Consider the following 55,477-nt stretch of genomic DNA (forward strand, 5'->3'; position numbering starts at 1 on the left):
CACTAACGAATAAATTCGTCTTGCCGAGAGGATTGTCATGAAAAACAGCAAACGCGTGGCCTTCGTGACAGGAGGGGTTTCGGGCCTGGGCTTCGGAATCGCCCGCGCCTTGTCGAACGCGGGTTTCCGGCTTGCGCTAAGCTACCGCAATGAGGACTACCGCGCCGAAGCGGAGCGACGGTTCGCGGAAAATGGCAGGGAAACGCCGATTTTCCTGAAACTGGACGTAACCGACCGCGCCCGCTTCGCCGAAGTCGCCAGGGAAATCGAGGCGACCTTCGGCCGGCTCGACGTGCTGGTGAACAATGCCGGCGTCTCCGTGTTCGGCCCGACGGACGAAGCCAGCCATGCCGATTACGACTGGATCATGGGCGTGAACTTCGGAGGTGTAGTAAACGGACTTGTCGCGTTGCTTCCTCTGCTGAAACGGACCGGGCCGGGAAGCCATGTCGTCAATGTCGCATCCATGGCCGCCTATCTCTCCGGTCCGCAGGCCGGCATCTACACCGCCAGCAAGTTCGCGGTGCGCGGCCTTACCGAATCCTTGCGCTACAACCTTGCCCCGCAGGGCATCGGTGTATCGCTGCTCTGTCCCGGCCTTACCCGCACCAACGCCTGGGACAGCGCCTTCCGCCGCCCCGAGACATTCGGCGAAAGCGGCTTCGGCGAGCTTGACCGCGCGGCGCTGACGCAGTTCGGCACGGCCTTCGACCTCGGCATGGACCCGCTCGAAGTGGGCGAGAAGACCCTGCGCGGGATCGAGGAGAATGCCCCCCTGATCTTCTCCCACCCCGAATATGCCGAGGATTTTCGCGAGATTTACGAGGCCTCGCTGGCGGCCCTGCCCGACGAACCGGCCCCCGCGGCCCGTCTGGAAATCGAGCGCCTGCGCCGCGAGGGAAACCGCGCGGCGGCGGGCGGACGAACCGTGTCGATCGCCGATCTGACCTGATCCATCCGCCCAGCGCCCCCGTCCGACCATTGCGGGGCGGGCATATGGGGCCGGGAGATACCGGCCCCCCTTCTTCACGCCTCGACCGGCTGGTACTGGCCGATGACCGACTTGACCTCGAGGAACTCCTCGATCCCGAACTTGCCGAATTCGCGGCCATTGCCGGACTGCTTGTAACCGCCGAACGGCATGTCGAAAGCAAGGCCCCCGGAATTCACGAAGACCGCGCCCGCGCGCAGCTTGCCCACCAGCTTGCCCGCCCGCGCCGGATCGCCCGCGATATAGGCGCCAAGGCCGTAAGGCGTGTCATTGGCGATGCGCACCGCGTCGGCTTCATCGTCATAAGGCATGATGACCAGCACCGGGCCGAAGATTTCCTCCTGCGCGATGGTCATGTCGGGCGTCACGTCGGCGAAGACGGTGGGCTTGACGTAATAGCCCTTGTCCAGCCCTTCGGGCCGCCCGAGCCCGCCGGTCACCAGCGTCGCGCCTTCTTCGATGCCCTTCTGGATCAGGCCCTGGATCTTCTCGTACTGCGCCTTGTTCACCACCGGGCCGATGTGCGGCCCTTCGCTGAGCGGATCGCCAACCGGCTTGGCGGCGAACATCTCGCCCACCTTCTCGGCCGCATCGTCATGCTGCGAACGGTGGACCAGCATGCGCGTAGGCGCCACGCAGCTCTGGCCGGAGTTGAGCAGCACCCCGCCCACGCCGCCGGGAAGCGCCACGTCCAGCGGCGTGCCTTCGAGGATGATGTTAGGCGACTTGCCGCCCAGTTCCTGCGACACCCGCTTCACGGTATCGGCGGCGTTCTTGGCCACCATGATCCCGGCGCGGGTGGAGCCGGTGAAGGAGATCATGTCGATCCCCGGATGCCGCGCCAGCGCGGTGCCCACTTCCGCGCCGTCGCCCTGCACGAGGTTGAACACCCCCGCCGGAACGCCTGCCGCCTCCATCACTTCGGCGAAGATCGCGGCGGAACTGGGTGCTTCCTCGCTAGGCTTGAGGATCATCGTGCAACCGGCGGCCAGGCACGGCCCCACTTTGGCGACGATCTGGTTCATCGGCCAGTTCCACGGCGTGATGAGCGCGACGACGCCGATCGGCTCGCGCAGCACCGTATTGTCGCCGATCTTCTCGGAAAATTCGAAGGCATCGAGCGAAGCCAGCGCCTGTCCGAGATGGGCCACGCCCGATCCCGCCTGCGCGGTCGAGGCCGTGGAGATCGGGCAGCCCATTTCGGTGGCGATAGCCTCCGCAATGTCGGGAATGCGGGCCTTGTAGGCTTCGATCACTTTCCCGATCAGCGCCATGCGTTCCTGCTTGTCGGTCTGCGAGAACGTCTCGAGCGCCCGCCGCGCGGCTTCCACGGCAAGGTCCACGTCGGCGGCGGTGCCCAGCACGATCTCGCTCGCCTGCCCCTCGGTAGCCGGGTTGACCACCGAATGACGGCGGCCGCCCCGGCTGTCGGTCCAGCGGCCGTCGATATAGTTCTGCGGATAGCTCTTCATGATCCTGCTCCCGTTGGAGGGTTGTTCTCGTCGATGATGGTCAGGCCGCGATGAGCCCGAGTTCGGCGTCGGTCGCCGGAGGTCCCCACTTGTCGCGCGGGGGCATCGGGCGCGTGTTCCAGGCGGGATCGAGCGTGAAGCTCGACACCGCGCGGCCTTCCGGCAGGCGCCCGTTCCCGCCGCCCTGCGCATAGTCGTAATAGAGCGTCATCAGTTCGCGGTGCCCGTGGTGGCGCTGCACGACCGGGTGCGAAAGGCACGCCTCGCGCCAGCGCAGCACGCGCGAAAGGTGCTGCGGCACTTCGTAAGCCTCGTAGTATTCGAGGAACCACAGCCGCTTGAACATCGGCGCGAAGGCGACTTCCGCCCAGCCGAACCGGTCGAACAGATAGTCTCCGTCAGGTGCATAGTGCCGCAGGAAGTCGTCGAGGCGGGCATATTGCGCATCGACTTCGGCCCGGTGCTCTTCTCGCTTCCCCGCATCCCGGTTGAGGATCATCCGGTAACCCGCGCCGGTGAACTGCCCGTCCGTGGCGCAAAGCATCGCCTCCACCGCATGTTCGAAGGGATCGGCCCGCGCCACCGGCACTTCGGGAAAGCGATCCTCGAAGTAGCGCATGATGACCATGCTCTCCTTCAGCGTCTCGCCGTTTTCCAGTTCCAGCGCCGGAAGCGCGGTGGTTCCCCGCGTCTTGGCCAGAAGCCAGTCGGGCCGGGCCAGCGAAATGTCGATCTCGTGATCGGCCATGAGCCCTGACAGCCCCTTGAGATCCAGCAGCAGCTCGACCCGTTCGGAAAAGGGGCAGCCCGGTATGTGGTACATCCGCAAGGCGCCGCCCGGCGGCTCGTCATGCCATGCCATAGCCTGTGCTCCGTTCAATCGGCGGGTTCGACCTGCGGCGCGGCGCCGCGATTGACCGGCGCCACCTCTATCCCCGCGCCGCCGGATTCGAAGGGTTCCGGGTCGCCCGGCCGCAGCCGGAGCCCGAACAGCGTGTGCATGGCGGGATGACGGCCCAGCCCGCCGAAGAGGTCGAAGCCCCGGTCCAGCCAGTCGCGCAGGGGATCGTCCCCGGTAAGCGGCGGGGTGGTGGCGACAGAGGCCGTCCAGAGGAACACCGCCAGCGCCGTATAATCGGCGAAGTTGGGCTTTTCCCCGCCCAGCCACGGCGTATCGCGCAGCAGCTTGCGGAAGGGTTCGAGGGTGGGCGGCACCAGCGGCAGCCGGTCCTCGCGCCCGGCCTGCACGTCCTCCAGCTTGCGTCCGCCAAGGAACATCGTCTCGCGCGAGTGCCGGACATAGGCGTGGTCCTGCGGCAGCGACAGGTCGTGGTAATCGAGGATGTAGCACGAGAACCACGGCCCGATCGCCGTCTTCCAGAGCCAGGCGTCGAGGAACCTGGTCAGTTCCTTCATCGAAGGCCCCTCGAACAGCATGGGGCGGTCGGGGTATTTCTCGTCGAGATATTCCGCGATCTTCCAGCTATCGAGCACCCATTCGCCGTCATCGACGATCACCGGCACGCGTTCGCTGCGCCCGCCGGTCCGCTCGGCGATGCCGGTGAAGCCGCCGGGCACGAGGTCCACGTCGAAACCCTTGTGCGCCAGCGCATACCTGGTGCGCCACACGAAGGGACTGATCGTGCAGCCTGAAGCGAGCTGCAGATCGTAGAGCGTGATGCGGTTGTCCCTGGCCATCGCCCTTCTCCCCTTCAGACCGTGACCTTGCGGCCGCGATCGCCGAATTCGCTTTTCGAATTGGCGAACATCTTCTGGCAGCCGGGGCGGTCGTTGATGCGATCGATCCAGCCCACCAGATGCGGCGTCGCCTCGCGGTTCACGATATCCGCGAAGCTGTTCTGCATGCCGTTGGCGATGGCGAAGTTGCACACGTCGGCCAGCGTGAATTGCTCGCCCACCAGCCAGGTGCTTTCGGAAAGCCGCTTTTCGACACGGTCCACCGAGACGCGGATCTTGCGCATTTCCTCTTCCAGCACGTCCCTGGGGAAGCCGGCACGGGCGGTGCGCCACTTGGTGCGCTGCTCGGGGATCGGGATGCGGGCAACCTTGGCCTCGAACTCCTCGTCCGAAAGCGCGCGGGCCATCGGCCCGATGCCGCGCTCCCACCCCAGCGTGGAGACGCACCAGCAGAAATATTCGTCCACCCACTTGGTCCACACGCGCATCTCGGCGATCTGCACAGGGTCGGTCGGGCGCAGCTTGGGCGCATCGGGGAAGGCATCTTCGAGGTATTCGCAGATCACCGTCGATTCGGTGATGATGTGGCCGTCATGGTCGAGCGCGGGCACCTGTCCGCGCGGATTGATCTTCTTGAACCAGTCCTCGTGATGCTCGAACCGCGTGGGATCGACGAAGCGCGGGGTGAATTCCAGCCCCTTTTCATAGAGCGCGAGCAGCGGCTTGAGCGAATTGGCCGCAGGGCCAAAGCTGTAGAGCGTCAACATGTATCGGCAGTCCCTCTCCGTTCGTCCTTGCGGATCTGGAAGGCAGACTGCGTTGGGAATGCGGCGCGTGGAAGCCCAGCATCAATACTATTAGAATCGCCAACTGGTTGAGGCGGGCCAGCCTGTCACTGCCAGTGATACTGTTTGTGCTCTTCTGGTCGCGCGCGCCGCTGTCTGCTCTCTTCCCTGCGCAAGGCGCGCCGAATCGCGCGGCGAACACCCGGGAGAGACGCTTGCTCGAACTGCTGACTTCGGAAACGCCCAACGGCTGGAAGACCACGATCATGCTGGAGGAGCTCGGCGTGCCTTACAGGCTGCGCGCGATCTCGCTCACCGATCGGGAGCAGAAGGAGGACTGGTATGTCCGCCTCAACCCCAACGGCCGCATCCCGACTTTGATCGACCACGATGTGGAGACCGAAAACGGCGGCTTTGCGGTGTTCGAATCCGGTGCGATCCTGATCTACCTCGCCGAGAAATTCGGCCGCTTCCTGCCTGCCGACGTGGCCGGGCGCAGCCGCGTGATCCAGTGGGTCATGTGGCAGATGTCCGGGCTCGGCCCGATGATGGGGCAGGCCACGGTGTTCAACCGCTACTTCGAGGAGAAACTGCCCGCCGTGATAGACCGCTACACGCGCGAAAGCCGCCGCCTCTTCGAAGTGATGGACGCGCGCCTGGCGACCGGCGAATACCTCGCCGGGGACTATTCGATCGCCGATATCGCCTGCTTCCCCTGGGTTCGCGGGCATGACTGGGCCTGCATCGACATGGAAGGCCTGCCGCATCTCCGGCGCTGGTTCGGCACCGTCGGCGCGCGCCCCGCGGTGCAGCGCGGCCTCATGCTGCCCCAGCCGCCATCCGCCGAGGAAATGGCCGAGAAGACGACCCGGCAGGGCAAGAACATCCTGGCCTGACGATGGCGCCCTTCCTCACGCGCGAGCATCGCATCGAATGGGGCCAGTGCGATCCGGCCGGGATCGTCTTCGCCCCCCGTTTCATCGACATGTTCGCCGAAAGCACCATCCTGCTGTTCGAAGCGGCCGGACTGCCCCGAAAGCGCGACATGCTCGCCGAGCTGGGCGTCGCCGGCTTTCCGCTGGTGGACCTGTCCGCCCGCTTCGGCTTTCCGGCGAGCTACGGCGACGTCGTGACCATCGAGGCCGACGCGCCGGAGTTCGGAAACAGCAGCTTCACCATCGCCCACCGCATCCGGCTGGGGGAGCGGATCTGCGTGGAAGGCACCGAGAAGCGCGTCTGGACCGTGCCCGCGCCGGACCGGCCCGGCGGCCTCCAGTCCGCGCGCGTACCCGACGCCGTCAGGAACCGCTTCCTGCGCTGAGCACCTTGCCTGCCCGCACCGGCACAAAGCCGGGCGGCATCCTTGGGAGAGAGAGCATGACCGATTCAGCCACGCGCAGCCGCCCCGGCGCGCAAGTAGAGACCACGATAGATTACCTGCTGCCCACCTCGCGCATCAACCGGCGCTTCTGGGCGCCGGGCAAGGAGTTCAACACCGGCGTCTACCAGCCCTATCCGGTGACGATCCGCAACGCCCGGCTGGCCGAGCGTCCGTTCACGCTCGATGAGCACGGCTTCTGCATTTCCCGCCATGAAACCGCCGTGCAGGACTTTGCCGACCCGCGGCAGCTCGCCGCCTATCCCGATGAAGTGGCCCGTGCCGCCAGGGCCCTGACCGGGTGCGACTATGTGTTCTGCATGGGCGGGCAGCTGCGCTCGCCGATCATCGCGGGCGAAGGCTACCAACCGCCCGCCGCCGAGGCCCATGTCGACTTCAACTCGCGCTCGGCCCACAAGATCGCCGCCGCCCTTTACGAAAAAGGCCGCCCGGACGGGCCGGGATATGACCGTTTCATCGCCTTCAGCCTGTGGCGCACGTTCTCCCCTCCGCCGCAGGACTGGCCGCTGGCGCTTTGCGAAGGGCCGTCGGTGGGAGACGAGGACAGCGTGGCCAACGTCAAGGTGGACGTGGACGAGATCCCGCAAGGCGATGCGCTCTACGCCCCGATCGAGGGCGAGGAGGACATGGTTGCCGCCACGATCTTCCGGCACAGCCCCGGCCATCGCTGGTGGTATTTCCCGGACATGACGCGGGACGAGGTGATCTTCATCAAGTTCCACGACAGCGACCACGAGCGCGCCTGGCGCGCGCCGCACACCGCCTTCCACGACACCAGCCGCCCGGATGCACACGTGCGTGAAAGCTACGAATTCCGCGCCATCGCCTACTTCGAAAAGCCGCGATGACCGAAGTTCCGGCCGAGACTTCGGCCGATCCGCGCGCGGTGGCCATGATGGTCGCCTTCGTGATGTTCCTCTCGATCCTCGAAGCGACGGTGATCGCCACCGCCCTGCCCGACATGGCGCGCGATTTCGGCGTGGCGCCCAGCGGAATGGGCATAGGCATCACCGCCTACCTGCTGGTTTCCACCGCGTTCCTGCCGCTCAGCAGCTGGGCGGCCCAGCGCCTTGGCCCGCGCCGGGTGCTGACCGGCTCGGTGCTGGGTTTCGGCCTCGCCTCGCTGCTCTGTTCGCTGAGCACGGGTCTGGCGTTCTTCGTGGCGGCCCGCGCGCTGCAGGCGCTCTGCTCCAGCCTGATGACGCCGGTGGGCAACCTCGTGCTGCTGCGGGTGACGCCCAAGCACCGCCTGGTGGAAATGCTGGCGATCAGCACCACGCCCGCCCTGATCGCCCCGGTCATCGGCCCGCCGCTGGGCGGGCTGCTGACCGAAACGCTCGGCTGGCAGTCGATCTTCCTCATCAACCTGCCGCTCACCCTGATCGGCGCGCTGCTGACCCGCAAGCTGATCCCCCGCATCGCGCCCCGGCCCGCCCCGTTCGACCCGCTGGGCTTCGCGCTGGTCGCGATAGCGCTGGCCCTGCTGATCTACGGCTTCGACCGGCTCGGCGCCCATCCCGGCGCGGCATTGCTTCCCGCCGCGATGATCGCCTGCGGCAGCGCCGCGGCGCTGCTCGCCTTCCGCTATCTGCGCGCAAGGCCGGACGGACTGGTGCCGCTCACCGCCCTGCGCCACACGACCTTCCGCTCGATCGCGTTCGGTGCGGGCATGTTGATGCGCATCCCCCACATGGGCCAGGCGCTGGTCCTGCCGCTCTATTTCCAGCTCGCGTTCGGCATGTCCCCCGGACTTGCCGGGCTCCTGCTGCTGGCCAACAACCTCGGCGATCTCGCGCTCAAGCCGGTGGTGGGCCGCGTGATCCGGGCGAGCGGCTTTCGCATGGCGCTTTCGGCGGGCACCGCGATGATGATGGCCTCGCTCGCGGCCATCGCCGCCTTCACGGCGCAGATGTCGCCATGGCTGATGGCCGCCGCGATGCTGCTGGTGGGCATGGCGCGGTCCGTGCCCTTCACCGGCATGGTCTCGCTCGCCTTCGCGGACGTGGCGCAGGAGGAACTGCCCGGCGCCATCGTGCTCAACAGCATCGGCAACGCACTTTCGGCCGCCATCGGCATCTCGCTGGGAGCCTTGTTCCTGAACCTGCGGATATTCACGCCGGACAGCGCGGAAGGACCCTATCGCCTGGCCCTGGTGGCACTTGCCCTGATCGGCATGGGCGCGGTTCCCCTGTTCGCCCGGCTGCCCGCCGAAGCGGGCGCGCGCATCACCGCACGGCCGCTTCGAGAGGGCCAAGCTCCGGCCTGAGCCCGCGCAGCCGCTCCAGCAGCATGGCATCGCGTTCCTCGTTGGGCGCGAATACGATCAGGCGCTGGCTGGGCACTTCCTCGATGGCGTAGGAGGTATGGCGGAACCAGATTTCGCCGATCTCGGGGAAGAAGCTGGAATTGATCCCCTCGAAATGGGAACGGATCTCGCTGCGCGCCCAGCTTTCGCGGAACAGCGCCGAACGTTCGGTCAGTTCGGCGATGATCTCGTCGAAGATCTCGGGCTGCGCGGTCTGGCTGTAATCCCACTTGAAGCGCGCGGTCAGGCGCTGGCCCATTTCGCGGAAGAATTCGGGATCGCCCTGATAGCGCTCATTGAGCATGAGGATCTTGAACAGGTTCCGCTCGCTCCGCGCGAGCGGCGCGTAATCGCGGAAAGCCACCGAGACGAGCCGGTTCCAGCCCACCACCGTCCAGTCCTCGACGATCACCAGCGCCGGGATCGAGAGGCTGTCCAGCAAGTGCTGCGTGCCGGGCCGGATATCCTCGTCCAGCCGGGAGACCAGCGGCGGCGGGCGGTGCTGCGCCAGCGCGAAGAGATATTCCCGCTCCGTATCGGAAAGCCGCAAGGTGCGCCCCAGCCGCTCGATCATCGGGGCGGAGAGCTGGATTTCGCGCCCCTGCTCGAACCAGGTGTACCAGGTGACGCTCATCCCCGCGAGCGCGGCGACTTCCTCGCGGCGCAGGCCCTTGGCGCGTCGGCGCTCGCCATTGGGCAGGCCCACTTCGCTGGGCATCAGCCGTCCGCGCGCAGATTTCAGAAAAAGCGAAAGCTCCTCACGATGCGACATCGGTGCTCTATCTCCCTCCGGTCACGCCCTGAACCAGTTACCTGACGTGATAGGATATGTGCTGGCCTGTTCCGACCACTTCGAATTTGCGATCTCGCCCATATCAAGAAAAGACACAAGGCGAGGAGAGCGAGATTGGCGCAGAAAGTCTACATTACTTGCGCGGTGACAGGCAGTTCGCCGATGCCCAGCCATCCCAACTTCCCGTTCCGCCCGGATCACGTCGCGGCGGAAGCGCTGGCGGCGGCCGCGGCCGGTGCCTCGATCATCCACGTCCACGTCCGCGACGGCCAGACCGGCGAGCCTTCGCAGGCGCTGGAAGACTACCGCGAGGTGGTGGGCTTGATTCGGGAAAAGAACCGCGAGGTCATCCTCAACGTCACCACCGGGCCGGGCTGCACCTGGATGCAGAGCGACGAGGACCCCTCGGTCTGCGGCGAAGGCACGCTGATGTTCACTGCCGAGCGCCGGCTGGAGCACATCCTCGACCTCAGGCCCGACATGTGCACGCTCGACATCTGCACGATGCAGCTCTGGGGCGGGGTTGCCATCAACCTCGATCCGATGATCACCCGCATGGGCCACATGATCCAGGAAGCGGGCGTGCTGCCGGAAATCGAATGCTTCGAGGCGGGCGATTTCGTCTTCGCGGACGATCTCATGGCCAAGGGCGCGATCCCTAAGAACGTGCCGTTCTCCTTCGTTCTGGGCACCAAGTACGGCCTTCCGGCCACGCCCGAGGCGATGCTCTATTCCGCCAACCAGATCCCGCGCGGCGCGGCGTTCACCGGCTTCGGCGTGAGCCGCCATTCCTATCCGATGGCGGCGCAGTCCGTCCTGCTGGGCGGCCATGTCCGCGTCGGGTTCGAGGATACCATCTTCCTGCGCAAGGGCCGCATGGCGCCCGACAACGCCGCCCACGTCAACTGGGCCGTCGAACTGATCGAGCGCATGGGCGCCGAAGTGTCGAGCGCGGGCGAAACGCGCGACCTGCTCGGACTGGAGAACCACGCCTACGCATAGACAAGAGCGAAAAATCGCTATCGAGGGAGAGACAAGATGACAGAAGTGGCAGGACGCACGGCATTCATCACCGGCGGCGGCTCGGGCGTCGCGCTCGGCCAGGCCAAGGTCTTCGCGAAGGCGGGCTGCAAGGTCGCCATCGCCGACATCCGGCAGGACCATCTCGACGAGGCCATGGCCTTCTTCGCCGGCACCGGCGCGCAGGTCATGCCGGTCCATCTCGACATTACCGACCGCGAGGCATATCGCCGCGCCGCCGATGCGGTGGAGGCCCGGCTGGGCCCGGTGGAACTGCTGTTCAACACCGCCGGCGTCTCTCACTTCGGCGCCATCCAGGACGCCACCTTCGATGACTGGGACTGGCAGATCGACGTCAACCTGCGCGGCGTCATCAACGGCGTGCGCACTTTCCTGCCGCGCATGATCGAACGCGGAAACGGCGGGCACATCGTCAACACCGCATCGATGTCCGCCTTCGTGGCGCTCAAGGGCACCGGCATCTACTGCACCACCAAGATGGCGGTGCGCGGGCTGACCGAGTCGCTGGCGCTCGACCTCGAAGGCACCGGCATCGGCGTCTCGCTGCTGTGCCCGGGCGCGGTGAACACCAATATCCACGAGGCCCTGCTGACCCGCCCCGCCCACCTTTCCGATACCGGCTACTATCAGGCCGGGCCGGAAATGTTCGGCCATCTCAAGAAAGTGATCGAAGTGGGCATGGAGCCCGAAGCGCTTGCCGCCCATGTCCTCGACGGCGTGCGCGAGAACCGGCTCTATATCCTGCCCTATGCGGAATTCCGCGGCACGCTGGAGGACATCCACACCCGCGTCATGGATTCGCTGGCCCGGCCGGAGGACGATCCCGACTACGGACGGCGCGTTGCCCACGGCGTTCCCGGCGGCGAGAAGAAACAGGAGCAGGCGGCATGAACAGCCCTTTCATGGCCTTCGACACGCGCGTCCGCGCCCGCGTGGTCGCGCTGGACCATTACAACGTGGTGGTCGCCGATCTCGATCGCAGCGAGGCGTTCTACCGCGAAGTGCTCTCGCTGGAGAGCTACGCCCCGCCGCCGCCGCTCACCCGCCAGACCGCGCGCTGGATCTACGACAACGACGAGCGGCCGATCCTCCACCTCAACAGCCGCGACGCACCGCGCGCCATGGACCGCGAGATGTTCGGCGGCCCCACCGGCGCGCTGCATCACATCGCCCTGCGCTGCGAAGGCTTCGAGGAAATCCGCGACCGGATCGAGGATCGCGGGCTGCGGTACGAAAGCAACGTGATCCACTCGATCGGGCTGCGGCAGATCTTCGTGCATGACCCGGACGGAGTGCTGCTGGAACTGAATTTCTTCGACGATTGAGCCCGAAATTGATCGTCGCCCCGCCTGATCCGGGGCGACGATCACACCCTCAGCGTTCCCAGCACCCCGCCGTCCACCGCGATGCTCTGCCCGGTGACATGCGAGGCCGCGTCCGAAAGCAGGAACGCCGCCACCGCCGCCACTTCCTCCGCGCTGCCGGTTCGTCCCTGCGGCACCTTGCCGGCAAGCGCATCCAGCGCCTCGCCCGGAAGCGCGGCGAACATTTCCGTCGCGATGAACCCCGGCACCACGCAATTGCAGCGCACCCCGAAAGGCGCCGCCTCCAGCGCGACGGCGCGCGCCAGCCCCAGGACCGCGTGCTTGGACGCGACATAGGCGACGTTGTTCGCCATGCCGCGCTCGCTGGCGAGGCTGCCGGTCACCAGTATCGCCCCGCGCCGCCGCGCCTTCATGGCCGGCAATGCCCGGGCGACAGCCCGAAACGGCGCAGTGAGGTTCACGGCCATGACCTGCGCGAAATCCGCTTCCGCATAGTCTTCCACCGGCGCGAAAGTGCCCCCGGTTCCGGCATTGAGGAACAGGCCGTCGATCGGCCCTCCCCCTGCGATCGCCGCATCGAGCGCGGCGTCAAGCGCAGGACCGTCGGCCACGTCCACAGCCTGCCAGCGGGCATCCGCACCCAGACTCGCGGCCAGTTCCGCCAGCCGGTCCGCCCGCCGCGCCAGCAGGGTCACGCGCCCGCCCAGCGCCGCGACATGCTCCGCAGTGGCCCGGCCGATACCGCTGGATGCGCCGGTGATGACGACGTGGCGATCCGTGAAATCCATCCCGATCCCCCTCATGCCAGCCCCAGCACCCTTGCGGCATTGCCCTTCATGATGCCGGGCATCACGTCATCCCTGAAACCGATGCCGCGCGCCGCCTCGATCCACTTTTCCGGCCGGATCAGCGGGAAGTCGGAACCGAACATCATCTTCCCCGCCAGCTGGCCATTGGCATAGCGCACGATCTGCGGCGGGAAATAGCGCGGGCTCCAGCCGGAAAGGTCGATGAAGACGTTCTCCTTGTGAAGCGCCATCGACAGGCTTTCATCCACCCACGGCCAGCTCGGATGAGCCAGGATGATCTTCATGTCCGGAAAATCGACCGCCACGTCGTCCACCAGCATGGGCCGCCCGTACTTGAGCCGCAGCCCGCCGCCGCCGCGCATCCCGGTGCCCATGCCGGAATGGCCGGTATGGAAGATCGCGGGCAGGCCATGGCCGGCGATCACCTCGTAGATCGGATAGCCCACGCGGTCTGCGGGGTGGCAGTCCTGCACGATATGGTGGAACTTGAAGCCGCGCACGCCGTGGTTCTCGATCAGGTCGCGCGCCTCCCGCGCGCCCAGCCTGCCCTTGCGCGGGTCTATCGAGGCGAAGGGGATGCAGATATCGGCATGGGCGGCGGCGAATTCCGCCACTTCGTAGTTCGACACGCGCCTCGCCCCCATGCCGCTTTCGGCATCCACGGTGAAGAGGCAGAAGGCGATGTTCTGCGCGCGGTAGATCTCGGCGATCTCCGGCATCTTCGGCCGTTCGCGCGGGGCCTTGAAATAGGCGGAGGCAGCATCGAAGAACTGCGCCATGACCGGGTCCTCCGGATCGTGGCACGAGACTTCCGCGTGGACGTGAACATCGATGCCCGCCAGCCCGGCGAGGTCGATGGTCACTTGCCGCCCGCTTTTTCCAGCGCCTTGTCCTCGTTGGCGCGGTGGATCACGTATTGGCGGATCGCCTCGATCTCTTCGGCCGACATCACGTCGGACCAGCCGACCATGCCGTTGCTCTTCAGCGCCCCGTCATGCACCACCGTCTGGAATGCGGCCTTGTCGCCGACAAGGGCCGAGCGGCGCAGGTCCGGCAGCAATCCGCCGCCCACCGCCGCATCCCCGTGGCAGGTGCCGCAATAGCGACCATAGCGATAGGAACCGGCCGCCACCTGCTCCGGCGTGCCGGTGAAAGCGGGCGGATCGAGCGGCAGTTCCTCCAGCTTCGGCGCGGGCGGCAGCGTGGCCGTGCCGCCCAGCCTGAAGACCAGCAACCGGCTGATGTTGTGCACCGGACCACCGGATTGCGATATCACCCCGCCCGGCGCCAGCGCCCAGATGCCGCCCCAGCCGGCCACCACCGCCACGTACTGCGTGCCGCCCACCTTGTAAGTGATCGGCGGCGCGACCACCCCGGTCTGCACCGGCCAGGACCACAGCTTCGCGCCCGTATCGGTGGCATAGGCGGCCATCTCGCTCGTCATGTTGCCCTGGAACACCAGCCCGCCGCCGGTCGCCAGCAATCCGCCGTTGTTGGCGCTGGGGAAGGTCACGCGCCAGCGCTCCTTCTGCGCCACCGGGTCCCAGGCGATCAGCACGCCCTTGGTGGCCTTCGCCGCCGCCTCGCGAATTTTCGCATCGGCGGGCATCGAGGCCGCCGCCATGTCCACGCCGGTATTGAAGCCCTTGGCCTGGTGCTTCCAGTTCCTGTCCGGGAAATAGGGGAAGGCGGCGATCTGCGCCGGGATGAAGACCAGCTTCTCCTTCGGGTCCCACGCCATCGGATGCCACGAATGCGCCCCGCCCGCGCCGGGCGATCCGACCCACGGCTTGCCGGTCCTGTAATAGCGTGCCTCGGGATTCTCGATCGGCCGCCCCGTCCGGGGATCGAGCCCGGAAGCCCAGTTCACCGGCACGAAGTTCTTGCCGGAGATGAATTCGCCGGTCTTTCGGTCGATCACGTAGAAGAACCCGTTCTTGGGCGCCTGCATCAGCACCTTGCGGGTCTTGCCGCCGATCTGGAGATCGGCCAGCATGATGTGCTGGGTGGCCGTGAAGTCCCAGGTTTCGCCCGGCGTGGTCTGGAAGTGCCAGACATATTCCCCGGTCTTCGGCCGGATCGCCACGATGGACGAGAGGTAGAGGTTGTCACCCTTGCCCTGCGAACGGATGCCCTGGTTCCAGGGGCTGCCATTGCCCACGCCGATATAGAGCAGGTCCAGTTCGGGATCGTAGGCCATCGAATCCCACACGGTGCCGCCGCCGCCCTGCTTCCAGTATTCTCCGTACCAGGTCTTCTCGGCAGCCTTCAGATAGGGCTCGGCATTCCTGCCCGGCGCGTCGGGCACAGTGTAGAACCGCCAGAGCTGCTTGCCGGTCTCCGCGTCGTAGGCGGTGATATAGCCGCGCACGCCCATCTCGGCGCCGCCGTTGCCCACGATCACCTTGCCATCGATCACCCGCGGCGCGCCGGTGATGGTATAGGGCTTGGACTGGTCCACCGTGACCTTGCTCCACACCGGCTTGCCGCTATCGCGGTCAAGCGCGATCAGGCGGCCGTCGAACGTGCCGAGATAGAGCTTGTCCCCCCAGGCGCCGAGCCCCCGGTTCACGACATCGCAGCACCCCTTCACCCCGCTGTCGCCCGGGACTTCGGGATCGTAGGCCCACAGTTCCTTGCCGGTGGCGGCATCGTAGGCCCTTACCTTGGACCAGGCGGTGGTGATGTAGATCCTGCCGTCTATCACCAGCGGCGTCGATTCCTGCCCGCGCGCGGTATCGAGATCGGAAAACCAGGCGAGGCCAAGGCTCTTCACATTATCCCGGTTGATGTCGGAAAGCGGCGAGAAACGCTGTTCGTCGTAAGTGCGCCCATAGGAGAGCCACTCGCTGTCCGGCGCCTTGACGATCAGGGCGCCGGTAACGTCGCCGGTCCGCGCGGTCGCGGCGGCGGGGCCTTCCGCCCCGCCGCTGCCGCACCCCGCCAGCACCAGACATGCCCCCGCCGATACCGCGAGCCAGACCTTCGAACGCTTCGCAACCATTCTCTCACTCTTCCCGTTTCCCGGCCTCGTTTCGGACCGGCTTGTGCAACTGCGAGATTTTCGGGGGCCTGCTTCACCCCCAGCGATTGATCTCCGGCCCCGGCGCCCAGAAGCGGGTGGAATCACCGCCCGCATCCGCCAGCGCCGCCGTAACACTGGGACGGGCACGAACGCGCGACAGCCAGGCGGCGGTCAGCGGCTTGTCGGCGAAAGCCTCGGGCACGATCTGCTCCATCCCGGCGAGCCAGGCGAACGTCTCGAAATCGGCAATGGTCAAGGCGCCCATCAGCCATTCGCGGCCATCCGCCAGCTTGCCCTCGCAGCGTTCCACCGCCTGCGACACCTTGGCGCGGCTGTCCTCCACTTGTGCCGGATCGACGGCGCCGTCACGCAGGACTTCCCAGCGCGCGCGCAAGTCGGCGCTGACGATGCGGTCCGCTATGGCGCCGAAATCGGCATCCGCCATCGCCGCCAGCCGCCCGCGCGAGAACGCGAGATTGCCCAGCAGCGCCGCCGCCGGAGACAGGCGCTCGGTGATCTGGCGGCACCACATCATCATTTCCCAGTGCGCAAAAGGATCGGCGGGCTGGAGCGAGGACACGTCGGAAAGCTCGTCGAAGAACTGGGCAAGGAACACGGACTCGGTCATGGCCTCCCCGTCCACCAGCAGCACCGGGCCTTCGCCCTCGATCCCCATGTCGCGCGCAAGCGGCTCGTCGACGCCGGGCAGGTCATGGCGTTCCCCCGCGAGCAGGTCGATCGGGCGGCGTTCCACTGCCACCCCCGATTCCGCCAGAGCCGCAAGCACCGCCAGCGAAGGACCGTTCGCCGCGCCGTGATAGAGCACCATCGCCATCAGATCCGCTCCTGTTCGAGAATGGCCACCCGCTTGACCATGTCGGTCCGCCCCAGCGCCCAGCACTGCTTCACCGCCGGGCGGGCATAGACCGCGCGCAGCCAGCGCAGCAGGTTCGGCGTCTTTTCGTCATTGGAAAGTGTCGGCTGCGACAGGGGGATCGCATAGGCAAGGTTGAAGCCGTTGATGTCGGCCAGGCTGTAAGTGTCGCTCGCCAGCCATTCCCGCTTGCCCAGTTCCGCCTCCAGCAGTTCGATGCCCAGCGCGACGCGGCGCTGGCTTTCCGCCATTTCCGCCTCCGAGAACGTGCCGTGGATCGCTTTCCGCCACGAGACCCGCCGTTCCGGCAGGGGAATACGCTCGATCGCGGCTTCCAGTTCGGCCGGATCGCGCCGGCGCACCATCGGGCCGACGAAGACGCTCCATCCGATCATGGAAAAGCTGGGCGCCAGCCACTGGTCCATGAACTTCATCCACCAGCGCACCCGCCAGCGATCCTGCGCGCCTTGCGGCATCAGCGCGGGCCCGGCGAACGCCTCGTTGACGTATTCCATGATCGCGGTGCTTTCCACCAGCACGCGCGAACCGTGAGTCATCGCCGGGATCGTGCCTTGCGGATTGATCGCGAGATATTCCGGCCGATGCTGATCGAACTGCAGCATGTCGATGTAGTGGCTGTCGAAGGGGACGCCCTTCTCCATCAAGGCCAGCATGGGCTTGCCCGAATTGGCATTGGGCTCCCAGTGGTAAAGTGTCACGCCTGCCATCCGGCCCGTCTCCGTTGCACTGTTTTCATTGCGAAGGGACGGGGCCGGTCGCCCTCTTCCGGCGACCGGCCCCGCCACTCCCCCGTCAGAACTTCTTCTGCACGCTCACCGCCCATTCGCGCGGGCGGCCCACGTTCGAATAAGTGGTTCCCGCAGAGGCATAGAGCGCCGCGAAGCGGATCGGCAGGAGGTAGTACTTGTCGAACAGGTTCTGCACTTCGAACGAGATCGACAGGTCGTCATCCTCGTTGCGCCAGGTGAGGCGGGCATTGCCGATCACGCGCGAAGGGTTGTAGTCCAGCGTCGCGCTGCCCGGCAGGCGGCCGAGGCTCTGCTTGCCAGTATAGGCAAGGTCGAAGCGCGGCGTGATCGAGCCGTTCTTGCCAAGGTCGGCGCGGTACTGGATGCCGAAGCTGCCGCGCCAGTTGGGCGTGGTGATCGGATCGCCGATGCGGATCGAATTGCCCACCTGCGGGCCGATGCGCTTCCATTCTCCATCGATCCAGCTCAGCGAGGCGTCGATGTCCAGCCCGTCGAACGGGTTGGCGCCAAGTTCCAGTTCAGCGCCGTACATCTTGCCGTCACCGGCATTGCCGATCGCCGCGCAAGGATAGGGATCGGTGCCCGGCTCGAACCCGTCAAGGATCGCGCAGTCCGCCAGCGGAAGCTGGATGTTCTTGTAATCGTTGTAGAACGCCGCAAGATTGAGGCGCAGCCGCCGCCCGAACAGGTCGTTCTTTACGCCGATTTCATAAGCGGTAAGCGTCTCGGGCGTGAACGTGCCGTTGACCGCCTGCGCCTGGGTGAAGGGGCGCGCCGTCACGCCGCCGCCCTTGAAGCCGGTGCTGACCGTTGCATAGGCCAGCGTCTGCGGGCTGAAGCGGTAGTCCACCGAGATGCGGTAGTCCACGCGATCACCGTCGTAGTTCGCCACCGTCCCGTCCAGCGCGCCGACGCCGAAGATATCGGTGAGCGGGCCGCCGTTCCAGGCCTTGCGCACGAAGGTGTAGTCCTTGTGCTCCTTGGTGTAGCGGATGCCGCCGGTCACGTTGAGGTCGGGCGTGGGATGCAGGATCACGGTGCCGAACACCGCCTTGCTGTTCGCCCGGATCGGGTCGTCACCCTGGAACTGCAGGAACAGCACGGGGTTGCCGTGGCCGATGTAGCGGATGTCCTGGCGGGTGAAGTAGACCGACTTCTGGTCGCTGTAGTAGCCGCCCACGGTCAGGTCGGCAAAATCGCCGAACTTCGCGTTCAGGCGCAGCTCCTGGCTGAAGAACCGGAAGGTCAGGTCATTGAAGCCGCCGCCGCCGATGTTCGGGTTGGGCGTATAGTCGTCGTCCGTACCGTACATCTGGCGATATTCGCGGTAGGCGGTGATCGACTTGACGTTGAGATCGTCATTGAGGTCGATCGACATGTCGCTCGACACGCCCCAGCCGGTGAACTTCACGGTATTGGGCATGTAATATGCCTGCGCCGCCTGTCCGCCCGCGGGCAGATACCAGCTTGCATAGGTGCAGAACCGGCCGCAGACGAAGTCCACCCCGTCGGTCTTGGTGGTGTCGTTCTGGGTCAGCACGCCTGCCGCGGCGGTGCGCTTTTCGTAAGTGTAGTCGCCGGTCACGGTCCAGTCGAAACTGTCACTCGGGTTGAACCGCAAGGAGCCGCGCAGGCCGCCGTAGTTACGCTCGCCAAGCTTGTCGACGACGCAGTTGTCCGGGGTGGAGGGATTGCCGGCAATGCCCAGCGCATTGTCCGGATTGGCGCAGCCGTAGTCGATCTGGTCGACGTAGCCGTCCTGGTGCTTGTAGACCCCGGCAACGCGGGCGAACAGCGTGTCGGTCAGCCCGAAGTTCACGCTGCCGCGCAGGTCCACGCGCTGGCGTGCGCCGTAGACGACGTCGAACTTGCCGGAATCGTCGGCCGTGGGCCGGGCCGAGAACATCTTGATGGCGCCGCCGATCGAGTTGCGCCCGGTCAGCGTGCCCTGCGGCCCGCGCAGGATTTCCACGCGCTCCAGATCGAGCAGGTCCATGATGTTGCCGGTCAGCGTGGCATAGTAGACATCGTCCACGTACATGCCCACGCCCGGCTCGTAGGCGGGGTTGAAGTCATACTGGCCGATGCCGCGCACATAGACCGCCATCGAGGAACCGAAGGCGCCGCCCATTTCCGTAAGCTGCACGTTCGGCGCCTGTGCGGCGATCTGCGAAACGTCGGTCTGGTTGCGCGCTTCGAGCAGTGCGGCGTCCACCGCGGTGATCGACAGCGGAGTGTCCTGAAGCTTCTGTGCGCGGAACTGCGCGGTGACGATGATCTCGGGCATCGTCGGCGTCCGGGCGTCATCGGCCTGCTCACCGGCCTGTGGCGGCGCCCCTGCCTGATCCTGCGCCGCGGCCTTTTCCTCCGCCAGGGCCGGTGCGCCTGCAAGGGCCGCGCCGCATGAAACCGAAAGAAGAAGAGCGCGCCGCAGGCGTGCCGTCTTGGTGATGTGCATCTTGGTCCCTCTCCCGAACCAGCGCCGACACTTTGTTCGTGCCTTGCGCTTCCTGACCGCCCTTACCGGCGATATGTTGTTTGTATGGCATACAATATTGGGATGGCAAGAGGGTTGTCGTGTCTGATATCGAAATTGCCGGATCGCGGCCGATCAAGGCCCTTCGACAAGACCATGGCAAAATCACCGAAGGGCCGATTTTGGCCATTTCTTAACTACGTAAAAGGCGGAAAACAGGGATGGATGCAGAAATTGCCTATGTCGCGAGAACCGGCCATCGCATGGCCTACCGCGCCAACGACTCGTCACGCGACACCATCGTTCTCGCACCGCGGCGCATGTCGCTAAGTGATCTGAGGAACACAAAACCCACCCTGGATTCGGAAGGGTTCCAAATTGTTTCACATGTTAGTTCGATCGCCGATTTCGCCCGCGACGAAGAGGTGAAAGCGCATCATCCGCAGGAAATCGTGGACTTGCTGACCGGCCTGACCGGCGCCGACCTGGTGGTGGTGACCGCGCCGGGCGTGCGCCGATTCGCGGAACGCTCCGACCTTTCCGGCCGGCTCGACAATTCACGCCCGGCGCGCTTTGCCCATGTCGATATCTCGGGAGAGACCGCGCGCGCCTTTTCCGCCCGTTCGCTGCCGGAAGGAAACGCGGCGCCGCGCCGATCGGCACATTACAACATCTGGCGCGCCACTTCCGGCCCGCCGCAGGACGTGCCACTGGCCCTGTGCGACGCGCGCAGCCTCGCCCCCGGAGACCTGCTGCCCGCAGACGCCATCTTCGACCGCGACGGCGTGGATGTGTGGTCCTTCGAAGGGCTGGTGCTCGCCCATTCGCCGGGGCACCGCTGGTGCTGGTTCAGCGACATGACGCCGCGCGAAGTCATCGTGTTCAAGACCCACGACACCGACCCCGCCCGCGCCAACTGCGTCCCGCACGTCGCATTCGACAACCCGCTGACCCCGCCGGAAACCCCGCCCCGCGCCTCGATCGAGATGCGCGCGATCGCTTACTGGTTCTGAAAGAACGGCCGGGCTGGAAGGGCCCGGCCGCCTTTTCGGGATCAGGCGTCGGCGCGCTGGGTGCGCCAGCCGTCCTGATAGGTTTCGCGGGCCACGCGCGAATAGGGCACCGGCGAGACGATCGCGCGCACCGAAAGCTGTTTGTGCGGCTCTACCGTGGACTTGCGGGTGCCGCCGTTCTCCTCACCCCAGACCACGCGCACTTCGCTGCCGACCGGCACGTCGGGCTCGACCGTGGCAAGCGAAAGCGCCTGCTTCTCGTTGTAGGAATAGCCGGTGAACATCGAGAGGCCGATGGTGCGCCCATCCGCGTCGGTCACGCGGTCGTAGTTGGACGAGGCATAGTTCGCCAGCGGCACGTCGAAGAACTTGTACTGCTCGCCGTCCGGATCGAACAGCGAGGCCATGATCTTCGCCATGTCCTCCGGGTGCCAGGCCAGCGTCACCTTCTTGCGCTGCCTTGCCGGATCGAGCGCTTCCAGCGCTTCGCGGCCGTGGAAGTCATGGTCGAACTTCACGAACGGCCCATAGCCCAGTTCCCAGGGGTTGAGGTAATAGTCCTCGATATTGTCCGACACGAAGCTGCCGCCGATCGAACCGGTCGCCTCGTAGCTGTCGGCGCCCAGCCATTCGCGGAAGCCCTGGAGCTTTTCGCCCGTGTAGATGGCCGGAAGCGGCGAGGGAATCCAGCCGGATTCCAGCGTGTTGGAAGGATAGGCACGGCTGCCGCAGGCGATCAGGCCGAATTCCTTGCCCGCCTCCAGGATCGCGGCGCGCACTTCCTCCTGCTCTTCGTAAGGGCCCCAGATTTCGAGGCCCGGCGCGCCGGACATGCCGTGGCGCAAGGTGCGGATGGTCTTTCCGGCGATGTTCATGGTGCTCATGTTGAAGAAGCGCAGCTTCTCCAGCGGGCCGCCGTTCAGCTTCTCGATCACGTCCCAGGCCTTCGGTCCCTGGATCTGGAAACGCCAGACCGAACGCGTGACCGGCTTGCCCATCGGCCGCATCGGCGAACGGTCGTCGAGTTCGAGCTGGACGTCGTAGCCCTGCTCCGCCTGATAGCGCAGCCAGTTCGAGGCGGGCGCACGGCCGACGTAGCAGAACTCCTCCGGCGCCTGCCAGAAGATGATGCCGTCACCGATGACGTGGCCATAGGGCGTGGTGGGCACGTACTGCTTCGCCTTGTTGACCTCCCACCCCTTGGGCGAGTTGATCATCGTATCGGACAGTAGCTTCATCGCGTCCTTGCCGCGAATGTAGAGGTTCACCATGTGGTGCGACTGGTCGAACAGGACGGCGCCGTGCTGCCAGGCCCATTGTTCCGAGCGCCAGTTCGAGAATTCCGGCGCCACGACCGGATAGACATAGGCGCCAAGCTGCGAATTCCGCAGCATTTCCACGGTATTTCCTGCCTTTTGCAGAACCTGTTCAAGGTTGCCGGCCATCACGAATCTCCCATTGTCCCGCCACGGCGCTGCCGCGTGCGTCCATGAAAAGTAACGCTGGGGGCAGGTGCGGACAAGCGAAATGTTCGTGCCACGAACAATATCGCGAGGAGACAGACTTCCGCCCGCAATCCGCTTGGCGCGGACCGGGAACGCGGCTAGCATCGCGCCCGTGGGCAAGAACAGAGACAGCGCAGACGCCGCGATCGCGGTTGCCGAAGTGGGTCGTGGCGACCTCGATTCGGTCCTGGGATTCCATATCCGGCTGGCGCATGGCGCGGTCTATCGGCACTTCACCGAAACCTTTTCCGAACTCGGCCTGACCCAGAAGCAGGTCTCGGTGCTCTGGCTGGTGGCTGACTGGCCGGGTCTTTCGCAGACCGATCTCTCGCAGCACCTCCAGATGGACCGGGCGACGACGACGGAGATCATCAACCGCCTCGCCGCGCGCGACCTGCTGCGGCGCGAACCCATTCCGGGGGACCGGCGCAAGCTGGCGCTGCACCTCCAGCCCGCCGGTGCCGAGATGCTGGAGCAGGCCCGCCAGGCCGTGCGCGCGCACGAGGCCTGGCTGAAGCGGCGGTTCTCCGAAGCCGAAGTCGAGACCCTGATCAGCCTGCTGGAGCGCATTCACGGCTAGGCGGCGAGACACATCCCGTGGCGACCGACCGGCAGCTATCAGGAACTGCGGAAGATGGCCTTTATGTCAGGAATGGGTGGATTTGAGACCGACAGGTTTCGCGCCACGACTGTCGGAAAACAGTCGATTAGACTCGAAAGAACCCCCAACCATCCGACCGACCACCGTAAGTCTCGGCGCGAGCATCAAAGCGCTCCTCCCAAGAGGTAATGTTCACGGCGGAAGGCTGCATATCGGTAATGTCTTCCATGGGGCGTTCGCCGAACGGCAAGTTTCAGATTAAAATCGTGAAATCCGATCGTTCCGGTTCGGGAAGGCCAGCACACGACCGGAATGACTGAAATTGCGGGCTAGCGAACGGCCCGCTCACAGGCTGCCAGCGCTTCCGCAGCCAGCTTGTCTGCGGAAGGCTGATCGGAAGGCTCCGCCCATACTTTCAGATCAGGGATCAATGAAGGGTCCGCACAAATGCTGGCTGCTTCCAGCGCAGGGATCGTAATTGATTCCCTTCTGAGTTCCGCTTGTACGAATGGGAGCGCGGTAATGGGATCAAGGCCGGCAAGCCCCAATATCGCTTCGCCTCTGACGCAATCGTCCGCGTCTGATGCGGCACGAAATAACGCATCTCGCACGGCGGATGTGCCTCTGCCCTCTTGGCTTAGAAGCAAGACGGCCCAATCGCGATTTGCGCGATCAGGGTCACGAGTGAGTTCTATGAGCCTCTCAAGGTTCGCAGCAGCAAACGGTCCATCGGCCAGCGGCACTTGCTCAGCATGACCGATTTCAGAAATTCCGAGGGAGGTTCATAGCGCTCGATCATCATGACGACATGCCATGACCAGCGCAGGGCAGCAATAATGCCTGGAACGTTGGCGTGTCCGTAAGTGCAGCTTTCGATCGAGCGGCGGAAAAGGCAACCTTCTGAAACCTGTCCATGCCGCCTGGACGCAGAGCCCTGCGCGAACGGCATTCCATCCCTGCGTTGACAAGCGCGACTCCATCTGAAACGATAACGATCGTTATGAATTACAAGCCTGCAAAGGGCGGTGGAGCGAGATGGATTCGAAGGTCGAAGAGAGCGTGCGCGCGCCGCGTGCCCGTATGAACGGCGGCTACGGGAAGGGCGGATCCGGGGTTCGCGACAGTGTTTCGCGGCGGGCGAGGCTGCCATGAGCCTGCCCCTTCCCGCGCTCGATCCCGCGCGTGCCAGGCAGGCGCTAGGTGCCTTTCAGTCCGCTTTAGGTGCCGCTCACGTCTACTTCGATGAAACCGACATCGCAGCCTATCAGGACAAGTTCGCGGTAGACGACGCCTTGCACCATCCTGCAGGTGCGGTAGCCCCCGCCACGGTCGAGGAGATACAGGCGGTGATGCGGATCGCCCGCGAGCACCGCATCCCGCTCTGGCCGATCAGCCGGGGCAAGAACCTGGGCTATGGCGGCAGCGCCCCGGTGCTTGCCGGGTCGGTGATCCTCGATCTCTCCCGCATGAAGAGGATCGAATACGACGAGGCCAACGGAACCGTCCTGCTGGAACCGGGCGCAGGCTTCTACGATCTCTACGATTTCCTTCAGGCGCGCGGCATGAAGCACTGGCTGTCCACCCCCGGAAATTCGTGGGGTTCGGTGGTCGGCAACGCGCTCGACCGCGGGGTCGGCTATACGCCATATGGCGAGAACACGAGCAAGATCTGCGGCATGGAAGTGGTGCTGGCGGACGGCACCCTGCTGCGCACCGGCATGGGCGCGATGGACGGTTCGCCGACATGGCAGCTCTATCGCTACGGCTTCGGCCCGGCCTGGGACCAGCTCTTCGTCCAGTCCAACTTCGGCGTCGTCACCAAGATGGGGCTCTGGCTGATGCCGGAGCCGGAATCGCTGATGGGCATGGATGTGGAGTTCGACCGCCCGGAAGACCTCGGCCCGCTGATCGACGCGATCGCCCCGCTGCGGCGCGAGGGGCTGCTCCAGCAATCGCCCACCATCGGCAACTGGCTGCGCGCCGCCGCCGTGCTGACCACGCGCGACCAGTGGACGAAGGACCCCGGCGCGCTCAGCGACAGCGTGATCCAGGCGATCCGCGACAAGTACAAGGTCGGCTGGTGGGGCGTGAGCCTGCGGCTCTACGGCCGGGAAAGCGTGAACAAGGCCGCCTATGCCGTGCTGGAGCAGGAGATGCAGCGCCTCAGGCCGATGAGCCTGCGGCCTGCCGAATGGAAGCGCGGGGCACCGCTGGAAGCCTCGGGCTGGACGGGCACGCCGGTCACTTTCCCGATGCAGAACGCCAACTGGCACGGCGGCCGGGGCGGGCATCTGGGCTTCTCCCCGGTGCTGCCGCAATCGGGCAGCGCCGCCATGGCGCAATTCAAGCGGACTTACGCGCGCTACCGCGAACACGGCATGGACTATCAGGCCAGCTTCGCCTTCGGAGAACGCCACCTCATCAACGTCAACGCCGTGCTCCTGAACAAGGACGACGAGGCGATGATGCGCAAGGTCGATCCCTTCCTGCGCCAGCTCATCGCCGACGCGAGAGCGCAGGGTTACGGCGAATATCGCACGCATCTGGACTATATGGACCTTGTTGCCGGAACCTACGATTTCAACGACCATGCGCTGCTGCGGCTGAACGAGCGCGTGAAGACGGCGCTCGATCCCATGGGCATCATCGCGCCGGGCAAGAGCGGCATCCGGCCCGCGAAAGCGGCGGAGGCGGCGGCATGAGGAAGGCACTGCCCCCCCTGCTCGCGCTCTCCCTGCTCGCCGGTTGCGGCGGCACGAAGGAAGGCGCCTCCGCCGGGGCTGCCGCCAAGGGACCGCCGCCCATGCCCCCACCGGTAACGCTGGCATCGCGGCCGGATGCCGGCCCGGGCGAGCGGCTCTTCATCGAGAAATGCGCGATGTGCCACGGCCCGGTCGGCATGGGCACCGGGCTGCTCGCGCGGCGGGTGGACGAACCGGCTCTGGAAAAGCGCAAGGATCTCAGCGCAGATTTCGTGGTGCAGGCCGCGCGCATCGGCATCGGCAACATGCCGGCGATCCCGCGCGGCGAAGTGAGCGACGAGCAGATGGGGCTGATCGCAGGCTACCTCGCCAAGCGTGACGCAAATGGGGGGAAAGCGCAGTGACGGCCGGGATTACCCGCCGCCGCCTGATCGGCGGTGCAGCCGCGGCAGCGCCGCTGGCGGTGCTCGGCACCGCGCTGGCGGGACGGCCCGCAGAAGGCGCCGTGCTGCTGGTTCACGACAACACGATGGCGAGCGGCCGCCGCTTCGCCGCCCATGCCGCGGCGCTGGGCACCCATTCGGTGGCGCTGCATGGCGAACGGGTGCGCCTCGTCCGCCAGTTGCTGGCCCGGCGCCCCGCCCGCATATTCGGCCTGACCCGCCATGCGGACCACCTGCTGTTTGCCGAAGTGGCAGGCGAGGCGGGATACGAGGAACTGGCCTCGATCCAGCATCGGGAAGCTCGCCGGCCAAGAACGCGCTGTTCCGTGGCGGCAGAAACGCTGGCCTCGCTCGCCCGCGCCGCCGGTCCCTGCTGGCCCGAAGCCTTCGCGGAGCTGGCGCTGGGCACAGCGTCAGGGCCATCACCGCTCCGGCCTGTACCCCGCCCGGAGCCCGCCTTCAGCTGGGTTTTGCGGCCAAAGGCCTGATAACAAGGGATTCCGGCCGCTTGCGGGCCACCCATTCTCCCCGCCCCGGGAAGTTGCGCAGCACTTCCCCATCCCACAGCCGCACCGTGCGCCGATGAAAGCGCCAGCGCCCGTCCTCGCAGCGCACCGCATGATCGTCATACCAGCCGGTGAAGCGCAGGACATAGGGCGGCTCGCCTTCGCACTCGGTCACGAAGGCAAAGGCGCGCATCTTCACGGAGCCGTCGTCCTGGGGGCGGTACTGGATCTGGGTGACGTGATGCTGCCGCCCCGGAAACCCCGGCGCGTTGCGGTAATGCTCCGCAATCCCGCGAATGCCCTCGTGCCCTTCCCAGATATCCGGGTCCTCGAAGACCTCCTCCACCATCCGGGCATCCGGCGTGAAGCAGGAAACCAGCGCCTCGACGTCGCCTGTGTCGAGCGCCCAGCTATAATCGGCGATCAGGTCCTGAAGCGCCAGTCGGTCTTCAATCGGCAGCAGCGGCAATGTCATTCTCTCTCTGATTTGTGTGCCTTGACCACACCGTAACACTCGTTACTATTGTTCGCAAGCGACCTCGCGGGAATCGGGGCGCGAGCGAGAGGGACACGTGGGCAAGATCATCGTTACCGGCGCTTCGGGCGCCTTCGGCAAGGCCGCGGCCGGGCTGCTGCTCGAACGCTGCGCGCCGGAAGACCTCATATTCCTGACCAGGACGCCGGAGAAGCTCAAGTCCCTTGCCGAGGCAGGTGCGCAGGTCCGCGCGGCGGACTTCGACGATCCCACCTCCCTGCCCCATGCCATGGCGGACGGCGAAAGGATGCTGCTCATCAGCACCGCGCGCGTCGGCACGCGCGTGGGCCAGCATCGCCATGCGGTGGAAGCGGCAGTGCAGGCCGGGGTGCGTCACATCGTCTACACCTCGCTGATTTCTGCCGACGCGCCTGACAATCCCGCCATCGTCCGGCACGATCACCGTGCCACGGAAGAGATCGTCGAGGCGTCCGGCGCGCAGTGGACCCATCTGCGAGACAGCCAGTATTCCGAGGCCATCGCCCTCGCCATGGTCATTCCCGCGCTCGCGACCGGCCACAAGCCGGACAACTGTGCCGATGGAAAGGTCGGCTTCGTGAGCCGGGACGATTGCGTGGCATCCGCCGTCGGCGTGCTGACGCAGGACGGGCACGGGAACCGCGCCTATACCCTCACCGGTCCCGAGCTGCTCTCCATCCCCGAAGCGCTCGCGATGGCAAGCGGGATCGCCGGCAAGCCCATCACAGTCGAGCACGTCGATGACGAGGCGATGTTCGCCTACTTCGATTCCCTGGGCGTGCCGCGCCATGCCTCCGATATCGTTCCCGATGGCCCGATCCCATGGTCCAGCGACGACATGGTGACGTTCGGCACCGCGATCCGTGAAGGGTTCTTTGCGCGCTGCACCGATCACGTCGAGCGTCTCTCAGGCCGTCCGCCCCGCTCGCTCCGCGACGTGATGCTGCAGCACCGGGGAGCATGGCCGCAATGATCCGCCTTTCACTTGTACTGGTTCCCGCCACGCTGCTCGCAGCCTGTTCCGGCGCCAAACCCGCCGCCGGCACGGGGGACGACTGGCCTTCCCCCAAGGGCAATGCCGAGGCCACGCACTTCTCCGCCCTTACCGAGATCGACAAGGGCAACGTCTCGCGCCTGGGCCTGGCGTGGTCCCACGATCTCGGCACCAACCGCGTGCAGGAAGCGACGCCGGTGGTGATCGACGGGATCATGTACACCAGCGGCAACCTGGGCCGCGTCTATGCACTGGACGCGGCGAACGGAACGCCGCTCTGGTCGTTCGAACCCGAGGTGGACATGCAGGCCAACCGGTCCGCCTGCTGCGACCAGGCCAATCGCGGTGTCGCGGTGGCCGGCGGCAAGGTCATGGTCGGCACGCTGGACGGCTGGCTCTACGCGCTCGACGCGAAGACCGGCAAAGTCGCATGGAAAGTCGACACGATCACCGACCGCTCGCGCGGCTATACCATTACCGGCGCGCCGGAAGTGGCGGGCAACCTCGTGATCATCGGCAATGCCGGTGCCGAGTACGACGTGCGCGGCTACGTTACCGCCTATGATCTCGCAACCGGCAAACAGGCCTGGCGCTTCTTCACCGTGCCCCACGATCCCCGGCTCGGCCCACAGGAGAATGCCGCGCTGGACAAGGCCGCAAAGACATGGTCGCCGGACAGCCGCTGGGACATCGGCGGCGGCGGCTCCGTGTGGGATGCCATCAACTATGATGCGCGGTTCGACACTGTCATCATCGGCGTGGGCAACGGCGGGCCCTACAATATCATGCGGCGGTCCCCCGGCGGGGGCGACAACCTCTACTTGTCCTCGCTCGTCGCGCTCGACCGCAAGACCGGACGGGTGAAATGGCACTATCAGGAGACACCGGGCGACGCCTGGGACTTCACTGCCACCCAGCCGATGCTGTTCACCGATCTGGACATCGACGGCAGGCGGCGCCCGGTCGTGATCCATTCGCCGAAGAACGGCTTCATCTTCGTGATCGACCGGGAAACCGGCAAGCCGCTCGCCGTCAACGCCCTGGTCCGCACGAGCTGGGCCAAGGGCTACGACCTCAAGACCGGCCGGCCTGACAAGACGCCGGAAGGCTCCGCCTACTGGCAGGGTCCGAAAATCGTCTTCCCCGCCTCTCCGGGCGCGCGCAACTGGTATCCTGCCGCTTACGATCCCGGGCGTGGGCTCTACTTCGCCTCGGTGCTGGACATGGGCAACCTGATGTTCGCGACACCGCCGCTGGACAAGGGCGATGTACGGCGGCCCAAAGCGCTCAACGTCGAAACCGCGCTGCTGTTCACCGCCGATCTCAAGGCATTGCTGCCCACGCTCCCCAAGCCGATGCAGGATCAGGTTCGCGCCCTTCCCGAGTGGAAGTGGGTGGAGAAGCAGCCCTACAGCGCGCAGATCCGCGCCATCGATCCGCTGACCGGCAAGGCGCGCTGGACCGTGGACACCGAAGGCTGGCAGGACCGCCCCGGCATGTTGGCGACCACCACCGGGCTGGTCTTCCACGGCTCCATAGGGGGGCGGTTCGTGGCCCGGGATGCAGACAGCGGCAAAGTGCTCAAGTCCATCGACACCGGCAGCTCGATCATGGCCGCACCGATGACCTACCGGGTCAAGGGCGTGCAGTATGTTGCCGTGGCGACCGGCTTCGGCGGCGGGGGCTGGAGCTATGTGCCGCGCTATTCGGCCGCCTACAGGTATGGAAACGCGAACCGGCTGCTGGTGTTCAGGCTGGACGGCGGCGCGGTGACCAGACCCGATCCGCTGCCGGCCCTGGAAGTGGCTCCGCCGCCGCCACCCCAGGCGCCCGGCGTGACCCCGGCAGTGATCGCACGCGGGCAGGCGGTGTTCTTCGGAAACTGTTCGATGTGCCATTCCAACCAGCTCCGCGCGCCCGTGCCGGACTTGCGCCGGATGGCGCCTGAAACGCACGCGGCCTTCGACCGTATCGTGCTCGAAGGGCTGTTCGTTCCGGCCGGGATGCCCCGCTGGGACGACGTGATCTCGAAGGAGGATGCCAAGGCCATCCACGCCTACCTGATCGACGAACAGGGCAAGGTCCGCAGCCGCGAACTGAAGCTCAGGGCGGAAGGCAAGCCGCTCGATGCGCCCAGCCTCACCGTCCTGTCCAACTATTAAGGAACCGCGCGATGGACGAGACAGACATCATCGTCGTGGGCGGCGGTTCTGCCGGGGCGGCGATGGCCGGGCGGCTTGCCGAAGCCGGCATTCGCACCGTGCTCGTGGAAGCGGGCGGCAGCGACCGCATCCTCAAGTCGCGCGTGCCCGCGCTTACCAGTTCGCTGGTGCAGAACCCCGATTTCGACTGGTGCTACAAGGTGGAGCCGGACCCTTCGCTGGGCGGGCGCGTGGACGTGTGGCCGGCGGGAAAGATGCTCGGCGGCGGCAGCGCGCTGAACGGCATGATGTTCATACGCGGGCACCGCTGGGATTACGACCACTGGGCCGAATGCGGCGCTAGCGGCTGGGACTATGCCAGCGTCCTGCCCTATTTCCGCAGGCTGGAGGACAACGAACGCGGTGCCGATGCATGGCGCGGCACTGGCGGGCCGATCGGCGTCAGCGAAGTGCGGGCGCGCTATCCAATCACCGAACGGTGGATCGAGGCGGCAGGGGAAGCTGGCATCCCGCGTTCGCGCGACCTTAACGGCGAAGATGCCGAAGGCGTGGACCGCGTACAGGTGTCGCAGCGTGGCGGCCAGCGCTGCTCGGCCGCGCGCGGCTATCTCGAAGGGCGAAATCACGGCGGCAGGCTTCGCGTGGAAACCCGGTGCCAGGTCCTGCGCGTGCTGGTGGAAAACGGCCGTGCGGTCGGCGTGAAGATCCGGCGGGACGGCCAGGACTTCACCCTCCACGCGCGCGGCGGCGTGGTGCTCAGCGCGGGATCGATGAACACGCCGCGCCTGCTCATGCTTTCCGGCCTCGGCCCGCAGGAGCATTTGCGCGACATGGGCCTGCCGGTGAAGCAGGACCTGCCGGGCGTGGGGCGCAACTTGCAGGACCATGTCGGCACGCACCTCGTCAACACGGTCTCGGCACGCACGCTCAACACCGATGCGCAGGGCCTGCGTGGCGCCTGGCAGGTGCTGCGCTATGTGCTGGCACGCCGGGGCGCGCTCACCACCCCGATCGGCCATGCACAGGCGTTCGTCCGCAGCCGGGAAGGCCTGCCCGCGCCGAACCTGCAAATCTCCTTTGCCGCCTTCGCCTTCGATTTCGACGAAAGCGGACGGCTGATGCTGCGCAAGGATGCCGCCGTCTCGACCCTCGTCGGCCTGATGCGGCCCTCGCATCGCGGGCGCATATCCCTGCGGTCCAACGATCCGCTTGCCCCTCCGGCGATAGAACATCGCCAACTCGGCAGCGAGGACGACATCGACCAGATCGTGGAAGGCATCGGCATCGCACGCCGGATCATGGCCGCATCGCCGATAGCCGGATCCATCACTGGCGAGGTCCGGCCCGGAGCCGCGCTCGATAGTGCCGAGGCGCTGCGGGACTATGTAAAGCTCGCCTCTATCCCGCTCTATCACCCCGTGGGCACAGCCCGGATCGGCGCGGCCGGCGATGCGATGGCCGTTGTCGACCCGGATCTGGCGGTGCGCGGCGTGGACGGGCTCTGGGTGGCCGATGCCTCGGTATTTCCGACGCTGCCGGCGGGCAACACCAATGCCACCGCGATCATGGTGGGGGACAAGGGCGCGGACCATATCCTCGCCGCGCTGAAACGCAGCGCATGACCGAAGACCTGACAACCGGAGAGGATCGAACCATGGCCCAATTCCCGGATACCATTCATTTCACCGGGCTCAACACGCCTGTCGGCATCGAATGGTCGGCCCGCAATCTCGACGTGATCGGCGAAATTCCCGCTGGCATCGATGGCGCCTTCTTCCGCGCCGTGCCGGACCCCGCCCATGCGCCGTTGTTCGGCGATGACATCGCGCTTTCGGGCGACGGCATGATCGGGAAATTCACCATCCGGGACGGCAAGGTCGATTATGCGATACGCTATGTCGAAACTGCCCGCTACAAGGCCGAAAAGGCCGCGCGCCGTGCGATCTTCGGCCAGTACCGCAATCCCTTCACCGATACGCCCGAGGCAGCCGGTATCGACCGCACCGTCGCCAATACCACGCCGGTCTGGCACGCGGGCCGTCTGTTCATGACCAAGGAGGACGGCCTCGCTTACGAGATCGATCCCGAAACCCTCGAAACCCGTGGACGCTGGGACTATTACGGCGCGCTGAAGTCCGAAACCTTCACCGCGCACCCCCGCCTCGATCCCGAAACCGGCGAACTGTTCTTCTTCGGCTACGAAGCCGGCGGCCTGTGCAGCACCGATGTCGCCTATTGCATCGCCGATCGGGACGGCAAACTCGTTTCCGAACAGTGGTTCCAGCAGCCCTACTGCTCCACCATCCACGACTTCGCCATAACCGAGCGCCATGCGGTGTTCCCGATCTTCCCGACCACGGCCGACCTCGATCGCCTCAGGGCCGGAGGCCCGCACTGGGCGCACCGGCAGGATCTGGAAAGCTGGGTCGCCATCATGCCGCGCTACGGCAAGGTGGACGAAATGCGCTGGTTCAAGGGCCCCAGGGGCGTTTCCGCATTCCACCTCGTGAACGCTTTCGACGATGGCGATCTGGTCCATCTCGACATCTGCCTGACCGACACCAATGCCTTCGCCTTCATGCGCGAGGCGGGCGGCGTGCACCGCGCCCAGCACGAAATCCAGGGCGGACTCACCCGCTGGACCTTCGACCTGACAAAGCCCGGAGACACGTTCGAATCCCGCGTGATCGGCCCTCCCGGAGACATGCCCCGCTTGCGGGATGCCGATCAGGGACGCCCCTATCGCTCGGCCTGGTACCTGACCGTCAATCCGCAAGGCGGGCCGCCGCTGCCGGGCGGGCCGGTCGGCGCCGCCTTCAACATGATGCTGCGGATAGAGCCCGGCAACGGCAGGGTCGATGCGATGCCGCTCGGCCCCGAAATGGCGATAAACGAACCGGTGCACGTTCCTGCGAGCGCGCCGGGCAAGGACGGCTGGCTGCTGACCGTGGTGGACAGCCGGACCGGGCCGGACAGCTTCGCCTCCGAACTCTGGATCGTCGATGGCGCAGACATCGCGAAAGGCCCGGTTGCCCGCGTCCCCATGCCGGTGCCGATGCGGGCTCAGGTCCATGGCGCCTGGGTTTCGGCAGAGCAACTGGCCCAAGGCAAACCGAGTTGACATGTTCATAACGATCGTTACTATTTTGACTGGCAGCACCGCTCGATACCGGCGAATCTGCCGCATCTGAACGGCCCACCAAAGCGGCCGACAACGAAAACAAAGCCCGATCGGGAGAAGCCGGGCTGCGGCCAAGGGGACGCGGCGCGCCGCAGTCTGGCGTCCATCCCGAGGGCGAGAGGGGAGAATGGAACTATGCCACGCGCCAGTACCGGTTCTTACAGGTGCGGGACGACCTGGGCCGCACTTGCCGCAGGCCTGGTCGCCACCGCTGCGACCCCGCCCCTCGCCCACGCACAGACGGCAAGGACAGGGCCGGCCGGCAGCGAGGCGGCCGTAGTATCAACGCCCGAGATCATCGTCACCGCCCAGTTCCGCGCGCAGCGTCTTCAGGACACCCCGATCGCGATCACGGCAACGACCGGGGCAGAACTCGCCGCCAAGAACGTGGCAAGCGTCACCGACCTCACGGCGGTTGCACCCAACGTCAACCTTTCAGCGGCAACCGGGCTAAACGGCAGCGCGGTTCAGGCTTTCATCCGGGGCATCGGCCAAAGCGATTCCAGTTTCGCGCTGGAGCCCGGCGTCGGCATCTATATCGACGATGTCTATTACGGCACGACTTTCGGCGCGATCCTGGACCTCAACGATCTGGACCGGGTGGAAGTGCTGCGCGGCCCGCAAGGCACCCTCTCGGGCAAGAATTCGATCGGCGGCTCGGTCAAGCTGTTCAGCCGCAAGCCGGATGAACAGGGCGGCGGTTTCGTGGAAGCCACGACCGGCAGCTTCGGGCGCATAGACCTTCGCGGCAGCGCCGGCTTCACCATCGCCGACGGCTTCTATGCGCGTATCTCCGGCGTATCGCGGCACACCGACGGATATCTGGACCTGCTCGACTATGGCTGCGTCTTTCCGAATTCCGGAATCCCGGCAACCAGTTCGGGCGGCAATTGCAAGACCGGCACCGAAGGCGGGATCGACGTGCAGGGCACTCGGCTCGCCCTGCGCTACGCGCCGGAAGGTTCGCCGATCGAAGTGAACCTGGTGGGAGACTATGCCCTCAACAAGTCCGAACAGGTGGCCACCAAGCTGCTTTATGCAAACAATCCGGGGGTGCGCAGTTACGTGGCCGACGATCCGGCCGGCGGTATCCCGTTCGACAGCCGGTTCCTGACCGGCGCCCATTCCTATTCGAGTTATGCCAATTACGCTGCAGGCGGCAACTACACCACCGCATTCGGCACCAGTTACCAGGTAGAGCCCGGCAGCTTCGACACCAGCCCCGACAGTTCCGCCAGGAGCTGGGGTATCGCCGGAACTCTCGACTGGCAGCTTTCCGACGATCTCAGCCTCAAGTCGATCACCGCATACCGCAAGGCCACCGGCCAGACCGGCATCGACCTCGACGGGTCGCCGCTATCGATCCTCGTGCAGGAGTTCGACTACGAGCACCGCCAGTTCACGCAGGAACTGCGCCTGTCGGGCCGCGTCGGCTCACTCGTCGATTTCACTGTCGGCGGGTACTACTACGATGCCGACGACCGGATCTCGGGCCGCGTGCTGATCCCCAGCGTCCTGTTCAATTTCCTGGAAAACGACCCGGTCACCAACCGCAGCATATCCGCCTTCGCGCATAGCGAGTTCCACCTGACACCCGATCTCAACGTGATCGGCGGCATTCGCTACACCGATGACAGGAAGACATACGAATTCCACCGCAGCAACATCGACGGGTCGCTTCCAAGCGGCGCGTTCCTGACAGAGAACTTCCTGCTGGTCGGCCTCGACGGCAAGGTCGGTTCGTTCAAGGGGAGCCGGGTCGATTACCGCCTCGGCGTGAACTACCGCTTCAGCCCGGCGCTGATGGCCTATGCGCAGGTCGCGACCGGCTACAAGGGCGGCGGCATCAATCCGCGCCCCTATACGCCGGACCAGATCGTCTCCTTCAAGCCAGAAACCCTTACCGCCTATGAAGCCGGCTTCAAGTCTGACCTCCTCGGCCGCCGTATCCGCTTCAACGGAACCGCATTCTACAATGACTACAAAGACATCCAGATCAACCGCTTCGTCTGTCCGGAAAGCGTCAGCACCACCTGCTCGCAACCGGCCAATGCGGGAGACGCCAGGGTCTGGGGCGTGGAAGCCGAACTTTTCGCCCAGCCGGTGAACGGACTGACCATCGACGGTTCGGTAGGCTACCTCCATTTCCGGTACACCCGCGTCGATGCCACCACGCTGGTCGAAAAGGACTTCAAGGCGCCGTTCAACCCTTCGTGGCAGGCCAGCGCGGGCATCCAGTACGAGGCGGCCCTCGGGATCGGCTCGCTGACCCCAAGGCTCGACTGGAACTACCAGTCTTCGTTCTACTTCAACTCGGTCAACAATGCCTACAACCTGGTGGCGGCCCGCAGCCTGTTCAACCTGAGGCTGACTTACGAATCTCCGGACAGGGGCTGGCAGCTCGCCACCGGTATCACCAACCTGTTCGACAGGTTCTACTACACCGGAAAGAGCGAGAACGTCTCGAACTACGGGGTCAATTCCGGCGCCGTCGGCCGCCCGCGCGAGTGGTTTCTCTCGCTGCGCCGCACGTTCTGACGTCGAGGCCGGGTGATGCGGATAATCTACCATGCAAGCCGCTGGATCTTCGGACTCTGGTATCTGTTTTCCGGCGCCGAATACTTCACGCCGTTTGACCTGCAACCGCTCGGCAATACGCCGCTGGGGCAGGAGTTCACGCTGGCCCTGATCCACAGCGGGCTCTTTGCCTGGATCAAGGTGATCGAGATCGCTATCGCCGTTCTCGTTCTGGCGGACCGGATGATGCCGCTGGTCGCCGTGGCAGCCGTGCCGCTGACGGCGGTGATCGCCTACTGGAACTTCGCGCTGGAATGGGGCGCGATCGAGGCAATCTTCGGCACCCTGACCGTGGTGTTCAACGCCGTCCTGCTCTGGCCGTACCGGGCCTATTACCTGCCCGCGATCACGGCCTGGCGCGGCAGGCGGGATTTCGGCGCGAGCCTGGCACCGCCCGGGATTGACACGATAACATCCGTTAACGTCTAATCAGATCAAACGGCGCCATGCGAAACGATGCGCGCCACGGAAGAGGATCGGAAGAATGACACCCGAAGGCGTGCAACTGCGGCATCCCGACAAGCTCTATATCGGCGGCTCCTGGGTCGAGCCTTCCACCGGGGGACAGATCGAGATCGTCTCACCGAACAGCGAGGACGTCGTCGCCGTGGTGGCCGAGGCGGTAGCGGCCGACATGGACCGCGCCGTAGCCGCGGCGCGCGATGCGTTCGACAACGGCCCCTGGCCGCAGCTTTCCCCGGCCGAGCGCGGCCGGATGGTCGCCCGCTGGGCCGACGAACTGGCGAAGCGCGAACCCGAACTCTGCCGCGCATGGACGGCGCAAGTCGGCGGACTTTCCAGCTTCGCCCCGATCATGCACGGCGGCGCGACGGCAACCGTCAGGTTCATCGCCTCGCTTGGTGAAAGTTTCGAGTTCGTCACGCGGCGCCCCAGCATGCAGGTCGATACCGCGATCGTGGCGCAGGAACCGGTTGGCGTGGCCGTGGCCATCGCGCCGTGGAACGCGCCATACGGCATCCTTTCAAGCAAGGTCGCCTACGCGCTCGTTGCCGGATGCACGGTGGTGATGAAGCCCTCCCCCGAAACGCCGCTGGAGGCCTATATCATGGCCGAAGCCGCCGAAGCCGCCGGCATTCCGGCCGGCGTGATAAATCTGGTCTGCGGCGACCGGGAAGCATCGGACCATCTCGTGAACAATCCCGGCGTCGACAAGGTGAGCTTCACCGGTTCGACCGTTGCGGGCAGGCGCATCGGCGAAGTCTGTGCGGGTCGTGTCGCTCGCTGCACGCTGGAACTGGGCGGAAAATCGGCCGCCATCGTGCGCGACGATTTTCCCATAGAGGCCGCCGCCGCAATCCTGGGCAACACGATCACGGTGATGAGCGGGCAGGTCTGCGCCATGCTCAGCCGCGCCATCGTTCCCCGCCACCGCCATGACGAACTGGCGGAGGCCATCGCCCGTGTCATGCAGGGCGTGAAGATCGGCGGCAGCGATGCGCCCGATACACAGCTCGGCCCGCTCGCGATGAAACGCCAGCTCGAACGCGTCGAAAGCTATGTCGAACTCGGCCGCGAAGGCGCGGATCTCGTCACGGGCGGACAGCGCCCCACGTCGATGAACAAGGGCTATTTCTTCGAGCCCACGCTTTTCGCCAATGTCGATAACACCAGCCGGATCGCGCAGGAGGAAATCTTTGGACCGGTGCTGTGCCTGATCCCCGCCGAAGACGAGGAACACGCCATTCAATTGGCCAATGACAGCAGCTTCGGCCTCAATGGCTCGGTTCTCACCGGCGATGTGGATGCTGCCTATCGGATCAGCCGCAGGATTCGCGCAGGCGGGTTCGGGCAGAACGGCATGAGGCTGGAATTCGGGCTGCCGTTCGGCGGCTTCAAGCAGTCCGGCATTGGCCGCGAAGGTGGTGTCGAAGGCCTCCACTCATTCCTCGAAACCAAGACGATCCTGCTCGACGGGATGCCGTCGCGGCTTTGAAAAGCCGGGGCGCTGCTCGCGGCGAACGCTACCGGCTTGGAGCCGAGCTCCTTATATCGACCGAACGCGCCGCACGCTGAACCGCGAAAGGACCTTCAGGTCAGCGCATAGTAGCGCAGAAGATTGCCGTCGGCCCGGCGCTCGCCCACGCCGATGAACACATGCCTGGTCAGCCAGTCGTGCTTGCCGATCGGGCATTCGAACGAAGGGTTGCCGCGAAGATAGTATTCCTGCTGTTCGACCGGCTGCCCGCCCTCGAAGGCCCAGTCCCTCAGCCGTTGCATTGTGCCGGGCTTGCGGCCCCAAAGGAATCCGCGGTTGTTGAGAAGGATCAAGGTGCCGTCATCTTCCTCCAACATGTAGCGCGCATCGAATACGGCCACGTCATCGGGCCGGAAATAGGCATAGTCACCGCCCGATCCCGGCACCGCCTTGCCCTTCAGGAGCGGTCCTTCGAACGTTCCGCCGTCGACGTAGACAGCGCTTCGGTTTCCGCCCATCGGCGTATTGGCGATCATCTGCACGCGCGGGAACGTGAGGCGCACTTCCATCGCGAATTCGAGGCGCGGGTTGTCGATGGTGGAAAACGGGCCTTCACTCATCTTGGACTCTTCCTTTCATCCGATTTCCAGGGCGCCGCCATCCACGAAGAGATTGGCGGCAGTGATGAAACTCGCTTCCCGGGAAGCCAGGAAGAGGACAGCGGCGGCCACTTCCTCGGGCCGGCCCATTCGCTTCATCGGCACGGCCGCGATCATCTGCTCGCGCAGGACGTCCACCGCCGCTGCGCTCATGCCGGGATTGCGGTGAAGCAGCGGGGTTTCCACCGGCCCCGGGCTGACCATGTTGACGCGAATGCCGCGCGAAACATACTCCCCGGCAAATTGACGCATGGCGAGCGCCAAGCCGGCCTTCGCCGCTCCATATGCGACATTGCCGGGCACGAAGGCATGGCCGCCGATCGACCCGGTGACGACGATCGCCCCGCCATCGCCCATCAGCCGAACCGCCTTCTGCATGGCGAAGACGCAACCGCGCAAGTTGATGGCATGGACCTGATCCCAATACTCGTGCGAGAGTTCTTCGATAAGCGCGAAACCGCCCACGCCCGCGTTGACGACAAGCACGTCGATCCTCTCGTCTGCCGCGGCGATTTCCTCGTAAAACAGCTCCATCGCCGCCAGATCGGAAATATCGACGCTGCTGCCACGCGCGCCCCGGATTCCGGAGGCGGCGGCCTCTATCGTTGCCCGGTCCCGGCCGGTGAGGCGAACCGCGCCGCCCTCCCTTGCGAAAGCTTGGGCGCAGGCCAGGCCGATGCCGCTGTTGCCACCCAGGACGACAACCCTGCTGCCCGCGAACCGCATCGCTCTCTCCATCGTCAAAAAGGTCCGATCGGATTGGGGCTCGTTTCGGGCACGTCCTGAACGACATCCCAATGTTCGACTATCATTCCGCCCGCGAGGCGGAAGATGTCGATCACGGCCCATCCGCGATCCTCCGGCCAGCGCCGGACGTGATAGTGGACGATCACGTGATCCCCATCTGCGAACATGCGCTTCACGTCGTGTACGGCTGCGGGTGTCCGGGCGCGAATATCGCGCAGCAGCGCCTTCAGCGGTTCGCGCCCCTGCCCAGCGCCCTGATTGTGCTGGATATAGTCAGGGGCGATGAAGCGATCGACGGCATCGGCGTCAAGCGCGTTGAGCACTTCGTCGAACAGGGCCGCGACATGACGCAGGTTCGCTTCCTCCCCGGCCGATCTGACGTTCATGCCGCAGCCTCCGCCATGCCCACTCCCCCGTTAGCCGCCCGCTTCAGCGCGCGCCACATCGTAACGATCGTTATTTACTTATGCAAGCAGATGCGAGACGATGTCCGCATTTGTGGAGAGATCAATGACCCGCGACGACTACGAGAGATATGCGGCCGCCTTCAACGCGAGGGATTACGATGCAGTCTATGATTTCTACGCGCCCGGTGCCCGGCTCGCCTTCTTCGGAGTCGAACTTTCATCGCGCGAGGCGTTCAAGCGCTTCTACGATTTCCTGCACGGTTATGTCGACGAGACCCTTACGATAGAGCGCTTTGCCGCGAGCGAAGACCTCGTCGCCCTCGAAGGCGTGATCCGCATCGCGGCGCACCGGGATCTCGATGCCGAAACGCTGAAGGCGAACGGGTTGCTCCAGTTCTTCCCGATCCGTGCCGGCGAAGTCCAGGAACTGCGGCAGTTCATCCATTACCATGTCGACCAGGGCCATTTCACGAGGGTGCAATGCGCGCTGATTCCCTGATGCCCGTCACGTGCCACGAACACGGCAATTGTCGCGCGGTCAGCCGATTGCCGGGCAAAGACCGTTTCAAGGAGGCGAACGGCGAGGCTGTAGGCGCCCTCTTCCCCAGTAACAAACGTGATTATCTTGACAGATATCGCACCCCTTGCGCTAAATCCCGTCAATGCGCGAAACCAGACAATCGAACGAGATCGACAACGAGTCCGAAACCACGGCGGCGATGCCGGTGAGCACGCGTTCGGAAACCCTCCACCGGCTTCTCAAGCTCTCGAACCGGCTCATGGCGCCGTTCTCGGTCAATCTGGAACACCAGTACAAGATCAGCCTGAACGAGTTTCGCCTGCTGATGCTGATCGGCCGTTTCCCCCAATCGGCGAGCCATGAACTGGCGGAAATGACAGGCGTCAATGCGATGAGCGTATCCCGCGCGGTTTCGGCGCTGGAGCGCCACGGCCGCGTTCTCGTCGTTCGCGACGAGGAAAACCGGCGCCGCAAACGGCTGACCCTTACCCCGGAGGGCGAACGTCTCTACCGGATCATGCGCCCGCAGACCGAAAGAGTGGCGGACTACCTGTTATCGGCGCTTCACCCGCACGAAGTCGCCATGTTCGATCATATTCTCACCACCTTGATCGATACGCTTGAAGCCACGGACGAAGAAGGCCGCTCGCTGTTCCTCGAACGCACGAGGCCCGACGACGCTGAAGCCTAGGCTTCGTGGACGGACTTGCCTGATGGCGTGACTCATAATAACACTCGTTACTATGAGTCACGCCATCAGTCTTGAACCGCGCGGTTCCCGCGCATGAACTCAACTTCCGCGACATCCGCGCATGAAGAAGCGCGAGGGCCAAGTCTGGGTTTCGGGATTGCCCTCGGCTTCCTCTCCGCGCTCGGCCCTTTTGCGATAGACCTCTATCTTCCCGCCATGCCCGCAATGGCAGGCGCCCTCAGCGCAAGCGATTCCGGGGTGCAACGAACGCTCTCGGCATTCTTCCTCGGCCTGGCAGTGGCGCAGATACCGATCGGCTCGCTCGGCGATCGGTTCGGACGGCGCGCGCCGCTGATGGGCGGGCTCTGTATCTTCGTCGCCGCCTCGGTCGCCTGCGCCTTCGCCGCCACGCTCGAACAACTGGTCCTGTTGCGCTTTCTTCAGGGCATGGGAGCCTGCGCCGGTACGTCCAGCGCGCGCGCCATCATTCGCGACCTCCATCGCGGACACCATGCCGCCCGGCTGATGGCCTTCACGTTCCTTATCATCGGTATTTCGCCGATGCTCGCCCCATTGCTGGGAAGCACATTGCTCCATCTCGTTTCATGGCGAGGACTGTTCGGCGTGCTCGCCGCCGCCGGCATGGTTGCCGCAGGCTGCGTCATGCTCTTCCTCCCCGAAACCTTGCCGCCGGCCCTGCGTACGACGGACTGGCGCGCCCTGCCCCATGTCCATGCCCGCCTGCTGCGGACCCCGCGCTTCGTCGGCTGGGCCATCGTCGCAGGGCTCGCGACCACGATCCCCTTTGCCTTCGTGACCGCCGCGCCGTTCATCTATTCAGGGATCTACAAACTCGATCCCATGTGGTTCAGCCTTCTGCTCGCACTCAATGCCTGCATGTCGATCATCGCGACACAAGCCGCGCCGCACTTGCTCAAACGGTTCGGCGCCGTTCGCCTGGCCGGCAGCGCTGGCGCCATCGCACTTAGCGCAACGGCACTGGTGGCCATCACCGGATCCGACGGCATCCCGCTACCGCTGTTTCAGGCTTATTCGATATTGCTGTTCATGGTTGCCGGTCTGATCCTGACCCCGGCGGCGACCAGCGCCCTCGATTCCGTGCGGAGCGGCATCGGTGCCGCAGCCGGGCTGCTCGGCACCATCCAGCTCGCGGTAACAGCCCTTGCGAGCGCCGCTGTCACGTTGTGGCCTCCCGTTTCCCTGCTTCCGCTGACCTTGGTGCTGGCAACGGGATTCACTGCGATGATCGTGATCGTTGCCTTGCTCGGCCGCTTGCGGCCGGAGGAAGAATCCAGCGCCGCCTAGATCGTAAACTCATAAACGGCACCATCGAGGGTTGAGGCAAAATGGCTCACCGCGAGGAGGGAGGGCAGCTCCCGGTCCACCGGGATGGACCTCAAGGAATACTTCCGCGAAACCGAAGCGGACGGCCTTCGCAGCGTGCGCAAGTCGCAGCGCGAAAGCTGCGCTGGTTCCGGCGTCTGCGCTGGTACCAGAAGCCGACGATCCCCATGGTCAACGGATGGAGCTTCGGCGGTGGCTTCTTCCCGCTTTTCGGCTGCGACCTGGCGATATGCGCGGAAGTGGCGAAGATGTTGCTCGGCAAGAACCCGGCGGCGCTCAAGTTCGCCAAGGGCGCGGTGCGCCGTGTGGGCACTCTCACTTACGATGAAGCGGAAGACTACCTTATGCGCATGCAGGAGGCCTGCAGTTTTCACGATACCAGCCAAGGCCGCAAGGACGGCATCCGCCAGTTCATCGACGGAAAGAGCTACAAGCCCGGCCTTGCCCGCCTATGACAAGTCGAGGACCGGCGAAAATGCCTGAAACTTGAACAAGAGGAACATTGCCATTTTGCGGCGCCCCTCTTGTTCAATGGAAGAACTTCATCTCAGCCAGAGATCAGCGCATCCAGCGCGATCACACCCTTTCCTTCCGGCAGAACCAGAACGGGATTGAGATCGAGTTCCCCGATCCCGGGCGTACCGCGAACCAGCACGGCAAGCGTTTCCACCATACCCGCCAGCGCATCGACATCGGCTATGGGCGCGCCGCGAAAGCCCTGGAGCAACGGCGCCATCCGCAGGGAAAGAATCCGGGTCTTGATCTCGGCGCGCGAAAGGTCAGGCGGCAGCAGCACGGCGTCATGAAGCAATTCGGCAGCAACGCCGCCGAACCCAACGAGGATCACGGCGCCCCAGTCCGGATCGCGGCGAGCACCGACAATCATTTCCACACCGCGCGGCGCCATGGCCTCTACCAGGATGCCATCAAGGACAAGGCCGGGCCTCGCTGCCTGCACGTCGGCCTCCATCTTGCCCCATGCGGCCGCCAGTGCCGCCGAATCGGCGATCCCGATCGCAACGCCGCCCGCATCGCTCTTGTGGCTGAGCGCTGCGGCCTGCGCCTTGAGAACGACCGGATATCCGATGCCGGCGGCAATCTCCTGCGCGGCTTCAAGGGAACCTGCCAGCGCGCCTCTCGAAAAGGTCAAGCCGTGCGGTGCCAGCAATTGCTTCGCACGATATTCGGGAATGGTTTCTCCCGCCGCCGGCCCGGCGATCGAAATCGCCGTCCTGTCAGTCAGGCCCGAAGAGTGCGCGCCATACCACGCGAGGCAGGCCAGCGCCTTGAGCGCGCGCTCGGGCGTAGGGAAATAGGGTGAGCCAAGCGCCCGAATGGCAGCCACATCGTCGCCCAGAACACCGCCGCCTTCATCCACACCGGCAACGATCAGCGGCTTGCGCCCGCCGAGCTCCGCAATCGCTTTCGCCACTGCGGAGAATTTGACGTGCGAGGTATGCGTGTCGGTCTGGATCAACGGAACGAGGATGGTTTCGATCCGCCGCTCCTCGCCCAGGGCGGCAATCGTCCGGTTGTAAAGCGTGGGATCGACCAGGCCCTGCGCCGTGATGTCGAGCGGATTGCTCACCGGGACGAAGGAAGGCAAAGCCTCGCGCAAAGCGGGGCTGTCGGCGTCGGTAAGCTTGGGCAGTTCCAGTCCGAGCGCCTCGGCGCCATCCAGCATCATCGCTTTCAAGGCGCCGGATTCAGAAATGATGCCCACGCTTCCCGAAGGTAGCGACGGACAGCGAATCGCAATCTCGGTCACGTCTCCAAGCACTTCCAGCCCATCGACCAGGATCACGCCCGCATGCTCGACCAGGGTCCGCATCACTGCATGATCGCCCGCCATCGCGCCAGTGTGCGTCGCCGCGCTTTCCCGCCCGGCTTCGCTGGAGCCCGGATGAAGAAGCACGACAAGCTTGCCCCGCTCCCGCGCTGCCCGCGCCGCCGCCAGAAACGCGGCAGGTTTGCGGAATTGCTCGACGATCATGGCGATAACGCCGATGGCCGGATCTTCGGCGAGATGCGCGACGTAGTCCTCTACCCCGCTCGCCGCTTCGTTGCCGGTAGAGATGTAGCAGGAAAGCGGCACCTCCCGGGCGATCATGGTCGTGGCGAGCACCGCGGCCATGGCGCCAGACTGCGAAACGATGCCGACCTTGCGGTCCCCTCTCGCCCGTGCCTCCGGCAATTCTACGAAAGTCAGCGCGACATTGGCATCGAAATTGACGAGGCCGAGACAGTTCGGCCCCTCGATCACCATCCCTGAATCGCGGGCGATCCGAGCCAGTTCCTCCTGCCGGGCAAGTCCTTCAGGCCCGCCTTCGGCAAACCCCGCCGAAAAGATCACGGCTGCTCCACATCGCCGCTGCGCCAGTTCGCGCACGGCATCGAGGACGGCAGCCTGGGGGATTGCCAGAACAGCCACGTCCACGTCTTCCGGCAACGCGGCGACATCCGGCACGCAGCGCCTTCCGCCTATTTCCTCCCGCTTGGGATTGACGAGGTGGATCTCCCCCGAGAACCCCCTGTCGACGAGGTTCTTCAGAACGGAAGCACCCAGCGCTCCGGGCCGGTCGGACGCACCGACGATGGCAACGCTGCGTGGATTGAGAAGCCGTTCCATGGCCGCCCGTTCGAGCGGTTCGAGCACAGCGGTACCTTGCGCAGACATCCTTGATCTCCCGGCCTGACGATCCTCGATCCGGTCATCGCCGGACTTGCGCGGTTTGTATCTCAGGCATACAATATGCGCAAGTCGCGTGGTTCGTCAGGCTACCCGTTCCTGTTGGCGCAGGCGCTGCAGCAGCGACAGCAGCGTGCTTCGCTCGGCGACACTGAGCGGTCCGAAGAATTTCCGCTCATGCCTTTCGAACACAAGGTCGATCTCGGTCGCGAGAGTTCGGCCTACTTCTGTCAGTTCAAGGGAATGTGCACGCGGATCGGCGCTGGGCGCGCGGCGCACGGCCCCTCGACCTTCCAGGATATCGACAATCTTCATCGCGCTCGACCGGTTCACGTTAAGCGCCTCTCCCAGCGCGGTCTGGGTGCATCCCGGATTGGCGCGGACCAGCAGCAGGGCCGAGGCGCGCGCCGGCGTGATATCCAGCGGTTCAAGCGCCTGCCTTGCGGATTCGTGAGCGACGGATTGCAGCATCTGGATCTGGAATCCGATCTGCCCGGAAAGCTCTTCCCCCTCGTTCATGACCTCTCCTCAGCCGCTGGCTCGATGCCTTGTTTTCTATGTATCCCAAGCGTACAAACTCATGCGTGCCATTGCAAGGCGCGCATCGACTCCGCCAGCGAGGGACAAGAAGCCCCGGCCGGGACGATGCCAACCAAGGAGAGTGATCGTGAAAACCGATTTCAAGCTGCTGGTCAACGGTGAACTGATCGACGGCGTTTCCACATTCGACGTCGTCAATCCGGCTACCGAGGACGTCTTCGCCCAGTGCCCGCGCGCTGACGAGGCTATCCTGAACCGGGCCGTATCCGCCGCCAAGGCTGCGCTTCCGGGATGGTCCGCTCTCTCCGCCGATGAACGCGCCGGCTATATCAACCGCCTGGCAGACGCGATGGAGGCCCGCATCGAGGACTTTGCCCGCCTGCTCACGGCGGAACAGGGCAAGCCGCTGGATCAGGCCACTTACGAGATCGGCGGAAGCATCTACACGCTGCGCGCCTTTGCGGCGATGCGCCTTCCCGAACAGACCCTTCGCAATGAAAACGGCAGTACCGTGGTGGAGCATCGCACGCCGCTGGGGGTCTGCGCCTCGATCACGCCGTGGAATTTCCCGGTGATCCTGCTGGCGAACAAGCTTGGCCCCTGCCTTGTCATGGGGAACACGATGGTTTCCAAACCGGCGCCGACAACGCCGCTCACCACGCTTCTGCTGGCCGAACTCGCGGCGGACATCCTGCCTGCCGGCGTATTCAACGTGATCTGCGACCAGAATGAGCTCGGCCCGCTGATCACCGCACATCCCGACATCGCCAAGGTGGCCTTCACCGGATCGACCGCGACCGGGAAGAAAGTCATGGCCTCCGCGGCGCAAAACGTGAAGCGCGTGACGCTGGAACTGGGCGGCAACGACGCTGCCATCGTGCTGGACGACGTGCCGGCCCGGATCGCCGCACAGAAAGTCTATGCAGGCGCCATGGCCAACGCCGGCCAGATCTGCGTCGCCATCAAGCGCGCCTATGTGCCCAGCGCAATGTACGAGGAATTCTGCGACGAAATCGCCAAGCTCGCCGATCAGGCCGTGCTCGACGACGGCGCCAAGCAAGGCTCTACCATCGGACCGATCCAGAACCGGATGCAGTTCGAGAAAGTGCGCGACCTGATCGAGGATGCCAAGCAGCGCGGCCGGGTCGTTGCGGGCGGCGACGTGCCGGACCGGAAGGGCTTCTTCATCCCTCCCACGGTGATCGCCGATCTCGACGACGATGCACCGCTGGTGCGCGAAGAGCAGTTCGGCCCGGTGCTGCCGGTTCTGAAGTACGACGATATCGAGGACGTGATCGCCCGCGCCAACGATTCCCCCTATGGCCTGGGCGGCACCGTCTGGGGCGCCGACCAGCTTCGCGCGATGGACGTGGCGCGCCGGATCGACGCGGGCACCGTCTGGGTAAACCAGCACCTTGCGATCGACCCGAACATTCCATTCCGGGGCGCCAAGCAGTCCGGGCTCGGCACGGAACACGGGCTGGCCGGGCTCATGGAATATACGCAGGCGCACATCGTAAGCGCGGTGCCGCTGGAACTCGAACAGGCCTGAACCGGCGGGAGGGGCGCCCCGCTGCAGGCGCCCCTCCCTTGCAAGACTACTCCGGCGAAATCCGCAGCACCGGCTTGATCACGCGGCCGCTCTCGCTGGCCTCGATTGCTTCGTTGATCTGCTCGAAATCGAAATGGCCGATGAGCCTGTCGAACGGGAAGCGACCTTCCCGGTAGTATTCCATCAGTTCCGGCAGGAAACCGGTGAGATCGCTGTCGCCGCCGAGTATCCCCATCACGGTGCGTCCTCCGCCCATCAACGCGGCCTCATTGAACACCACCTCGTCCGCCGGGTCCGAAGCGCCGACGACACCGACCACACCTTTCGGCGCAAGCAATGAAAATGCCAGCTGGATCAGCCTGTTCACGCCCGTCGTATCGAAAGCATAGCCCAGCCCGCTCGGACAGAGTTCGCGAATGCGCGCGGCCACGTCATCCCGACCATTGATGACGTGGGTGGCCCCAAGCTCGCGGGCCATGCCAAGGCGCTGGTCATGAAGGTCCACGGCGATGATCGGATCGGCCCCGGCAATCTTCGCCGCCATGATCGCGGCCATGCCGACCGTACCGGCACCCCAGACCGCAATCGGCAGTCCTGCACGAACCTTCATCGCTCGCAGCACCGCCCCTGCGCCGGTCATCAGCCCGCAGCCAAGCGGTGCAAGTACGTCCAGCCCCACGCCGTCCATCGTCTCCGGCACTTTCACCACGTTGCGTTCATGCGCGATGGCATGGGTCGCGAAGGCGGACTGACCGAAGAAATTGGCATTCATCCGCTCTCCGCCCAGAAACACGGTGGCGCTGCCATCCGGGCGGGCGCCGGACCAGTTGTAAGGAAAGAATTCGTAGCAGTAGGTCGGCGCATCGATGGCACAGCTCGGGCAATGGCCGCAGCTGTTGAAGCTCATGATGACACGGTCGCCCGGTCTGGCCACCGTCACCCCGCTGCCTACCGCTTCGACCACGCCTGCCCCCTCGTGCCCCAGCACCACCGGCAGCGGCACGGGGAGCTGTGCGTCGCGCACGGCCATGTCAGTATGGCACACCCCGCAAGCGACGACACGCACGCGCAGTTCGTCATCCCGCAACGCGTCCAGTTCCACATCCTCGATCGTGAAAGGCGCGGTGTTGCCGCGGCAGATCGCCGCGCGGGCTCCAGTCGTCATGATCGTTCCATCTCCTTGCCTTCAGGCCCCGGAAGCCGGGGTTAGCACATATCTTAATTTCACGAATGCGAATCTATACACATTCATGAAATCATGCCACGCTTTGCCGCATGGGAGGATGTGCCGCATGACCATCGAGACAACACACGTAGGAAGCCTGCCCCGCGGTGACGAGTTGACGCCGCTGCTACTCTCCCGCGACAAGGGTGAGCCTTACGATGCAGCCGAATTCGACCGGCTCGTGCAGGCTGCCGTGAACGATGCGGTGCGCCGCCAGGTCGACAGCGGCGTTTCCATCCTCAGCGACGGCGAACTGGGCAAGGTGGGCTATTCCACCTACATGATCGAGCGCCTCGAAGGGTTCGGCGGTCATATCGAGCGCAGGGCCGCCGCCGACCTTGCCGAACACCCCGATCTCGCGCGCAAGCTCTCGGCGATGATGGGCAGTCAGGAATTCACCCGCGCCTCCTGCATCGGTCCGGTGCGGCTGCGGACACTCAAGCCGTTGCACGCGGATATCCGCCGGTTCCGTCACGCACTGGACCTCCACGGGAACGGTGCGCGCGGTTTTCTCAACGCGGCCTCGCCGGGCCTCATCACCGCTTTTCAGGTCAATCGGCATTACCCCAGCCACGAGGCCTATCTTGCCGACCTCGTCGATGCGATGCGCCCCGAGTACGAGGCAATCGTCGCCGCCGGGTTCGATCTCCAGCTCGATTGCCCCGACCTCGCGATGTCGCGCCATACCGGTTATCAGGATCAGGATGAGGCGACCTTCCTGCGCACCGCCGCCGCCAATGTCGAAGCGCTCAACGCCGCCACTGCGAACATCGCGCCGGAGCGGATGCGCATGCACGTCTGCTGGGGCAATTACGAAGGCCCGCACGACCACGATATCGCGCTGGAAAAGGTGATCGACACGGTGATCGCGGCCCGCCCTGCCACCGTGCTTTTCGAAGCCGCGAACCCCCGGCATGAACACGAATGGACGGTATGGCGCGATGCCCGGCTGCCCGACACCAAGATCCTCGCGCCAGGCCTGATCGATACCTGCTCCAACTATGTCGAGCATCCGGAACTGATCGCCCAGAGGATAGAGCGCTTTGCCGCTTTCCTGGGCAAGGACCGCGTGATCGCGAGCACGGACTGCGGCTTTGGCACTTTTGCAGGTTACGGCAAGATCGACCCCGGCGTGACCTGGAAGAAGCTGCGCGCCCTGCGCGCAGGTGCCGATCTCGCGGAAGCGCGCCTGTGAACCATGCGCTTTCGCCCGGCGCCATTCGCGCCATCGAGCACGATTGCGCGCGCCTGGTCGCCCGCTATGCCAATCGCAACGATGCCGCCGACTGGGAAGCCGTAGCCGCGCTCTATGCACCCGATGGCCGCATGGCCCGTCCCACCGCGCCCAACGACTGGACCGCCGGGCGCGAGGCCATACTCGCCGCATTCCGCGCCCGCCCGGCGCGCACCACCCGCCATGTCTGCTCGAACGTCGAAATCACGGTGGTTGACGGAAACACGGCGCTGGGCGAGAGCGCAATGCTGCTCTTCACCGGTGACGGTCCGCCGAAAGTCGGCTCGTTCCTCGACAGGTTCGTGCGCACGGAAGAAGGCTGGCGATTCGCGGAACGACGCGGATTGCTCACGTTCTGAGGGAATTATGGCGACAGGGGCAACATCGGGAAGCGGCGGCACGGCATCGACGGTGAAGTCCGCCATGCGTACGCTGGACATCATCGAATATGTCGTCGCGCATTCCGAAGGCGTCGTCGCGCAGGATATCGCGCAGGCCCTCGCCATTCCCGTCAGCAGCCTGTCCTACCTCCTCGCCACCCTGGTCGAACGCGATTACCTCTCGCGATCGGGGCGCCTCTATCAGCCGGGCGCCGGGCTGGATCGGCTGCGCGCCGCGCCGCAGCGCCTGCCGCTTATCGAAAGGGTGCGGCCACTGGTCCGTTCCCTGCGCGTGCGCTCCAACGAGACTTCGTCCTACTTCGTCCAGCGCGACTGGCAGATGGAAGCGGTCATCACCGAAACCGCCGAGCACACCCTGCGCTACTCGATCGGCGTCGGAACCCGCACGCCGATGCACTGCCTGGCCTCGGGGAAGGCCATGCTCGCCGCCCTCGGCCCCGCCGCGCTGGATCGCTATTTCGAGGAGGCCCCGCGCGAGCGCTACACCGAAAGCACCGTGGTGGACGAAAGCGCGCTTCGCCGCGAGCTGGACCAGGCGCGCGAATCCGGCATCGCCATCACCCGCGAGGAATATACCCCTGGCATCTGCGGCATCGGGAAGATCCTGATGCTGGACGGGGAGCCGGTCGGCTCGCTCTCGGTTGCCATCCCCACCGTTCGCTACGATGCCCGGGTGGAGGCGGCAGCCTGCGCGCTGCTGGAGGCGATCGTTTCCGGTTTCAGCCGCTGAAGCGAAAAGGGCCGCCGGTTTCCCGGCGGCCCTTCGACTTTTCGCGGAATCCCGGATCAGGCAACAGCCTTGGTGCGCCAGCCTTCGGCATAGGAATCCCGGGCCACTTCCGAATAGGGCACGGATGCTACCGTCGCACGGATTTCGGTCTGGACGTGGCGTTCCACCGTGGGTTTGCGCGTTCCGCCATCAGGTTCCCCCCAGACCAGGACGACTTCGGTGCCCGGCTCCGCCACGGATTCGTCCACCATCGCCAGCGAGAGGAAACGCCCCTCGTTCTGGGTGTAGCCGATCCAGGTCGAAAGGCCGACCTGCTTGCCGTCTACCAGCACCGCGTCATAGGGATGCATGGCGTAGACCGCGCTCGGATAGTCCATGTACTTGGCACGGTCGCCGCCCTTGGTCAGCATCGAGCTCTGTACGCGCATCACATCCTCGTTGTTGAGGGCCAGCGTCACCTTGCGGCGCTTGGGCGCGTCCTTCATCTTCTCCAGTGCTTCGCGGCCGATGAAGTCATGGTCGAACTTGACCATGATGCCGTAACCCAGTTCCCAGGGGTTGAGGTAGTAGTCCTCGATATTGTCGGACACGAAGCTGCCGCCGATCGAGGTCATCCCTTCATAGGATCTCGCCGAGAGCCATTCCCGATATTTGCGCAGCGATTCCCCACTGTAGATGGCGGGCAGCGGCGAGGGAATCCAGCCTGATTCCAGCGTGTTGGAACTGTAGGTCCGCCCGCCCGAGGGGAGCAGGCCGAAATCCTTGCCCGCTTCCAGCAGGGCATTCCGGACGGTGTCATAGTCTTTCCACGGACCGAACAACTCGTAACCGGGCTGGCCCGCCATGCCGTGACGCAAGGCGCGCACTTCGGCGCCGGCGATCGTGATCGGCGCCATGTGGAAGAACTTGAGATCGGGGGGCGTGATCCCCATCGCGCGTTCCAGCACCTTCATGGCGTTAGGCCCCTGAAGCTGGAAACGGTAGTTGCGGCGGTAGCCCTGCTGATCGAGCGGACGGGCGGCGGTGCGGTCATCCCGTTCGACCTTCACATCCCATTTGCCGGAGGCTGCGTGGAATTCCACCCACTCGATCGTGGGTGCGCGGCCCACCAGTTCGAAGGTTTCTTCAGCGAGATAGAACAGGATCACGTCGCCGATCACGTAGCCTTCCGGGGTCACCGGCGCGAACTGCTTGGCGCGGTTGGGCACGAAGCCCTTGAAGCTGTTCGGGGCCAGATAGGACAGCATTTCAAAGGCCTGTGGGCCGGTGACCAAGAGGTCGACCATGTGGAAGCTCTGGTTGAACAGGATCGCCGTTTCGGCCCAGGCACGTTGTTCGTCGCGCCAGTTCGAGTATTCACCCGGAACGCCGGGATAGACGTTGGGTCCGGTCTGCTGGTTGCGCAGGAAATCGACGATGTCTCCCTTTTCGTCGATCAGTTGCTGGAGCGATTTTTCGGTCATTCCATCATGCCTTTCAGGTAGTTTATGCTTTGTTTTGAATTGTTAACGCCGGCTGGAGAGCCAGCCATCCGCGCAGTGCGGCGTTGAAGGCATCGGGCCGTTCCGCCGGGGCCATGTGTCCGGCATCGGCCACGATCGTCAGCGGAGCACCGCCGAGTGCCTCGGCGATCTCGCGGTGCTGATCGACCGGGGACCATGCGTCGCTGTCCCCGACCATCAGCGAAACCGGGCATTCCAGGGCCGCCAGAACGGCCCCCACCTCAGGCCGATGGAGCAGCGCCTCGATCTGCGCCTCGAACACAAGCTGACCAGAACCCATGCACATCGCACGCAGAGACGCATAGAAACCGAGATCACCGCGCCGCGAAGGGCCGATCATCGGCGGCAGCCACGCATCGACGAGCGCCCCGAAGCCTTCCCGCCGTCCAAGGTCGCGAAGGGCGTATCGCTTTTCCTTTTCGCCGGGCCGCACCGGGTGGATTCCCGTATCCGCAAGCGCCAGTCGCGTGACCCGCTCGGGCGCCTTGCGGCAGACCTCCAGCGCAACCCGCGCGCCCATCGAATGGCCCAGCAGCGCGCAGCGGCCGGGCATGCGGGCAAGGGCGTAATCCGCCATCGCCTCGATGCTGTCTGCCCCGCCGTAGAATCCGTTCACGGTCATGCTGGCAGGAAAGGCGGAAAGCTGGCCGCCGAACATGCGGCCATCGCAGAGCAGCCCCGGCAGGATCACCAGCGGCGTCTTTTCGGATTCGGAGAATGAATTCGCATCCATGAATTTTCATCTATACGAAATGATCTGGGCACGCTAGAGCGAATCCAACGAGAGGAAGTGGGGAGAACGAAAATGACCACCCCGATCATTCATCCGAACTGGGCCCGGCCGGCACTCAACATGGTCGACGGGTACTCGCTGGAGATGACCGCCAAGGACGTGGAGGCCCTGCGCGGGGCTGCCGCCGCGATTGCGCCCGAAACGCCGATCGCGGTGACGTTTCTGCCCGGCGAGGAATTTGAATCCCGCATTGCCGCCGCGCGGCTGGTGCGCGAACTCGGCTTCGAGCCGATGCCGCATTTCTCCGCCCGCCGGATCGCTTCGGCCGAGGAATTCGAACGCTATCTGGCCGCGGTGACGCGGGAAGCCGGCGTCAAACGCTGCTTCGTGATCGCCGGAGACCCGTCAGAGCCGGAAGGCCCCTTCACCGACAGTTCCGCCCTGATCGCCACCGGCGCTTTCGAACGCAACGGCATCACCGCCATCGGCATCGGCGGGCACCCGGAGGGGCATCCCAACATGACCGAGGAGGAGCGCTGGCAGGTGCTTTCCGGCAAATGCGCGGAAATCGAATCGCGCGGCATGGCGCCCCTCATCGTCACCCAGTTCGCCTTCGATGCAGCGCCCGTGCTCGACTGGCTCACCCGGCTGCGCGCGCGCGGCATCGACGCGCCCGTGCGGCTCGGCGTGCCCGGTCCCGCCGGGATCAAGACACTGATGCGCTTCGCCGCGCGCTGCGGCGTGGGCGCCTCGGCTTCGGTGCTGACCAAATACGGCATCTCGATCACCAGACTGATCGGATCGGCCGGACCGGACAAGCTCGTCGATGCGCTGGAGCGCGGACTGGCACCGGCCCACGGCAAGGTCCGCCTGCACTTCTATCCCTTCGGCGGCATGGAGAAGACCGTCGACTGGATCAACGAATACGCCCGGCGCCACTGAGCGGGAACGGGCGAAACAAGAACGAGAGAGGAGCCTGCCCCGTGTCCGACCTACTGGCCGATACCCTGTCCGAAGTGCTTCGCGGCCCCGTAAGCGGGGATGCCTCCGAAATCTGCACGCTGCGCCTGCAATGCGAAGACAAGGCCGGGCTGGTGGCCCAGGTCGCGGTATTCCTGGCGACGCGCGGCTGCAATATCGTCGATGCCCAGCAATTCCACGACCAGCTTTCCGGCGGCTTCTTCATGCGCGTGGAATTCCAGCGCGGGGCCGGGCGATCGCTCGAAGACCTGCGGGCCGAATTCGCACCGATCGCCGCCGAGGCCCGCATGACCTGGTCGCTGCGGGACAAGGCCGCGCCGAAGAAGGTGCTGCTGCTGGTTTCGAAGTGGGACCATTGCCTGGGCGACCTGCTCTACCGCAACCGCATCGGCGAACTGAGCATGGAGGTGGTCGGCATCGTTTCCAACCATCCCCGCGAACTGCTGCACACCTCGCTCATCAACGGGCTGCCCTACCACCACTTCCCGATCACCAAAAACACCAAGGCCGAGCAGGAAGCCCGCATCAAGCAGGTGGTGGACGAGACCGGCGCCGAACTGATCGTGCTTGCGCGCTACATGCAGATCCTGTCGGACGATCTGGCCGCGTTCCTGTCCGGCCGCTGCATCAATATCCACCACTCTTTCCTGCCCGGCTTCAAGGGCGCCAAGCCCTATCACCAGGCTTTCGACCGCGGCGTGAAGATGATCGGGGCCACCGCGCACTACGTCACCGCCGATCTCGACGAAGGGCCGATCATCCATCAGGACGTGGAAACCGTGACCCACGCCGACATGCCGGAGGAACTGGTGCGCAAGGGCCGCGATATCGAGCGCCGCGTGCTGGCCGAAGCGGTGCGGCTCCACCTCGACGACCGCGTCTTCGCCAACGGCGCGCGCACCGTCGTGTTCCGGGGATAGGCCGATGGCCGAGCGCATCGACGGCCGCGCCATGGCGCGGGCCATGCTGGACGAAACGGCGCAGGCGGTCGAACAGCTCAAGGCACGGGGCGTGGCGCCTGCCCTTGCGGTGGTGCTGGTCGGCAGCGATCCGGCCAGCGAGGTCTATGTCGGCCGCAAGGTGGCCCAGTGTGCCCGCGCCGGAATCCGCTCGCTGGAGCACCGCCTGCCCGCCGAGACCGGGCAGGCGGAACTGCTGGCCCTGATCGACCGCCTCAACGCCGCCCCAGCCGTGCACGGCGTGCTGATCCAGCTTCCCCTGCCGCGCGGGATCGACGCCTCCCTGGTGCTGGACCGGGTTGCGCCGGGCAAGGATGTGGACGGCTTCCACCCGGTCAACGTCGGCCGCCTGTCCAGCGGCACCGGGGGGCTGGTGCCCTGTACGCCGCTGGGGATCATGAAGCTGCTGGACGGCCTGATAGACGACTATCGCGGACTGGAAGCGGTGGTGATCGGCAAGTCCAACATTGTCGGCAAACCCGTGGCAATGCTGCTGCTCGAACGCGAGGCGACCGTCACCGTCACCCATATCGAGACGCGCAACCTGCCCGATGTGGCACGCAAGGCGGACATCATCGTCGCTGCGGCCGGAGCCCCGCACCTCGTGCGCGGATACTGGGTGAAGGAGGGCGCGGTGGTGATCGA

Annotated in this window: 52 protein-coding genes and 1 pseudogene (1 of these 53 cut by a window edge); 31 read left to right on the plus strand and 22 right to left on the minus strand. The window is 65.3% G+C overall.

Annotated features, from left to right (window positions below):
* The first annotated feature begins 37 nt into the window (after nt 1–37).
* Nucleotides 38–952 carry an SDR family oxidoreductase gene (locus ACLIMP_RS24090; RefSeq protein WP_443478505.1) on the plus strand — a complete coding sequence of 305 codons (915 nt, stop codon included), beginning with the start codon at nt 38–40 and terminating at the stop codon, nt 950–952.
* Nucleotides 953–1,026: 74 nt separating this feature from the next.
* Here ACLIMP_RS24090 and ACLIMP_RS24095 read toward each other — a convergent pair whose 3' ends face one another.
* Genes ACLIMP_RS24095 through ACLIMP_RS24110 form a run of 4 tightly spaced genes read right to left on the minus strand, consistent with a single transcriptional unit; the run spans nt 1,027 to nt 4,928 of the window.
* The gene (locus ACLIMP_RS24095) at nt 1,027–2,463 is read right to left on the minus strand and encodes an aldehyde dehydrogenase family protein (protein ID WP_443478506.1); all 1,437 of its coding nucleotides are present in this window, start codon (nt 2,461–2,463) and stop codon (nt 1,027–1,029) included.
* A 40-nt stretch (nt 2,464–2,503) separates the two neighbouring features.
* A complete protein-coding gene (locus ACLIMP_RS24100) occupies nt 2,504–3,325 on the minus strand; it encodes a glutathione S-transferase family protein (protein WP_443478507.1) in 822 nt (273 codons plus the stop codon).
* 14 nt (nt 3,326–3,339) lie between these two features.
* Nucleotides 3,340–4,161, minus strand: a complete 822-nt coding sequence (locus ACLIMP_RS24105; protein WP_185999285.1) for a beta-etherase — start codon at nt 4,159–4,161, stop codon at nt 3,340–3,342.
* Between the two features lie 14 nt (nt 4,162–4,175).
* Complete coding sequence (locus tag ACLIMP_RS24110; protein WP_054436033.1) at nt 4,176–4,928, minus strand: glutathione S-transferase family protein; 753 nt, start codon at nt 4,926–4,928, stop codon at nt 4,176–4,178.
* Between the two features lie 233 nt (nt 4,929–5,161).
* On the opposite strand from ACLIMP_RS24110, the gene ACLIMP_RS24115 reads away from it, so the two are divergent.
* From ACLIMP_RS24115 to ACLIMP_RS24130, 4 genes are read left to right on the plus strand one after another with little or no spacing between them, the layout of a single operon-like run.
* A complete protein-coding gene (locus tag ACLIMP_RS24115; protein ID WP_185999284.1) occupies nt 5,162–5,842 on the plus strand; it encodes a glutathione S-transferase family protein in 681 nt (226 codons plus the stop codon).
* 2 nt (nt 5,843–5,844) lie between these two features.
* Nucleotides 5,845–6,267, plus strand: a complete 423-nt coding sequence (locus ACLIMP_RS24120; protein ID WP_324699218.1) for an acyl-CoA thioesterase — start codon at nt 5,845–5,847, stop codon at nt 6,265–6,267.
* A gap of 56 nt (nt 6,268–6,323) precedes the next feature.
* Nucleotides 6,324–7,193, plus strand: coding sequence for a CmcJ/NvfI family oxidoreductase (locus ACLIMP_RS24125; protein WP_443478508.1), 870 nt, complete (start codon nt 6,324–6,326; stop codon nt 7,191–7,193).
* On the plus strand, nt 7,190–8,611 hold the full coding sequence (locus ACLIMP_RS24130; RefSeq protein ID WP_443478509.1) for an MFS transporter: 1,422 nt from the start codon (nt 7,190–7,192) through the stop codon (nt 8,609–8,611). Before ACLIMP_RS24125 ends, ACLIMP_RS24130 begins: the two co-directional genes overlap by 4 nt.
* Here the strand turns inward: ACLIMP_RS24130 and ACLIMP_RS24135 are convergent.
* Nucleotides 8,571–9,422, minus strand: coding sequence for a helix-turn-helix transcriptional regulator (locus tag ACLIMP_RS24135; RefSeq protein ID WP_185999280.1), 852 nt, complete (start codon nt 9,420–9,422; stop codon nt 8,571–8,573). The two genes, ACLIMP_RS24130 and ACLIMP_RS24135, sit on opposite strands and share 41 nt — an antisense overlap.
* A 135-nt stretch (nt 9,423–9,557) precedes the next feature.
* Between ACLIMP_RS24135 and ACLIMP_RS24140 the strand changes: the two genes are divergently transcribed.
* Genes ACLIMP_RS24140 through ACLIMP_RS24150 form a run of 3 tightly spaced genes read left to right on the plus strand, consistent with a single transcriptional unit; the run spans nt 9,558 to nt 11,809 of the window.
* Nucleotides 9,558–10,445, plus strand: coding sequence for a beta-keto acid cleavage family enzyme (locus ACLIMP_RS24140; RefSeq protein ID WP_082370213.1), 888 nt, complete (start codon nt 9,558–9,560; stop codon nt 10,443–10,445).
* A 36-nt stretch (nt 10,446–10,481) separates the two neighbouring features.
* On the plus strand, nt 10,482–11,375 hold the full coding sequence (locus ACLIMP_RS24145; RefSeq protein ID WP_185999279.1) for an SDR family NAD(P)-dependent oxidoreductase: 894 nt from the start codon (nt 10,482–10,484) through the stop codon (nt 11,373–11,375).
* Nucleotides 11,372–11,809 (plus strand): VOC family protein, encoded by a 438-nt coding sequence (locus tag ACLIMP_RS24150; RefSeq protein WP_231635700.1) that lies wholly within the window; start codon nt 11,372–11,374, stop codon nt 11,807–11,809. The genes ACLIMP_RS24145 and ACLIMP_RS24150 overlap by 4 nt, the downstream gene beginning before the upstream one ends.
* Before the next feature lie 41 nt (nt 11,810–11,850).
* Here the strand turns inward: ACLIMP_RS24150 and ACLIMP_RS24155 are convergent, their stop codons facing one another.
* From ACLIMP_RS24155 to ACLIMP_RS24180, 6 genes are all read right to left on the minus strand, one after another.
* The gene (locus tag ACLIMP_RS24155; RefSeq protein ID WP_443478510.1) at nt 11,851–12,597 is read right to left on the minus strand and encodes an SDR family NAD(P)-dependent oxidoreductase; all 747 of its coding nucleotides are present in this window, start codon (nt 12,595–12,597) and stop codon (nt 11,851–11,853) included.
* An 11-nt stretch (nt 12,598–12,608) separates the two neighbouring features.
* Nucleotides 12,609–13,481 carry an amidohydrolase family protein gene (locus tag ACLIMP_RS24160; RefSeq protein ID WP_292636511.1) on the minus strand — a complete coding sequence of 291 codons (873 nt, stop codon included), beginning with the start codon at nt 13,479–13,481 and terminating at the stop codon, nt 12,609–12,611.
* The gene (locus ACLIMP_RS24165) at nt 13,478–15,622 is read right to left on the minus strand and encodes a PQQ-dependent dehydrogenase, methanol/ethanol family (protein ID WP_054436024.1); all 2,145 of its coding nucleotides are present in this window, start codon (nt 15,620–15,622) and stop codon (nt 13,478–13,480) included. Before ACLIMP_RS24165 ends, ACLIMP_RS24160 begins: the two co-directional genes overlap by 4 nt.
* A 73-nt stretch (nt 15,623–15,695) precedes the next feature.
* Complete coding sequence (locus tag ACLIMP_RS24170) at nt 15,696–16,478, minus strand: glutathione S-transferase family protein (RefSeq protein ID WP_443478511.1); 783 nt, start codon at nt 16,476–16,478, stop codon at nt 15,696–15,698.
* Nucleotides 16,478–17,245, minus strand: coding sequence for a glutathione S-transferase family protein (locus ACLIMP_RS24175; protein WP_054436023.1), 768 nt, complete (start codon nt 17,243–17,245; stop codon nt 16,478–16,480). Before ACLIMP_RS24175 ends, ACLIMP_RS24170 begins: the two co-directional genes overlap by 1 nt.
* Nucleotides 17,246–17,330: 85 nt before the next feature.
* On the minus strand, nt 17,331–19,745 hold the full coding sequence (locus ACLIMP_RS24180; RefSeq protein ID WP_185999275.1) for a TonB-dependent receptor: 2,415 nt from the start codon (nt 19,743–19,745) through the stop codon (nt 17,331–17,333).
* A 239-nt stretch (nt 19,746–19,984) separates the two neighbouring features.
* Between ACLIMP_RS24180 and ACLIMP_RS24185 the strand changes: the two genes are divergently transcribed.
* A complete protein-coding gene (locus ACLIMP_RS24185) occupies nt 19,985–20,776 on the plus strand; it encodes a CmcJ/NvfI family oxidoreductase (RefSeq protein ID WP_443478512.1) in 792 nt (263 codons plus the stop codon).
* A 41-nt stretch (nt 20,777–20,817) separates the two neighbouring features.
* Here ACLIMP_RS24185 and ligM read toward each other — a convergent pair whose 3' ends face one another.
* The gene (gene ligM / locus ACLIMP_RS24190) at nt 20,818–22,221 is read right to left on the minus strand and encodes a vanillate/3-O-methylgallate O-demethylase (RefSeq protein ID WP_443478513.1); all 1,404 of its coding nucleotides are present in this window, start codon (nt 22,219–22,221) and stop codon (nt 20,818–20,820) included.
* 172 nt (nt 22,222–22,393) lie between these two features.
* On the opposite strand from ligM, the gene ACLIMP_RS24195 reads away from it, so the two are divergent.
* Nucleotides 22,394–22,861, plus strand: coding sequence for a Saro_0803 family transcriptional regulator (locus tag ACLIMP_RS24195; RefSeq protein ID WP_231635696.1), 468 nt, complete (start codon nt 22,394–22,396; stop codon nt 22,859–22,861).
* 350 nt (nt 22,862–23,211) lie between these two features.
* On the opposite strand, the gene ACLIMP_RS24200 is transcribed toward ACLIMP_RS24195, so the two are convergent.
* Complete coding sequence (locus ACLIMP_RS24200; RefSeq protein WP_324699206.1) at nt 23,212–23,625, minus strand: HEAT repeat domain-containing protein; 414 nt, start codon at nt 23,623–23,625, stop codon at nt 23,212–23,214.
* A gap of 405 nt (nt 23,626–24,030) precedes the next feature.
* Here ACLIMP_RS24200 and ACLIMP_RS24205 point away from each other — a divergent pair, with 405 nt between their 5' ends.
* Genes ACLIMP_RS24205 through ACLIMP_RS24215 form a run of 3 tightly spaced genes read left to right on the plus strand, consistent with a single transcriptional unit; the run spans nt 24,031 to nt 26,515 of the window.
* Nucleotides 24,031–25,584 carry an FAD-binding oxidoreductase gene (locus ACLIMP_RS24205; RefSeq protein ID WP_443478514.1) on the plus strand — a complete coding sequence of 518 codons (1,554 nt, stop codon included), beginning with the start codon at nt 24,031–24,033 and terminating at the stop codon, nt 25,582–25,584.
* A complete protein-coding gene (locus tag ACLIMP_RS24210) occupies nt 25,581–25,988 on the plus strand; it encodes a c-type cytochrome (RefSeq protein WP_443478515.1) in 408 nt (135 codons plus the stop codon). Before ACLIMP_RS24205 ends, ACLIMP_RS24210 begins: the two co-directional genes overlap by 4 nt.
* Nucleotides 25,985–26,515, plus strand: a complete 531-nt coding sequence (locus tag ACLIMP_RS24215; RefSeq protein ID WP_443478516.1) for a hypothetical protein — start codon at nt 25,985–25,987, stop codon at nt 26,513–26,515. The genes ACLIMP_RS24210 and ACLIMP_RS24215 overlap by 4 nt, the downstream gene beginning before the upstream one ends.
* Here ACLIMP_RS24215 and ACLIMP_RS24220 read toward each other — a convergent pair.
* Nucleotides 26,487–27,008 (minus strand): nuclear transport factor 2 family protein, encoded by a 522-nt coding sequence (locus ACLIMP_RS24220; RefSeq protein ID WP_185999271.1) that lies wholly within the window; start codon nt 27,006–27,008, stop codon nt 26,487–26,489. The two genes, ACLIMP_RS24215 and ACLIMP_RS24220, sit on opposite strands and share 29 nt — an antisense overlap.
* A 97-nt stretch (nt 27,009–27,105) precedes the next feature.
* On the opposite strand from ACLIMP_RS24220, the gene ACLIMP_RS24225 reads away from it, so the two are divergent.
* From ACLIMP_RS24225 to ACLIMP_RS24255, 7 genes are all read left to right on the plus strand, one after another.
* Nucleotides 27,106–28,020, plus strand: a complete 915-nt coding sequence (locus ACLIMP_RS24225) for an NAD(P)H-binding protein (protein WP_443478517.1) — start codon at nt 27,106–27,108, stop codon at nt 28,018–28,020.
* Entirely contained in the window at nt 28,017–30,203 is a 2,187-nt protein-coding gene (locus ACLIMP_RS24230) for a PQQ-dependent dehydrogenase, methanol/ethanol family (RefSeq protein ID WP_443478518.1), read from the plus strand. Before ACLIMP_RS24225 ends, ACLIMP_RS24230 begins: the two co-directional genes overlap by 4 nt.
* Before the next feature lie 11 nt (nt 30,204–30,214).
* Nucleotides 30,215–31,825 carry a GMC family oxidoreductase gene (locus ACLIMP_RS24235; protein WP_443478519.1) on the plus strand — a complete coding sequence of 537 codons (1,611 nt, stop codon included), beginning with the start codon at nt 30,215–30,217 and terminating at the stop codon, nt 31,823–31,825.
* A 32-nt stretch (nt 31,826–31,857) separates the two neighbouring features.
* Nucleotides 31,858–33,324: a lignostilbene-alpha,beta-dioxygenase NOV2 gene (nov2, locus tag ACLIMP_RS24240; protein ID WP_443478520.1), complete on the plus strand. Its 1,467-nt coding sequence runs from the start codon at nt 31,858–31,860 to the stop codon at nt 33,322–33,324.
* 195 nt (nt 33,325–33,519) lie between these two features.
* Nucleotides 33,520–35,922, plus strand: coding sequence for a TonB-dependent receptor (locus tag ACLIMP_RS24245; protein WP_443478521.1), 2,403 nt, complete (start codon nt 33,520–33,522; stop codon nt 35,920–35,922).
* A 15-nt stretch (nt 35,923–35,937) separates the two neighbouring features.
* Nucleotides 35,938–36,390 carry a hypothetical protein gene (locus tag ACLIMP_RS24250; protein WP_443478522.1) on the plus strand — a complete coding sequence of 151 codons (453 nt, stop codon included), beginning with the start codon at nt 35,938–35,940 and terminating at the stop codon, nt 36,388–36,390.
* 55 nt (nt 36,391–36,445) lie between these two features.
* Nucleotides 36,446–37,915 (plus strand): aldehyde dehydrogenase, encoded by a 1,470-nt coding sequence (locus ACLIMP_RS24255; RefSeq protein WP_324699198.1) that lies wholly within the window; start codon nt 36,446–36,448, stop codon nt 37,913–37,915.
* A 95-nt stretch (nt 37,916–38,010) separates the two neighbouring features.
* Here the strand turns inward: ACLIMP_RS24255 and ACLIMP_RS24260 are convergent, their stop codons facing one another.
* From ACLIMP_RS24260 to ACLIMP_RS24270, 3 genes are read right to left on the minus strand one after another with little or no spacing between them, the layout of a single operon-like run.
* Nucleotides 38,011–38,517 carry a DUF3237 domain-containing protein gene (locus tag ACLIMP_RS24260; protein ID WP_054438018.1) on the minus strand — a complete coding sequence of 169 codons (507 nt, stop codon included), beginning with the start codon at nt 38,515–38,517 and terminating at the stop codon, nt 38,011–38,013.
* Nucleotides 38,518–38,532: 15 nt separating this feature from the next.
* Nucleotides 38,533–39,282 (minus strand): SDR family NAD(P)-dependent oxidoreductase, encoded by a 750-nt coding sequence (locus ACLIMP_RS24265; RefSeq protein WP_324699196.1) that lies wholly within the window; start codon nt 39,280–39,282, stop codon nt 38,533–38,535.
* 14 nt (nt 39,283–39,296) lie between these two features.
* On the minus strand, nt 39,297–39,689 hold the full coding sequence (locus ACLIMP_RS24270) for a nuclear transport factor 2 family protein (RefSeq protein WP_324699195.1): 393 nt from the start codon (nt 39,687–39,689) through the stop codon (nt 39,297–39,299).
* Nucleotides 39,690–39,813: 124 nt separating this feature from the next.
* Here ACLIMP_RS24270 and ACLIMP_RS24275 point away from each other — a divergent pair, with 124 nt between their 5' ends.
* The 4 genes and pseudogenes from ACLIMP_RS24275 to ACLIMP_RS24290 form a co-directional block, all read left to right on the plus strand.
* Complete coding sequence (locus ACLIMP_RS24275; RefSeq protein ID WP_054438022.1) at nt 39,814–40,209, plus strand: nuclear transport factor 2 family protein; 396 nt, start codon at nt 39,814–39,816, stop codon at nt 40,207–40,209.
* Between the two features lie 163 nt (nt 40,210–40,372).
* Nucleotides 40,373–40,921 carry a MarR family winged helix-turn-helix transcriptional regulator gene (locus tag ACLIMP_RS24280; protein ID WP_054438023.1) on the plus strand — a complete coding sequence of 183 codons (549 nt, stop codon included), beginning with the start codon at nt 40,373–40,375 and terminating at the stop codon, nt 40,919–40,921.
* 93 nt (nt 40,922–41,014) lie between these two features.
* Nucleotides 41,015–42,247: a multidrug effflux MFS transporter gene (locus ACLIMP_RS24285; RefSeq protein WP_324699194.1), complete on the plus strand. Its 1,233-nt coding sequence runs from the start codon at nt 41,015–41,017 to the stop codon at nt 42,245–42,247.
* Between the two features lie 60 nt (nt 42,248–42,307).
* A pseudogene (locus tag ACLIMP_RS24290) lies at nt 42,308–42,769 on the plus strand (enoyl-CoA hydratase-related protein); the annotation flags it as partial.
* Between the two features lie 64 nt (nt 42,770–42,833).
* Here the strand turns inward: ACLIMP_RS24290 and ACLIMP_RS24295 are convergent.
* Nucleotides 42,834–44,963 carry an acetate--CoA ligase family protein gene (locus ACLIMP_RS24295; RefSeq protein ID WP_054438029.1) on the minus strand — a complete coding sequence of 710 codons (2,130 nt, stop codon included), beginning with the start codon at nt 44,961–44,963 and terminating at the stop codon, nt 42,834–42,836.
* Between the two features lie 96 nt (nt 44,964–45,059).
* Entirely contained in the window at nt 45,060–45,494 is a 435-nt protein-coding gene (locus ACLIMP_RS24300) for a MarR family winged helix-turn-helix transcriptional regulator (protein ID WP_443478523.1), read from the minus strand.
* Nucleotides 45,495–45,642: 148 nt separating this feature from the next.
* On the opposite strand from ACLIMP_RS24300, the gene ACLIMP_RS24305 reads away from it, so the two are divergent.
* Complete coding sequence (locus tag ACLIMP_RS24305) at nt 45,643–47,067, plus strand: aldehyde dehydrogenase family protein (protein WP_185999258.1); 1,425 nt, start codon at nt 45,643–45,645, stop codon at nt 47,065–47,067.
* Between the two features lie 46 nt (nt 47,068–47,113).
* Here ACLIMP_RS24305 and ACLIMP_RS24310 read toward each other — a convergent pair whose 3' ends face one another.
* The gene (locus ACLIMP_RS24310; RefSeq protein ID WP_054438033.1) at nt 47,114–48,232 is read right to left on the minus strand and encodes an NAD(P)-dependent alcohol dehydrogenase; all 1,119 of its coding nucleotides are present in this window, start codon (nt 48,230–48,232) and stop codon (nt 47,114–47,116) included.
* A gap of 127 nt (nt 48,233–48,359) precedes the next feature.
* Here ACLIMP_RS24310 and ACLIMP_RS24315 point away from each other — a divergent pair, with 127 nt between their 5' ends.
* From ACLIMP_RS24315 to ACLIMP_RS24325, 3 genes are read left to right on the plus strand one after another with little or no spacing between them, the layout of a single operon-like run.
* Nucleotides 48,360–49,487, plus strand: coding sequence for a cobalamin-independent methionine synthase II family protein (locus ACLIMP_RS24315; RefSeq protein ID WP_324699187.1), 1,128 nt, complete (start codon nt 48,360–48,362; stop codon nt 49,485–49,487).
* Entirely contained in the window at nt 49,484–49,885 is a 402-nt protein-coding gene (locus tag ACLIMP_RS24320) for a nuclear transport factor 2 family protein (protein ID WP_132469758.1), read from the plus strand. The genes ACLIMP_RS24315 and ACLIMP_RS24320 overlap by 4 nt, the downstream gene beginning before the upstream one ends.
* 7 nt (nt 49,886–49,892) lie before the next feature.
* A complete protein-coding gene (locus tag ACLIMP_RS24325; protein WP_054438037.1) occupies nt 49,893–50,657 on the plus strand; it encodes an IclR family transcriptional regulator in 765 nt (254 codons plus the stop codon).
* Between the two features lie 56 nt (nt 50,658–50,713).
* On the opposite strand, the gene desA is transcribed toward ACLIMP_RS24325, so the two are convergent.
* Both desA and ACLIMP_RS24335 read right to left on the minus strand, forming a co-directional pair.
* Entirely contained in the window at nt 50,714–52,120 is a 1,407-nt protein-coding gene (gene desA / locus ACLIMP_RS24330; protein WP_443478524.1) for a syringate O-demethylase, read from the minus strand.
* A 22-nt stretch (nt 52,121–52,142) separates the two neighbouring features.
* The gene (locus ACLIMP_RS24335; protein ID WP_324699185.1) at nt 52,143–52,892 is read right to left on the minus strand and encodes an alpha/beta fold hydrolase; all 750 of its coding nucleotides are present in this window, start codon (nt 52,890–52,892) and stop codon (nt 52,143–52,145) included.
* 72 nt (nt 52,893–52,964) lie between these two features.
* On the opposite strand from ACLIMP_RS24335, the gene ACLIMP_RS24340 reads away from it, so the two are divergent.
* The 3 genes from ACLIMP_RS24340 to ACLIMP_RS24350 form a co-directional block, all read left to right on the plus strand.
* Entirely contained in the window at nt 52,965–53,834 is an 870-nt protein-coding gene (locus ACLIMP_RS24340) for a methylenetetrahydrofolate reductase (protein WP_443478525.1), read from the plus strand.
* Between the two features lie 74 nt (nt 53,835–53,908).
* On the plus strand, nt 53,909–54,793 hold the full coding sequence (gene purU / locus ACLIMP_RS24345) for a formyltetrahydrofolate deformylase (protein WP_186000071.1): 885 nt from the start codon (nt 53,909–53,911) through the stop codon (nt 54,791–54,793).
* A gap of 4 nt (nt 54,794–54,797) precedes the next feature.
* Nucleotides 54,798–55,477, plus strand: the 5' portion of a protein-coding gene (locus tag ACLIMP_RS24350) for a bifunctional 5,10-methylenetetrahydrofolate dehydrogenase/5,10-methenyltetrahydrofolate cyclohydrolase (protein ID WP_443478526.1). The gene runs 181 nt beyond the window's last position; 680 of the gene's 861 nt are visible here — the first part of the coding sequence; the start codon lies at nt 54,798–54,800; its stop codon lies off the right edge, out of view.

It is taken from the genome of Novosphingobium aeonii (assembly GCF_052279045.1).
Lineage (GTDB): Bacteria > Pseudomonadota > Alphaproteobacteria > Sphingomonadales > Sphingomonadaceae > Novosphingobium.

Bases quoted from the DNA above. Each gene is read 5' to 3' on its own strand.
- ACLIMP_RS24090 (WP_443478505.1), top strand. From the start codon at position 38: ATGAAAAACAGCAAACGCGTGGCCTTCGTGACAGGAGGGGTTTCGGGC.
- ACLIMP_RS24095 (WP_443478506.1), bottom strand. From the start codon at position 2,463: ATGAAGAGCTATCCGCAGAACTATATCGACGGCCGCTGGACCGACAGC.
- ACLIMP_RS24100 (WP_443478507.1), bottom strand. From the start codon at position 3,325: ATGGCATGGCATGACGAGCCGCCGGGCGGCGCCTTGCGGATGTACCAC.
- ACLIMP_RS24105 (WP_185999285.1), bottom strand. From the start codon at position 4,161: ATGGCCAGGGACAACCGCATCACGCTCTACGATCTGCAGCTCGCTTCA.
- ACLIMP_RS24110 (WP_054436033.1), bottom strand. From the start codon at position 4,928: ATGTTGACGCTCTACAGCTTTGGCCCTGCGGCCAATTCGCTCAAGCCG.
- ACLIMP_RS24120 (WP_324699218.1), top strand. From the start codon at position 5,845: ATGGCGCCCTTCCTCACGCGCGAGCATCGCATCGAATGGGGCCAGTGC.
- ACLIMP_RS24125 (WP_443478508.1), top strand. From the start codon at position 6,324: ATGACCGATTCAGCCACGCGCAGCCGCCCCGGCGCGCAAGTAGAGACC.
- ACLIMP_RS24130 (WP_443478509.1), top strand. From the start codon at position 7,190: ATGACCGAAGTTCCGGCCGAGACTTCGGCCGATCCGCGCGCGGTGGCC.
- ACLIMP_RS24135 (WP_185999280.1), bottom strand. From the start codon at position 9,422: ATGTCGCATCGTGAGGAGCTTTCGCTTTTTCTGAAATCTGCGCGCGGA.
- ACLIMP_RS24145 (WP_185999279.1), top strand. From the start codon at position 10,482: ATGACAGAAGTGGCAGGACGCACGGCATTCATCACCGGCGGCGGCTCG.
- ACLIMP_RS24150 (WP_231635700.1), top strand. From the start codon at position 11,372: ATGAACAGCCCTTTCATGGCCTTCGACACGCGCGTCCGCGCCCGCGTG.
- ACLIMP_RS24155 (WP_443478510.1), bottom strand. From the start codon at position 12,597: ATGGATTTCACGGATCGCCACGTCGTCATCACCGGCGCATCCAGCGGT.
- ACLIMP_RS24165 (WP_054436024.1), bottom strand. From the start codon at position 15,622: ATGGTTGCGAAGCGTTCGAAGGTCTGGCTCGCGGTATCGGCGGGGGCA.
- ACLIMP_RS24170 (WP_443478511.1), bottom strand. From the start codon at position 16,478: ATGGCGATGGTGCTCTATCACGGCGCGGCGAACGGTCCTTCGCTGGCG.
- ACLIMP_RS24175 (WP_054436023.1), bottom strand. From the start codon at position 17,245: ATGGCAGGCGTGACACTTTACCACTGGGAGCCCAATGCCAATTCGGGC.
- ACLIMP_RS24180 (WP_185999275.1), bottom strand. From the start codon at position 19,745: ATGCACATCACCAAGACGGCACGCCTGCGGCGCGCTCTTCTTCTTTCG.
- ACLIMP_RS24185 (WP_443478512.1), top strand. From the start codon at position 19,985: ATGGATGCAGAAATTGCCTATGTCGCGAGAACCGGCCATCGCATGGCC.
- ligM (WP_443478513.1), bottom strand. From the start codon at position 22,221: ATGGCCGGCAACCTTGAACAGGTTCTGCAAAAGGCAGGAAATACCGTG.
- ACLIMP_RS24205 (WP_443478514.1), top strand. From the start codon at position 24,031: ATGAGCCTGCCCCTTCCCGCGCTCGATCCCGCGCGTGCCAGGCAGGCG.
- ACLIMP_RS24210 (WP_443478515.1), top strand. From the start codon at position 25,581: ATGAGGAAGGCACTGCCCCCCCTGCTCGCGCTCTCCCTGCTCGCCGGT.
- ACLIMP_RS24220 (WP_185999271.1), bottom strand. From the start codon at position 27,008: ATGACATTGCCGCTGCTGCCGATTGAAGACCGACTGGCGCTTCAGGAC.
- ACLIMP_RS24230 (WP_443478518.1), top strand. From the start codon at position 28,017: ATGATCCGCCTTTCACTTGTACTGGTTCCCGCCACGCTGCTCGCAGCC.
- ACLIMP_RS24235 (WP_443478519.1), top strand. From the start codon at position 30,215: ATGGACGAGACAGACATCATCGTCGTGGGCGGCGGTTCTGCCGGGGCG.
- nov2 (WP_443478520.1), top strand. From the start codon at position 31,858: ATGGCCCAATTCCCGGATACCATTCATTTCACCGGGCTCAACACGCCT.
- ACLIMP_RS24245 (WP_443478521.1), top strand. From the start codon at position 33,520: ATGCCACGCGCCAGTACCGGTTCTTACAGGTGCGGGACGACCTGGGCC.
- ACLIMP_RS24250 (WP_443478522.1), top strand. From the start codon at position 35,938: ATGCGGATAATCTACCATGCAAGCCGCTGGATCTTCGGACTCTGGTAT.
- ACLIMP_RS24255 (WP_324699198.1), top strand. From the start codon at position 36,446: ATGACACCCGAAGGCGTGCAACTGCGGCATCCCGACAAGCTCTATATC.
- ACLIMP_RS24260 (WP_054438018.1), bottom strand. From the start codon at position 38,517: ATGAGTGAAGGCCCGTTTTCCACCATCGACAACCCGCGCCTCGAATTC.
- ACLIMP_RS24265 (WP_324699196.1), bottom strand. From the start codon at position 39,282: ATGCGGTTCGCGGGCAGCAGGGTTGTCGTCCTGGGTGGCAACAGCGGC.
- ACLIMP_RS24270 (WP_324699195.1), bottom strand. From the start codon at position 39,689: ATGAACGTCAGATCGGCCGGGGAGGAAGCGAACCTGCGTCATGTCGCG.
- ACLIMP_RS24275 (WP_054438022.1), top strand. From the start codon at position 39,814: ATGACCCGCGACGACTACGAGAGATATGCGGCCGCCTTCAACGCGAGG.
- ACLIMP_RS24280 (WP_054438023.1), top strand. From the start codon at position 40,373: ATGCGCGAAACCAGACAATCGAACGAGATCGACAACGAGTCCGAAACC.
- ACLIMP_RS24285 (WP_324699194.1), top strand. From the start codon at position 41,015: ATGAACTCAACTTCCGCGACATCCGCGCATGAAGAAGCGCGAGGGCCA.
- ACLIMP_RS24295 (WP_054438029.1), bottom strand. From the start codon at position 44,963: ATGTCTGCGCAAGGTACCGCTGTGCTCGAACCGCTCGAACGGGCGGCC.
- ACLIMP_RS24300 (WP_443478523.1), bottom strand. From the start codon at position 45,494: ATGAACGAGGGGGAAGAGCTTTCCGGGCAGATCGGATTCCAGATCCAG.
- ACLIMP_RS24310 (WP_054438033.1), bottom strand. From the start codon at position 48,232: ATGACGACTGGAGCCCGCGCGGCGATCTGCCGCGGCAACACCGCGCCT.
- ACLIMP_RS24315 (WP_324699187.1), top strand. From the start codon at position 48,360: ATGACCATCGAGACAACACACGTAGGAAGCCTGCCCCGCGGTGACGAG.
- ACLIMP_RS24325 (WP_054438037.1), top strand. From the start codon at position 49,893: ATGGCGACAGGGGCAACATCGGGAAGCGGCGGCACGGCATCGACGGTG.
- desA (WP_443478524.1), bottom strand. From the start codon at position 52,120: ATGACCGAAAAATCGCTCCAGCAACTGATCGACGAAAAGGGAGACATC.
- ACLIMP_RS24335 (WP_324699185.1), bottom strand. From the start codon at position 52,892: ATGGATGCGAATTCATTCTCCGAATCCGAAAAGACGCCGCTGGTGATC.
- ACLIMP_RS24340 (WP_443478525.1), top strand. From the start codon at position 52,965: ATGACCACCCCGATCATTCATCCGAACTGGGCCCGGCCGGCACTCAAC.